Raw genomic sequence first — 57671 nt, forward strand, 5'->3', positions numbered from 1 at the left:
TTCAAGCTACTGGGAACTTGGATGAGGTAAGAGACGTCGTTTTGTAGGTGTTCTATATTTCTAGAGGTTTCCCGAGCCGGTGCCACGTGATAACACCGGTGCTTAGAAACACGCCGGTAATGATTGCGCCACAGCTGAACACTCCAAGCATGGCTCTATCGCCGATACCGCTCACAGCCCAGAAGCTCAGCCCTGTTGCAAGCATCATGATTCCTTCAAAACGCCAATCTTTAGCAAGTGCGTTGTTGTTCTTTAACTTGTTTGAAAAGATGGTTTGCGCCGCACCAGAAATACACCATCCTATTCCGAGGATAACTCCGGCTGAAGTTTCTTCCCTTGCAAAGAATAGATATATCAGCGTAGTTATGCACAACACTACGGACGAGGTGACAAAGAGAAACCGACTCTTGTCTTTTTCTGTTGCAGATAAAGTTTTGTATAGGTAGCTATGCACAACTGCCAACATGACCATAAATGGTGAAATCGTATAGCGAAGTACGTCAAGACTGGGGTTCACCATGAATAACGTGATGAGACCGAATACAACGTATATTGATGCGTGGACGGCAGTCCACTGGCTTAGCAACTGTTTTTTCTGCTTTGATTGGTTGTTTGAAGATTTTGAGTGGGTACGGTTTTGAATCACGGTATAAGGCTATCGGAAAAGAGTATTTTCGTGCGAGTAGAGAACTGATAATTCTCAGAGTCTGTTTTTAGGGATTGCAGATGATGCGGGTTAGCAGTGTCATCGCTTGTTCGAGGTGCCGTTCTGATACTGCACCGAAGCCGATGATCAGCCCGTAGTCTTGACGCGGCATACCATTATGCGACCAGTATTCTCCTAAACTTCTGACGGATACTCCTTGTTCTTTAGCTCGCGCTACAACCTTTTGTTCTTTGAGGTATTGTTCTTCTGCGCTGAGGTGCGCTCTCGACGTGAATTTGAGGATGGCATGTAGCCCGCCGTCCATGGGTAGGAGTGTGCATTGTTGAGAAAGTTTGCTGTGGTCATAATAGTTTTGTACAAGACGACGTCTTGTGGCGTAAATTCTTCGCATCTTTGCGATATGGCGACGTACCGTACCGTTTTGTAGGAGGAGTGTCATCGCTTCTTGAGTAATGGCAGAGACAGGTGAGCCGAGCTGGGTTCTGAGCCTGCTAAGTGGCTCATGTAGGTGTTGCGGAGTGAGAAGGTAGCCTAGCCCAACGGCTGAGGAAAGGGTTTTAGCGAACGATCCGAGAGTAACGACACAATCATAGTGTGATGCTAGATGATGTGAGCGAGTGAGTGAAGCGAGCGCGGGGACGGGGTCTCCTGTGTAACGCAGTTCGGAGTCGTAGTCGTCTTCGACGATGAGGGCTTTGTTTTTGTGTGCCCATTCGAGCAGTTCGAGTCTGCGTGTGATAGGCATGGTGGTGCCTAGTGGGTATTGGTGGCTTGGTGCAAGAAGGATGATATCTGGTGGGGTGTGAGGAGGTAGGTGTTGGGGGTTGAGTCCTTGTGTATCGAGGGGTATCGGCATGATGGTGTGTCCGAAGGTGGCAGGAATTTTTTGTAGTGAGGGGTACCCTGGGTTTTCAACGGCGATACGTAGTGGTCGGTCTTTGATGATGGTTCTTAGTGTTGAGAGGATGAGTCTAAATCCGTCTCGTGCTCCTGATGTGATGAGTAGCTCTTCGGGGTGGGTGATGACGCTTCGGGTGATTCGCAGGTGTTCGGCTAGTTCTTTTTTGAGGGTGGGAGAACCTGTGGCAGGGTATGTTGTTCCGACGTTGGCTGCTGCGGTTCTCCATGCTGCTCTCCATGGTGTGCTGGCGAGTGTGGAGGTGTCTGGGGTGCCTGGGCGTAGGTCGATAATGGTGTTTTGAGGTGTTCTCAGGTGACTAGTGGAAAGGTGTGTTGGTGTGGTGGGCTGTGGTGTGTTGGTGTGGTGTTTGTTGTGGGGGTGAGGTAGGTGGGGGTTGATGGTTGTTCCGGTGTGTGTGGTGTGTAGGTATCCTTCTGCGGTGAGTTGTTCGTAGGCGGAGACGATTGTTCCTCTGGAGACGTTGAGACGTTGAGCGAGTGTTCGTGTTGAGGGTAGCGGGTCTGATGCGATGAGTGTGCCATTGAGGATGAGTTCGCGTATTTTTTCTGCCAGTTGGCTTGGTAGCGAGGTTGTGAGGTTGCGGTTGAGGGTGATGGGTAGTTCTACGGAAGCTGAGGTGTGCATAAGAGTGTAGTAGTTCCACCTAGTGGTCTAAAATTTTTGTTGATTCTTGGCTCTATCTTAGACCAGCGTTTTAGGGCACAGTAGAGACCATGACTGAAAATACTGAACTTCATGGATCTCCCCTCGTCAAACGAGGATTAGCAGATATGCTCAAAGGTGGCGTCATTATGGACGTTGTCAACGCTGAACAAGCAAAAATTGCAGAAGATGCTGGTGCTGTTGCGGTGATGGCACTGGAGCGTGTGCCTGCCGATATTCGTGCTCAAGGTGGCGTTGCTCGTATGAGTGACCCTGACATGATTGAAGATATTATTAACGCGGTGTCTATCCCTGTGATGGCTAAAGCACGCATTGGACATTTTGTTGAGGCGCAGGTTCTTCAATCTCTCAAGGTGGATTACATTGATGAATCTGAGGTTCTTTCTCCTGCTGATTATGTGAATCATATTGATAAACAACAGTTCACTGTTCCCTTTGTGTGTGGTGCAACTAATTTGGGGGAAGCACTTCGCCGTATTGCTGAAGGTGCGGCGATGATTCGTTCTAAGGGCGAAGCTGGCACAGGTGACGTTTCTGAAGCAACAAAACATATTCGGACTATTAAGTCTCAGATTGCTGAGCTACAAGCACTATATGCAACCTCTCCCGATGCCCTGTATGTGAAAGCTAAAGAGCTTGCTGCCCCGTACGACATCGTTGTGGAAGTGGCACGTACAGGAAAGCTGCCGGTGGTTCTTTTTACTGCTGGTGGTGTGGCGACCCCTGCTGACGCTGCAATGATGATGCAGCTTGGTGCAGATGGCGTTTTTGTTGGTTCTGGCATTTTTAAGTCTGGTGACCCTGTTGCTCGTGCACGCGCCATCGTTAAGGCCACTGCGTTCTATAACGACCCTGCTGTTATCACTGAGGCTTCTCGTGGTTTGGGTGAAGCGATGGTTGGTATTAATGTTGCGGACCTTCCAGCACCTCATCGTTTAGCTGAGCGCGGCTGGTAAGAATTGTAATTACACAAAAATTCTTGTGGTAGTTGTGCGTATTCCTCATCGAGGATGTGCACAACTATCACGTTAAAACACCGACTTGATACGTCGAAGGGTTAAAACAGTAAGTAGCAGAGCTAGGCGCTACCGGCTTATCCGTCCGAGTTATCGCATATCAACTAGATATTTCCAAAAGCAGTGTCGCACGATATATTAAAGAATTCGAGAAAGAAAATAATGTAAGCGTATAAAGGATTGATGAACATATGAAGAAATTTTATTTTCTGACTACTTTTACGCTATTTTCTTTAGCTATTACGTCTTGTGGATTTCCCTCATCTTCATCACTGTCCAGCGCTGGAACAAAAGTTCCTGAACTGTTTTCACCAATTGAAAAGGATGGTTCTTATACCAGGACTTTCTACAGCAATTTTCCGCTGGACAATCCGAAGAGTTCTTTAGTCGCTTCTGACGCTTCCGGAAAAGGCCCTTTCACTGCTTATATAGCATGCAGTGAAGGAGAGGAGATGACTGTATCTATCGATTCAGAAATCGAAAAAACTGTACCTTGTGATAAATCAGTTTATGAGATTCATGAAATCCAAAAGATTGCACTCTCAGGGGGTATAAAAGCTACTGTAGAGTCCTCTAAAAAGTCAGGAAGCTGGCAGATTCAGTTCCTAAGTTCTAGAAGCTTTAACTAGACATTATAGTTTTGCAATCAGCACCAGCGCGTAGGCGCCACCAACCCAATACCTCAGACCGAACCCGTACCATCTACTCAACACATCGGTGCTCTGCGCCGAGTATTGTCCGCGCACAAAAAGTTGCGCACGGTTTTATGCTGAGACCAGCGGGACGTATCAAAAGTTAGGGAAAGGGTGCGCACAACTACCACGTTAAATACATAAATTTAGCGTTCTCGGCTCAGATACTCAGTCTTACGCAAAAGCATCACTGCAGTCATAACACCAAGAATGACCCATAACCCCGCACATAAAATACCCAAAGAACTCATCTGTCTCAAAACACCAACTTGATACGTCAAAGGGTTAAAACCAGCAAGAACAGCAAGCCAATTCCCCTGAATGGGGTAAAACAAGGGAGCAGTAAAAACTGCTGGAAGTGACGTCACAGTAACAACAAAATCACGTGTAGCGTACGAGTCCACTTTCCCACCTAAGGCTGCACCAAAGCCACACCATCCAGCAACAAAAAGAACACCCACACCTAATAAGGTTAAAACCCTCCACATATCTGGTGCAGACTCAGGGAAAATAAGCAGAGAACACGCAAACAAGAGCGCAAACTGAACAATAAATACCAATGCTCCAAAGAGCACAATGCTTACTACATACCCGATAACCGAACCGCCTTGAAGGATATATAAGGCCAGCACTCCCCACTTACGGTCATTAGCGACATCACTCATACTTGCTGTGGCAGAACGAAAGGCCAGCAAACATACCAGTCCTGCCAACACAAATTCGCTATACACATCGACCTTATTTTCCAACGAAGGTCGAAGCCCTGTAGACAGGAAAACTAAGTAAGCAACAGGTTCTATAAAACGGCCAAGATAGGACGTACGCCAATTCCATAAGGAGAGGATATGAAATTTTATAAGGGTTAGAGGGCGTAGCATTAGAAAACAGTCTCCCTAATATGTGTGTAGATATCCCATAAATCATCTGTCTCTCTAGGGGAAAGGCTTAGATAGTCTTCAACGGGTAAGTCAGCGATTATTTTTCCGTGGTCGATAGCCACTACTCGGGTGCAGTGTTTCGAGAATCGTGATGTTTCGTGAGTGCTTATTAATGCTGTTGTTCCGTGTTCTTTACGTTCATCAAGATATTTAAAAACTGTTTCTATACCTTCAGGGTCGAGACCGGTAGTTGGTTCATCAAGAATCATTAGTTGGGGGTTTCCGACGATTGCACGTGCAATTTGAGTTCGTCGCAGCTCTCCCCCAGACAGAGTTTCTGCAGTTTTTCCGAGATAATCGCTCAGCCCAAGGGTGTGAGCGACTTCGTCTATGGAAACACGCTGTGATTTCTGTAAGGCACTACGTCGAAGCTCTACACCGAGTGCAATGTTTTGACGCACGGTAAGAGACCAATCGATGATTTCTCGTTGAGGACACCACCCTATCTCTGAACGGTTGATATTCGTTGATAGTGTTCCTGCTGTTGGGTGTGTAAAACCGCTGACGAGGTCAAAAAGGGTTGATTTTCCTGCGCCGTTATGTCCTACTACTGCTATGACTTCTGCTGGGTTGATAGTCAGGTTTACGTTGTCTATTGCCGGTGTTGTTTTCTTGGGAAATTTTTTGACTAAGCCTTCTGCAACAATGATTGGTTTCAAGGTATCAGCTTTCTCGAAGTGCTTAATGAATATTCTCTTCTATATAGGTCTTTCTAAGACGTCATTCTCTCTTATATGAGTTTGATAATACATTTCTTATAAACAGTAGAGACATATTTCCTTATCAGAACGAATCAATAAAACGAGTATGCTTAGTTTAGCCACAGATTTTATCTGTATAAGTTTGCGCGAGAAAAACACGAAGGGTACAAACATTGACCACTATTGTTAACAATTCTGGGAACGGTAAAACTGTTGGTGTTCTTGCCCTTCAAGGTGGCGTCGCAGAACACGCACAGATGCTGGAATCTCTGGGCGCGCAGGTAGTTCTTGTTAAAAAGGCTGAGCACCTTCATGGGTTAGACGCGTTGATTCTTCCCGGTGGAGAGTCTTCTACCATTGACCGTCTTACTCGTATTTTTGGGGTACGGGATGCCTTACGCGAAGCTATTATCTCAGGTGTACCAACGTTAGGTACTTGTGCTGGGCTCATCATGTTAGCGCACACTGTAGACGACCCTGCACCGGGTCAGCAAACACTCGATATTCTTGATATTTCTGTAGATCGTAACGCTTTTGGTTCGCAGGTTGATTCTGCCGAGACAGAGGTTCTTTGGCGTGGGGCAGATGAACAGCTACACCCTGTTCATGCGGCTTTTATTCGGGCTCCTCGAGTGAGTCGAGTGGGTCAAGATGTTCAGGTAACAGCTCATCATGGTGGGCAGGTTGTCGGTGTTCGGCAAGGCAATGTTATGGGTATTTCTTTTCACCCTGAACTTACGGGTGACACAACGATTCACCGTGAACTTCTTGAGATGGTGGACGCTTAAACTCGTTTTTTCTATCTCATAACTCTTGGTGTGCTTCATGTTCATACCAGTATCTTGAAGATGAGTTATGTTTAGTTTTATGCTCCATACTTTTAGGTCCCGCTTATACGGTATTTTGTACGCTGTCGCATTGACGATGGGAGCTTATCTCATCACGTTTATTCCGGGGTTTCAGCTTGTTAGCGTTCTCCTGTTGGCGATTGTTCTCGGCATTTTGATGCGGAATGTGGGTCTTATCCCCGATTCTTGTTCAGCAGGTTTGACGTATTCGAGTAAAACGTTTTTGAGGGTTGGTGTTGTGCTCTTGGGGTTGCGTCTGGCAATTCCTGACATTCTTGAGCTAGGTTGGGGCGTGCTTTTTATCATTGCGGTCACGGTGCTGAGCACGTATCTGGTGACGTTGTGGTGCGGACGTTTGATGGGTGTTGCCCATAATTCTCGTATGCTTATTGCGACGGGTACAGCTATTTGTGGTGCTTCTGCGGTTGCTGGTATGTCTGCGGTGTTAGAGAAAAAAGATGATTCCGAAGAGGATGTGGAGTCTTCTGCGACTACTGCTATTGCTTGTGTAACACTGTTTGGAACATTTTTGATGTTTCTTATTCCGGCGTTAGCTGTTCAGTTTGGTCTTTCGTCGGAGCAGGCTGGGGTTTGGATTGGTACTTCTATCCATGAGGTGGGTCAGGTTGTTGCGGGTGCTGGGTTTATCGGTACGGATGTGGTGGCAACTGCTACGGTGACGAAGTTGGGTCGTGTGGTTCTTCTTGCTCCTTTGGTTGCTTATGTGGGGTATCGGCAGGGGCAAGAGAAAGCTCGTCGTGGGGTGTCGTCTCAGAAGCGGCCACCGTTGTTGCCACTTTTTGTGGTGGGTTTTCTTGTTGCAGTATTTTTGCGTTCGGTGTTGACCTATATGGGGTTTGATGGTGTTCTTAGCAGCGTGTTGAGGGGTGCTGAGGTTCTGTCAACGGTGTTGATTACTGTTGCGATGGGTGCGATGGGCACTAATGTTCATCTTCGGAAGATTATGACGACGGGGTTGAGTGCTGTTGTTTTGGGTGCTGTTGCGAGTGTTGTTGCGGCTGTGGTGAGCCTTGTCTTGGTCTTAGTCGTCATGTAGGTTTTCAAGCATCTTAGGTTCTATGAGCATTCGATGTGGAGCAAGTCCTACCGAACCCATATCTCAGTGCGAGCGCGTCGGCCAAGAGTCACGGCACGAGCACCCATGAAAACCGTAGAATACGCTAACCATAGAGCGATAAAGGCCGTACTCTGCCCCATAAGCGGGGTGAAGACGTCAACGAGTAGAAGTGACGGCACGTAAGCACCTAAAACAATAAGTGAAGCAATACCAAGATAACGCATGTCTTCTGCGCCCATCAGCACCCCGTCTAGAACAAAAACATATGCAGCTAATGGTTGGGTGAGTCCCACAACTAATAAGGACAACGCAAAAAGGTGTTGAACGTGCGGGTCAGAACTAAAAATCCAGCTACCAGTAAAGCCGATGAGTGCACAGAAAATTCCTGTAATTACACCAAAATAAAGACTCCACCGCACTAAAGCATTTTTAAGATCAAGAACAGCGTTCTTTCCTTGTGCCGTGTTGAGGTTCTGCGCCCCCAGTTCTTTACCTAAAAGAGCCTGTGCAGCGATAGCCAAAGAGTCGAGTGCAAAAGCAAGAAAGCTGAAAAAGCTCATGGTGAGCTGATAGGTTGCAAGAGCTGTCTGCCCTTGATGTGTGGCAACAATAACCGTGCCGAGTAACGCCACTCGCATAGAAAGCGAGCGCAACATGAGCCATGAGCCGAGAGCAAATACGTGGCGAAGTCCCGAAAGTTCGGGTGAAAGTTGTACACCGTATCGGGTGATACCCCGCCACAGACTCACACTGAGGACAGCGAACATGCCCCATTGTACGGTGGCGGTAGCAATAGCAGAGCCGGCAAGTCCCCACCCCAGAAGGTAAATCATCACCCAGTCGAGGACGATGTTCACAATCGCGCCGACGGTGGCAACATAGAGCGGGGTTTTTGTGTCTTGTAAACCTCGTAGCACCCCTACGATTGCGAGTACACCGAGCATGGCGGGCAGTCCAAGTAGTGAGGGGTGTAAGTATTCTTGGGCGTTGATGGTGGTGGCGGTGTCTGCTCCTAATGCAGTGAAGAGCTGTTGAGAGAAAACCCACCCTAAGATGCCAAGTAGTGCCCCTAGTCCGAGGGCGACCCAGAGCGCGTTTCGTCCTGCAGCGTAGGCTTGAGCGAGGTTATTTTTTCCGTAGGCTCGGGCAACTGCTGGTGTTGTGGAGTATGAGAGGAACACCATTAGCCCTATGACTGTTTGGATGATGGTCGAGCCGAGAGTGAGTCCTGCTAGTTTGTCGGTGCCGAGGTGTCCGATCATGGCAGAGTCAGCCATGACGAAGAGCGGTTCAGCGACGAGTGCGCCGAAGGCTGGTATTGCTAAGTGAAGGATTTGTCGGTGCAAGGTGTTGGAGGGTGCAGGGCGGGTAGCTGACATAATCTTTACTCTACTTGTGTGGGGCAGGTGTTTAGAGGTTGAGACGGCGTATGACGTCGTCTCCGTAGATGTCTTTGGTGAGGTAGAATTTGCGTTCTCCGACGATACGGAAACCGTATTTTTCGTAGAATTTGTTGGCACGTATGTTGAGTTTTGCGGTGCCGAGCCATAGTGTTGTGAATCCTGCTTGTCGTGCTTGTTCGCAGACGGCATCCATCATTTTTTGGGCTGTTCCGTTGCCGCGTACGGATGGGTCTAGATAGAACTTGCTTAAGCATGCTGCTTCTGCAACGATTTCGGGGTTTTCGGCGGTGTTGGTGCAGAGGACGGTGTACCCGACAGGTTGTTTGTTCTTTTCGAGGATGCCTACTTGGTAGTGTTCTGAGCGGATGTATTCTTCAAAGATTTTTTGTGAGAGTTTTTCGTTGATGAAGGTTTGTACTGCTTCTTGGGGGATGTAGGACGGTGTTGCGTCAGGGAACATCTTTTGTGCGAAGGTGTGCAGTATGGGTGCGTCGTTGAGGTTTGCTAACCGGTAGTTTGGGGTTTCTTCATGTATCACTCGCTCTATCCTAGTGGTAGGGGTGAGTCGACGGAAGAGAGCTTTTCCTCTCTATAGGTTGAGCATCAGATTTTAGGATTTTTCGTATCCTCGAAGTTTGTTGAGTTCACGACGTTGAGCTTTTGTTGGGCGTCCCGCGCCAGGTTCACGGCGGGGAACACCGCCACGCAATAAATATGATGGGTATGGTTCGGATAAGTCCTCGTAACAGGTCACCGCAATAGGTGCGCCTACTCGACGAGAAATGGTACGAATAACTTTCAGGACCTTCTCATATCCGGGGTATCGTACACGTATCACGTCTCCCGGTTTTACTGTTCGCGAGGGTTTAACAGCGCTATCGTCGATACGTACGTGCCCTGCTTTACATTCACTCTGCGCTAAGGATCGTGTTTTAAAGATACGCACAGACCACAACCACACATCAACCCGAACCGGTGGATTATGTTGATGAGATGAGCTGAGGTTGTCCTGACTCATTTTCTGTGCCTTTCCTCAAAACAAATATGACTCTCTTAGCATACCCAGCTAAGCTGAAGATATGACTACCACCCTCGCCCTCCCACCCTGCTCGCATGAGGAGATTCTTTCTACTATCCGTTTCCCTGTTCTTCCACCAGAGTCTTGTTCTCAGAATGTTGAGGGGGAAACTTATGGGACGGCTACACGTACCCGCGGATGGGTTGGTGTTGAGGTGCCAGGGCAGTGGGGGCGAGATATCCTCAAAGGTGGCAGTGTTCATTCTGCACTTGCTCGAAGAATTGCGCGTAAGGTTAAAAAACTTCGCGGATATAAGCTGTTGTTTATTAGGGAGCCGGCTTCACGTGGAAGTCAATCTCAGCAGAAGCGTCAAACACACCGCATTTTTATTGTTAATAGTGCACAGGGGAAGCAGCACACGTACCGTTTTGAGGTTCCTCATCTAGAGAAGATGCTCTCTCTTCCGTTGCACTCACCACAGAAGATTAAGGGTGTTAAGAAGGTTCCTCATAGTCTCATATTTTTGTGTACTCATGGTAAGCGTGATCGGTGTTGTGCGTTAGCAGGACGGCCTATTGCACAGTATCTCAAACAGGTTCGCCCTCCGGAGACGGTTTGGGAGTGTTCGCATATTGGTGGGCATCGTTTAGCTCCCACCGGTGTGGTGTTGCCTGCTGGTTATATGTATGGTCGGCTGACTCCTGCTACTGCTCTTATGGCGGTGGTGTCTTTAGAGGAGTATCAGGTTCCGTCGTTGGCTGGTATTCGTGGTTGTTCTTCTCTTGCGGCGGTTCATCAGGTGGCAGAGGTTGCTGTTCGTGAGTATCTTGCTCAGAGTGGAGAAGAGCCTACTATTTCTCAGCTGTCGTTTTCTTCTGTTAAAAGTGAGAAGTCCTCAAAGAAAAAGAAGAATCTTAAGAAGTCTCGAGAGTATCGGCAGTTGAAGAAGAAGTATGCGCGGTTGCGTAAGAGTCGACTGTGGCGTGAGCAGAAGGCGCGGGCGAAGGTTCTACGCAAAAAGTTGTCTTATGGTCAGGCATGTGTTGAAGAGCTGGTAGAGCTCAATGAGCTTAATCGGCGGTATCGTGAGGTTAAAGAGCAGTACCGTCGTGAGAAGTATGCGTTGCTTCATGGTGGGCAGGATACTGGGTCTTCTCAAGTTTTTTCGTCCGCGCATAAGGGTGTTCAGTGCTCTATTGTTCACCATGAGGATGGTCGTTCGTGGGTTGTTGTCACAGCTAAAACGAAGACTGCTCCGGCACGTGAGTCTTGCGGTAAAGGAGAAAAACCGCTTTCAACGTTTAAGGTTCTCTCGGTGGAGAAGGCGTCTCATCGTCGTTAGTCAGTTGCTGGTAAGTTTTCAGGTGTGGTTCTGAAGATTGTAGTTTTTCTTGTTAAAGTGTTGTCCCCGTAGCATGCATGCTACGGGGACAACACTTTTAGAGTGTAGGAATGTTTTAGATTGAGCGGATACCTTCAACCAGAATATCTAATGCCTGTTCAAGGAGATTTTCTGGGATGGTTAGAGGAGGTAATAAGCGTACAACGTTGCCGTATGTTCCGCAGGTGAGGATAAGCACTCCGCGTTCTAGGCAGTAGCTTGCGATATCTCGTGCTGCTTGCGGGTGTGGTTCTTGTGAGTTGGTGTCGAGAACGAACTCTAGTGCCATCATGGCGCCGCGTCCACGTACTTGACCAAGAATAGGCAGTTCGGGGACGAGTGGTTCAAGTTTTTGGCGGATGAGTTGTTCAATACGTAACGCGCGTTCGTTGAGGTTCCATTCTTGCATGGTTTCAATGGTGGCGAGAGCTGAGGCGCAGGCGACAGGGTTTCCGCCATAGGTGCCGCCGAGTCCGCCTGGTTGCACTTTTTCGAAGAGTTCAGCTCGTCCGGTAACGGCTGATAATGGCATACCACCGGCAATGCCTTTTGCGGTGGTGATGAGGTCTGGCTCGATGCCTTCATATTCGCTGGCGAACCATCGTCCGGTACGGCAGAATCCGGCTTGTACTTCGTCGGCGATGAAGACGATGTCTTTGCTCTTTGCCCATTGTGCGATGTTAGAGAGAAATCCTTCTGCGGGGACGATGAATCCGCCTTCACCTTGAATGGGTTCGATGAGCACGGCGGCGATGTATTCTGCTCCGACTTGTTTTTCGATGATGTCGATAGCTCGTTGTGCCGCTTGTGTGCCGGTGAGTTCTTCACCGTCACGGTAGGGGTAGCTCATGGGAACACGGTAGATTTCTGGTGCGAATGGGCCAAAGCCTTTTTTGTAGGGGGTGGCTTTTGCGGTGAGTGCCATGGTGAGGTTGGTTCGCCCGTGGTATGCGTGGTCGAAAACGATGATGGCGTTACGTCCGGTTGCTGCGCGCGCGATTTTTACGGCGTTTTCTACGGCTTCTGCGCCGGAGTTGAAGAGGACGGATCGTTTAGGGAAGTTACCGGGGGTGAGTTCGTTGAGTTTTTCTGCTACCGCAATATATCCCTCGTAGGGGGTGACCATAAAACAGGTGTGGGTGAAATGTTCGCTGGCTTCTTGGATGGCTTTGACCACTCGTGGGGCGCTTGCGCCTACGGAGGTTACGGCGATGCCTGAGCCGAGGTCTACGAAGGAGTTTCCGTCGACGTCGAGGATTACTCCGCCGTCTGCGTCTTGTGCGTAGATGGGCGCAGTGGAGGCGACTCCGGCGGGTACGGCGTCTGCTCGTCGTTGTGCTAGTTGTTGTGAGTGTTCACCGGGGAAGGTGCCGTTGAGTTTGATTTCTTGTGGCAGGCGGTAGGTTATGTTTGTCATTGATGTACTTTCTCTTAGAGGAAGCAACCGAGAAGAGTTGACGTTTCACGTGAAACGTTCGAGGCTCTTCTCGGTAGCTTTTGTGTTCAGTCACTTCACAAGCAGGAGCTAAAGACTCCCGCCGTAGAGGAATTACACGCTCATATCACTCATCACGTGTTTGACGCGGGTGTACTCTTCTACTGAATACAGGGAGAGATCTTTGCCGTATCCAGAGAGTTTGTATCCTCCATGTGGCATTTCTGCGGTGAGCATGACGTGAGTGTTAATCCATACAGCACCAAAATCAAGGTCGCGAGACATGCGCATAGCAACACCGTGGTTGCTTGTCCACACAGAAGACGCCAAGGCATACGAGACGTCATTAGCTAGTTCTAGAGCTTCTGCCTCATCACTGAAAGGTTGCACAGTCAGAACCGGCGCAAATGTTTCTTCTTGGACGATAGAGTCTTGCTGTTTGACGTTACTAATCACAGTGGGCGCAATGAAGTATCCGCGTTCAGTGCAACGAACACCGCCTGTATCAACAACCGCGTGCTCAGGAAGGTTCTCTAGCTTCTGCATAACCGTCTTGAAATGGTTGACGTTATTGAGCGGGCCATAATAGTTCTTTGAGTCGTCTGCGTCTCCGGTCGTAATCTTTTCGGCTTCTTGCACCAGCAGTGCACGGAATTGTTCGTAGACAGACTCTTCAACAAGAACACGAGTAATAGCAGTGCAGTCTTGACCAGCATTAAAGTACCCGAATTCGGTGAGCATACGAGCCGCGCGAGGTAAATCTGCATCAGCGAAAACGATGGCGGGAGCTTTACCACCAAGTTCAAGGTGTGCACGTTTGAGGTCTTTTGCGGCGCTTGCGGCGACTGCTTGGCCTGCACGCACTGAACCGGTAATAGAGACCATGGACGGGGTGGGGTGTTCTACCATCTGAGCCCCAACACTTGCGTCTCCTAGGAGTACGTTTACCACACCGGCAGGGAAAATATTCTGAATGAGCTGGGCCAGCACCAGAGTGGATTCTGGGGTAGTGTCCGAGGGTTTAAGAACAACGGTATTACCGGCCGCCAAAGCTGGTCCCAGTTTCCACACGGCCATTAGGAGCGGGTAGTTCCATGGGGCGACTTGGGCAACAACACCTACGGGTTCACGGCGAATATAGGAGGTATGGTCGGCCATGTATTCGTAGGCTGCTTTGCCTTCAAGGGTGCGTGCGCAACCAGCAAAGAAGCGCATTTGGTCTGCACCGGCGAGAACTTCTTCGTTGCGGATGATTTCTCGTGGCTGACCGGTATTGCGGTGTTGCGCTTCAACCAGTTTGTCGGCGTTTTCTTCCATGGCTGTTGCCAGCTCAAGGAGGTATTTTTGTCGTTGTGATGGGGTGGTTCGTCGCCAACTAGTGAAGGCTTCACGAGCAGCACTCATGGCGGCTTCGATCTCTTCTGCTGTTGCAATAGGTGATTGTGCAACGGTTTCTTCGGTTGCGGGGTTAACGATATCGAGTGTCTCGACTGAAAGCGAGTCGATAAATTCTCCGTTAATGAAGTGTTGTAGGCGTTTCATGGGGTGAACCCTTCATTGTGTCTTGGGGTGACGTGCATTACTTACAGCATATCTGCTAAAGAGCGTAGGGGTCTTTAACTCCGATATATTGCGTGTAGGTGTATTCATCGATACCTTCTGCGGCTCCTTCACGACCTAAACCAGAATGTTTAACTCCACCAAAGGGTGCAGCCGCGTTAGAGATAACCCCAGCATTCCAACCCACCAAACCGAATTCTAGGTGGTCAGCCGCACGCAGTTGACGCTGATAATCCTTAGTGTAAACGTAGGAGGCAAGCCCGTATTCGGTGTTATTAGCCATGCGGTAAGCTTCATATTCATCGCTAAAGGTCATAATGGGTGCAATAGGCCCAAAGATTTCTTCACGAATCACAGATGCTTCTGCTGGAACGTTAGCTAACACGGTTGGTTCAAAGAAATATCCTGCACCATCTATTGCGTGACCGCCCACAACGATACGAGCACCGTGAGCTACCGCGTCAGCAACTTTTTCGCTCATCTGTTCTTGTGCTTTCTTTTCGATGAGAGGACCGCAAGTAACCCCTTCATCCATGCCGTTGCCGACTTTCATCTGACGGATTTTTTCGGCAAATTTTTCAGTGAATTCTTCAGCAACTGATTCGTGCACAATAAAACGGTTTGCGGCAGTGCAGGCTTGACCCATGTTTCGCATCTTTGCGCCCATTGCGCCGTTGACGGCGTCATCAATATCAGCATCGTCAAAGACGATAAACGGCGCGTTTCCGCCGAGTTCCATGGAGGTGCGCAGAACATTTGCGGAAGCTTGTTCGAGGAGTTTTTTACCGACTTCCGTTGATCCAGTAAAGGACACTTTACGCAGTCGAGAATCAGCAAGGAGGGGTGCACTAATAGCAGATGCTGAGGCTGAGGGTACGACGTTGAGCACTCCGTGAGGAAGTCCAGCATCGAGCATTGTTTGCACAAAGTATTGCGCGGTCAAAGGGGTGAGTCGTGCTGGCTTGAGAATCATGGTGCAGCCAGCGGCGATAGCTGGAGCGACTTTGCGTGTTGCCATAGCAAGAGGAAAATTCCATGGGGTGATGAGCAAGCACGGACCAACAGGTTTGCGGGAGGTGAGGATACGGTTTGTTCCTTCGGGTGTGTTAACGTATCGCCCGTAGTTGCGAACGGTTTCTTCAGAGAACCAGCGAAGAAACTCAGCACCGTATTTTACTTCTCCGTGAGCTTCTGCAAGCGGTTTACCCATCTCAAGTGTCATAAGTTGGGCGAAGTCTTCGGCACGTTCTGTGACCAGTTCGTAGGCGCGACGAAGAATTTCAGCTCGTTCACGTGCAGGAGTTTCAACCCACCCCTTGTTTTTATATGCGGCGTGACATGCGGCGTCTAACGCTTCAGTAGCGTCTTGAGAAGTTGCTGAGGCAATAGTTGCTAGTTTTTCTTCAGTTGCAGGGTTGAACACGTCAAAGGTTTCTCCGGTGGAGCTTTCTTTCCACTGATCGCCAATGAGCAAGCCGGTGGGTACTTTGTTGATGAGTTCGGTGATTGCGGTGTTCACGTTAGTCCTTTTCTCCATGTTCTTCATTGAATGTTGGAATGATAGGGGGAAGATGATGATTCTTCTATCACACCCCAACCTAATGGGTTAAGGCAATTTTGGCGAGGTTTTATTATTTTTGCTACCGTTATCACGATATTAATGGCTTTTGTTGAAGGTATTTTTAATCTTCTTACCGCAAGAGTCTGTACACAATGCGACGGTATGAGAAAATGACCCCATGAGTTTGAACAGCTCCCCCACAAACACTATAGATTTACCGGTTCTGACCTCGCTTCTAGAGAATTACTCACAGCAGGCGCAAGAGCCTATTCACGCGCACCTTCATAGCTCTCACGGTGAAATAGTTGAATTTTCGTTGACCAACGACAGCGGAAACATCGTTATTGATGCAACGCTCACCCAAAATTTTCTTGTGGCTGCTCAGAATTTATTGAATAGTGGCACTATTCCCCCGAACGCCGTTATCAATATTGACACTTCGCTTTCTCATGAAGATATTGGGGATCATGCCGTTGAGGATAACCCCGGTGATTTAGAGGGCGTACCAACCACCCAAAATGATGGTTTAGCGCTTCATCGTACGCTCACTCGTTTAGGGCATACCAAGGGTTATTCTCCTTCAGATATTGATTACATCATTAAAAAACGTGGTGGCATCACATTGCCGGAGTTGCGTTTTTATCGTTCGACGGTACGCGATGGAAAGATTGCAGACGGCCCCTTTGGGGATATTCTTGCATCACATATTGAAGAAGATTTCGGAGCGAGCGACCTTGCAGATGCTCAGCTTCCACGTATTCCAACGCAACCAAGCGATGTTGTACAGCCGTTGCTATCTCATCGACTGTGGGTAGAGATTGCCCATGACACAGATACTCTTTATGCGGTAGATCTTGCCCCTGGAGCTTCTGGCGCAAAGGGTCAGGTTATTAGCCGCGACCCGCGTATTGCAAAGCCGCCTCGTCTTCTTGCTCGTTCCTTCTCAGATTTTGTGACTGGCAACTGGGTCAGCGAAGAGGAGCGCCGTAAGAGTTGGGGCGTTTTGGAGGATTCGTCGGTTGCTCAGTGGATAAGCTCTACCACCATCAAAGATGACAGCGCACACGAGAGTCAGCCACAGCAGGAGCAGGCTGTTTCGGCGGTGACGATGGATTCTCTTACAGAGCCTGCATCTTCTCAGGTTCTTGCAGATGGTTCTTTACCGGTAGAAGAAGAGACTCCTTCTACTGAATCCGACACAATATCTTATCGCTCACAAGTTGATGAGTTTGTACGGCAGACAAGGCAGGCTGAGCAGAAATCTCAGGAAGAGTTTGCTCAAGATTTTGCGACTCATGCTTTTGGTAATTCCGAGGAGTCTTCTGCTGTTGACCCCGAGACATCGTCGCCTTCTTCAGATGAGTCACTTCCTGTTTCTGCTCAGGAGAAGAATCTTGAGGCAGAGCGTGAGGAGCCGAAGAGACGTCATTTTGCAGAGTCTGAGCCTGAGAGTGTTCTTAAAGCTGCGGTTAAAAAGTTTTTCCTTGGCTAGGAGTCGTTTTAGCGTGGCTTAGTGTAGCCGAGGTGCTCTCCGCTGGAGACCTCACGTACGTCATTGTTAGTGATGTTCACGCCGAAGTTCTTCATGTTAGTGACCATGACCATGACTTCTGGCAGTGGCGTGGAGGCGTATTCTTTTTCTCTGCTGATGCGTAGTAGGGGTTCTCCTGCGGTAATGTGAGTTCCTGTTTCGACTAACGCTTTGAGCCCGTAGTGGTTTCGTTGGGCGACGTCTACTCCAATGTGTATGAGCACTTCTGCCCCTTGTGGTGTGCAGATGGCGCATGCTTGGAGGGTGTTTTGAATGAGAACGATACGTCCACTCACGGGCGCGTTGATGGTTTCTTCTGTCGCTTCTACGGCGTAGCCTTCTCCTAGTAGCCCACTGGAGAATACGGGGTCTCCGACAAGGTTTAGTGGCTTATATGTTCCTTGTACTGGCGAGAAGAGTTCTTCTGGCGTATATGGTGTGGTTGAGAGCGTGGCTGTTCTCTTTTTTCGTCTGAATCTAAACATCGTTCTCCTTTGGACGCATGTTGTTTCTCTACACACCATGAGAGTAACCCAGAACACTCTTGAGTGGTATTTAGCCACTCATAGATACAGAAATTTTACGTGTTCTTGGCTTGTCTCGACATTGTTATATACAAAGTATCTTCTGCACGGGTAACGTTGATACGAGTTCTATCATGATGAGGAGAATTGTGGCTGATACTGTACAAAATGCTGAACTTGAGGTGTTTATTCCCGCTCCGGGAGAGAATCCTGACGACCCGCAAGATATAGAGCGTGAGGAGTTTCTTAGGACAGCTCAGCAACTTCTTGATGAAGGTTTAGATATTGTTGTTTATTCAACAGATTCTTATCCGAGCGCTTTTACGCAGTGTGTTCCGGTAGCTGATCAGATTGAGATATCGGGTGCTGATGTGCTCCCTATTTTGTTGGTTGATGGTGAGGTGAAGGTGTCTTATCACTACCCTGATGCTGAACAGTTACAGCGTTTTTCGCGCGCTCGTAGTGTGCAGCAGAAAAAGGTGTCAGCGACTGCCACTGGTTGTGGCCCTGTCGCCACAGAGTCGGCTCCCCCTGCAAAGCCTTCAGCTCCGGCAGGTTTTGCTGCAACGTTAGCGGGTCTTTCTCAGATTCCTTCTGGGACACCGGATATTGGTCAGCGTCAGAACCTGATGGAGTCTGCGGAGAATCAGGATGAGTTTTCAGACGAAGAATTATCTGAGGTAGAGCGTCGACTCTCTGGTGCGCCGGCTTCTGGGGGTTGTGGTTGCGGTGGCTGTGGTTGCGGATAGGGTCTATCCGTTCATATCACCTAAACTAAAGTATTGAGAATTATTAGCGTGTTCTTCAGCAGTGATGTTGAAGTTCTGTATGGTCTTTGAAAGGACGCTCCTATGACAAGCACTCCTCATATCAACCCTCAGGGTGTTCCTATTGCAAAAACTGTTCTTTTGCCGGGGGACCCTCTTCGTGCGCAGTTTATCGCGGAAAATTATCTGAGCGATGTTCAGCAGTTTAATACTGTTCGTAACATGTTTGGGTTTACAGGAATGTTTAATGGTCAGCAGGTTTCTGTGATGGGCTCTGGCATGGGTATTCCTTCTGCGAGTCTTTATACTTATGAGCTGATTCATACGTTCGGTGTTGAGCGCCTGATTCGTATTGGTTCTTGTGGTGGCATGCAAGATCAGCTTGAACTATTCGATATTGTGGTTGCGGCTTCAGCTTCTACAGATTCTCATTTCATGCATCAGTACAAGCTTCCTGGTACTTTTGCCCCGACTGCATCGTGGAGTCTGCTTTCTGCTGTGGCGCAGGAGGCTGAGTCTCAGGGTGTTCAGTTGCATGTGGGTAATGTTTTGTCTTCTGATGTGTTTTATCGTCATGATCCTTCTGATGCTCAGCGTTGGGCTCAGATGGGTGTTCTTGCGGTTGAGATGGAGACTGCTGGTATTTATTCTGTTGCGGCACATGCTGGTGTTGAGGCGTTGGCTTTGTTCACGGTTTCTGATCATTTGTTTAAGGGTGAAGAGACCACCAGTGAGCAGCGTCAGAAGAGCTTTACTCAGATGATGGAGCTTGTTCTTCCGGTTGCTGCACGTTAAGGGATACTGGCGTTTATGATGTCTGATTTTGCGCGAGTGGAGCATCGCCCATCGCTTGTTCTTGCTGGTTTACGTGAGACGATTGATCCTGCTGTTGGCAATGCTGATGTGTGGGAGCGTGTTTTGAATACGGTTAAGCTGGCTGGTTTTAGCACTGAGGGCACTCAGCAGGTTGCCATTATTTTTGGTGCTAATATGCGTCAAGAGTTTGATTATATGGCTGGTTTGGTGGTGAATTCTCGGGATAACGCGCAGGCTTTGGGTTTGAATGCGGCAGAAGTTCCTGCTGGTGATTATGCCATTGTTGATGTTCGTGGCCCTGCCCCGTTAGCGTCTATGACGGGTTTGGATTATCTTTTGGGTACGTTTTTGCCTGAGAGAGCTTTGACGGCGTCTGGTCCTGCACTGGAGGTGTATGGTCCTGGGGATACTAGTTCTGAGGATTATATGATGCAGGTTTGGGTTCCTGTTAAGGCACTTTGAGAGGGTAGTTCTTCTCGTTTTTTGGTGTAGAAGGTCGCTTCACTGTTTGGTGGAGCGACCTTTTTCGTATGGTGTTTGTTTGGTATGAGTGTTTTTTCAGTTCTGGTGTGCACGGTGCAAGTTAGGTATCACGTTCTGGGGCTGAGGTGTATGGGGCAGGTGGAAATATTCTGCTAGCCAGATAGTTTATACGGGGTTTTCTAGGCGTTCTATTGTGACAAGAAGTAGGGGGTTCTTGTTTTTTCGGGTGGGGTATCAGGGTGAAGTTTTTTGCAATTTTTTCCAGTCTTTAACGCAAAATAAAGAAACTTTGTAACTATGTCAGTACAAACATTGACATTTGGGTGTGTGATGGGGCACGCTATAACTAACAGCTTTTCGGCGAGGACGCCAAACCCATACGACCCCACTAAGGAAAGATTTCATGTACGACCTTCTCACCATGGGCCGCATCAGCGTTGACGTATACCCTAACGACATTGGAGTCGGACTAGAAGACGTCACATCATTCGGTAAATACCTCGGTGGCTCCCCTGCAAACGTAGCGGTAGCAGCTGCCCGTTACGGACATAAAACTTCGGTCATTACCCGCGTTGGCAATGACCCTTTCGGCACTTTTCTTCGCCGTGAACTCAAAAAATACGGTGTAGACGAAGCTCATGTTTCAACTGATCCTCAGCTGCAAACATGCGTAACTTTCTGCGCTATCAAGCCGCCAGAAGATTTCCCCCTATACTTCTACGGCCGCTTCCCCACCGCACCAGATTTACAGCTCACCGAAGCAGACATCAACAAAGAAGCTGTCAAAGAGAGCCGTATTTTCTGGAGCACTCTAACAGGAATGTGCCAAGAACCAGCTCGTAGCGCGCAACTTGCAGCACATGAGGCACGCCCACGAGATCTCCTCTCCGACGAACAACACACCATCCTCGATCTAGATTACCGCCCCATGTTCTGGGAAAACATTGAGCAGGCACAACAAGCTGCTCAACAGCTTCTCTCCTATGCAACTATCGCTATCGGAAACCGCGAAGAATGCGCCGTAGCAGTTGGAGACGGCACCCCAGATGAACAAGCAGACCGACTCCTTGAAGCAGGCGTCAAACTTGCTGTCGTGAAGATGGGTGCCAACGGTGTTCTTGCAAAGACCGCAACCAGCCGTGTGGTATGCGCACCAACACCAGTTGAAACAGCTAATGGTCTTGGCGCTGGAGACTCTTTCGGCGGAGCTTTTGTGCACGGCGTGCTCTCTGGCTGGGAACTCGATAAGGTACTCGACTTTGCCAATGGTGCAGGCGCTATCGTCGCATCACAAATTGCATGTTCGGATGCTATGCCTACCGAATCTGAAGTACAAGAGTTCCTCGCTCAATATGGGCGCAACTTCTAAGCACCGCACGAGCCAAATTTTTCAGGAGATTACAATGTCCCATTCTCATGATGAAGAGCGTGACCCTAGACGATATGAGCATCTCACACGTATCCGTCTAGAGGACCCTCAAGCTATCCAACGTGCAGCCGACAACCGTGTTCGCCACGAAGGCCCACGTTATGGAAAACAAAACTTTATCGTCGCTGCAGATCACCCTGCACGCGGAGCAAACCGCGTCAAAGATCGTGCAATGGCGATGGCAGATCGTCGCGATCTTCTTGACCGCCTACAAATTGCACTCAAAAACCCAGCGGTGGACGGTGTTCTCGCGTCTCCCGACATTCTCGACGACTTACTCCTTTTAGGTGCTCTTGACGGAAAGCTCGTCTTCGGGTCGATGAACCGTGGTGGTATTAGTGGGCTTGTCAACGAAATGGACGACCGCTTCACCGGACACACTGCCGAATATCTCAAGCGTATTGGCGCTGACGGCGGCAAAATGCTCACCCGCATTCACTACGGTGATGAGAACACTGTAGCTACCCTAGAGGCTTGCGCTCAGGCAGTTAATGCTTTAGCAGAACAAGAACTCTACGCGATGGTTGAGCCTTTTATCTCAGAAACTCATAACGGCGCTATTCGTAACAATCTCTCTGCTGATGCCGTCATTACCTCTATCGGTATTGCTGAAGCTCTTGGAACTAACACCGCTTATACGTGGATGAAACTTCCTGTTGTTGAGGAGATGGAACGAGTTATGGCAGCTACGACGATGCCGACTGTTCTTCTGGGTGGAGATCCTTCTGGTTCTCCCGAAGAGGTATTCTCTAGCTGGGAAAATGCGTTGAAGCTCCCTGGTGTTCAGGGTCTTACGGTAGGGCGTACCTTGCTATACCCTGCAGATGGCAATGTTGCTGGTGCTGTTGAAACAGCCGCTTCGCTTCTACATCACACCATCACCGATTAATCTTCTTTCATTCACCTTTTGACGTATAAGGACACAAATTATGGGTTTTCAAAAACTCTCTGTAGCTCAGACTGTGGTGAAGTTCTTAGCGAACCAGTACACCGTAGACACCATTGATGGGCAGGAATACTGTGAGCGCACTATTCCTGGTATTTTCGGTATTTTTGGGCACGGCAATGTTGCCGGCATGGGGCAGGCTCTTCGCCAGTATCAGGAATTAGATCCTTCCTTGATGCCGTACTATCAAGGCCGTAATGAGCAAGCTCAGGTAGACCAAGCTGTTGGGTATGCTCGCCATACTCGTCGTCGTGCAACATACGCGGTTACCACGTCAATTGGCCCTGGTGCTTCAAACATGGTTACGGGTGCAGCTCTTGCGACAACGAACCGTCTTCCGGCATTGCTTTTCCCGTCAGACCAGTTCGCTACTCGTGTTCCGGATCCTGTTCTTCAGCAGCTAGAACGTTTTGACGCAGCAGATGTGACGGTTAATGATATTTTCCGTCCTGTAAGCCGCTATTTTGATCGTGTATGGCGTCCGGAGCAGGTTTTCTCTGCACTTTTGAACGGTATGCGTGTTTTGACTGACCCCGTGGATACAGGTGCAGTGACGATTGCTTTGCCTCAGGATGTTCAGGCAGAAGAAATTCTTGTTCCTGATGAGTTCCTTGCTCCTCGCCATTGGCGAATCCGTCGCCCTGAGCCAGAAGACGTTGATATTCAAGCAGCGATGAGTGTTATTCGCGAAGCGAAGAAACCTGTCATTGTTGCTGGTGGTGGCGTACATTATGCGTTTGCTCAAAATGAGCTACGTCAGTTTGCAGAAGCAACAGGCATTCCTGTCACATACACTCAGGCTGCTGTTGGTGTGATGGATTGGGATCATCCTTTGTGCTTGGGTGCTGTTGGTTCCACTGGTTCTACGGCATCTAATGCTCTTGTTCGTGATGCTGATGTGATTATTGGTATTGGTACTCGTTACGAAGATTTCACGACGGCTTCTCGTACGGCATTCCAAAATCCTGATGTTAAGTTTGTCAATATCAACGTTGCAGCATTTGATGCGTATAAGCACAGTGGTGTTGTTGCGATGGTTGCTGATGCAAAGAAGGCTCTTATTAAGCTCAATGACGCATTGAGCGGTTTCAAAGTTTCTTCTGCTGTTACGGAGGAAGTTGCTTCAGAAAAGGCTCGCTGGAATGGCATTGTTGATGATGCTTTTGCTGAGCGTTATCGCCCGTTGATGAGCCAAAACGAAATTATTGGTGCTGTCAATGAGGCAATGGACGACCGCGATGTTGTGGTGTGTGCAGCGGGTTCATTACCTGGTGACCTCCACAAGATGTGGCGAGTTAAGGACGCTTATGGTTACCACGTTGAATACGCGTATTCATGTATGGGCTATGAGATTCCTGGCGGTTTGGGTGTGAAGCGTGCGTCGTTAGATACCCAAGATGGTCGTGATGTTGTGGTGATGGTTGGCGATGGTTCTTATCTGATGATGAACACTGAGTTGGTCACTGCGGTAGCAGAAGGTATCAAACTGATTGTTGTTTTGATTCAAAATCATGGCTATGCGTCTATTGGTGCACTCTCTGAGTCTGTTGGTTCTCAGCGTTTTGGTACGAAGTACCGCACCTTGGATAAAGAGACTCACAGTTTTGATCATGGCGATACTTTGCCTATTGATTTGGCAGCGAATGCTCAGTCTTTGGGTGCGAAGGTTATTCGTGTTGAACCGGGTGAGGATGTTCGTGAGCGTTTGCAAGATGCTGTGGCTCAGGCGAAAGCAGCACCAGAAGGTTCCGGCCCGATTGTTATTCATGTTGAGTCTGATCCGATGATTGATGCGCCGTCTTCTGAATCGTGGTGGGATGTGCCTATTACGGGTGTGAGTGAGCTTTCTTCTACTCAGAATGCTTATGAGACCTATCGTGAGAAGAAGGCCATGCAGCGTCCTCTTCTTGGACCTTAAGTTTTAGTTGTCGTGTGTGCTGTGGCGTATGAGTGTTACAGCACGCATTATCCCAATATTTTTCTATCTCTATACAAGGAGTAAATATGTCATACGAAGTTCTACACTTCATCAACGGCGAAGAAGTACCTAGCTCTGGTTCTGCTCGTCAGGAAATTTTTAACCCTGCTACCGGAGATGTTCTAGGGTCTTTGCACCTTGGTTCTCAGGACGAGCTTGAGAAGGCTGTTGTTGCTGCGAAGACTGCTGCAAAAGGCTGGTCTGAGCTATCTTTGGCAAAGCGCACCGCTGTTCTTTTCCGTTTCCGTGAGCTTCTTGTAAAGCACACTGGAGAGTTAGCAGAACTTGTTGTTTCAGAACACGGTAAGGTTCTTTCTGACGCTCGCGGTGAGATTGCTCGTGGTCAGGAAATCGTTGAGTATGCTTGCGGTATTACCAACCTTGTGAGTGGTCGTTTCACTCCGCAGGCCGCAACTGGTATTGATGCGTATTCTGTTCGTGAGCCTTTGGGCGTTGTTGCTGGTATTACTCCATTCAACTTCCCTGTCATGATTCAGTTGTGGATGGCGCCTTTGGCTATTGCTGCTGGTAACGCTTTCATTTTGAAGCCTTCTGAGCGTGACCCCTCTGCTGCAAACTTCATGGCAAAGTTGTGGAAGGAAGCTGGTCTTCCTGATGGCGTTTTCAACGTTTTGCACGGTGGTAAAGAGACCGTTGACGGTCTTTTGACTCATCCTGATGTTGATGGCATTTCGTTTGTTGGTTCTACTCCTATTGCTCGTTATGTTCATGAGACTGGTACGAAGCACGGCAAGCGTGTTCAGGCTCTTGGCGGAGCGAAGAACCATGCGTTGATTATGCCTGATGCTGATATGGATGTTGTTGCTGAGCACCTTAACGCTGCAGCTTTTGGTGCAGCGGGTCAGCGTTGCATGGCTATTTCTGTTGCTGTTGCTGTGGGAGAAGCCGCTGAGAAGACCATCGAGAAGGTGACCGCTTTAGCTCGTAACATCAAGGTTTCTAACGGTATGGATAAGGACGCTGATATGGGTCCTTTGATTACTCCGCAGTCTTGTGAGCGTGTTCAGCGCATTATTACTGAGGCTGAGAAGGCTGGCGCTACCGTTGTTATTGATGGTCGTAACCTTGTTGTACCTGGCCATGAGAAGGGTAACTTTGTTGGCCCGACCATCTTGGATAATGTTTCACCTGAGATGAGCGCTTATGGTGAAGAGATTTTTGGTCCTGTTTTGGTAGTTATTCGTGTTAATACTTTGCAAGAAGGTATTGATTTGATTAACTCCAATCCCTTCGGAAATGGTACCTGCATCTTCACTTCCTCTGGTGCTGCAGCTCGTACCTTTAGCCGAAAGATTAAGGTCGGCATGGTTGGTGTCAATGTTCCGTTGCCTGTTCCGTTGGCAAATCACTCTTTCGGTGGTTGGAACGATTCGCTCTTTGGTGAGCACCATATTTATGGTGAAGATGGTCTTCGCTTCTACACTCGTGGCAAGGCTATTACTCAGCGTTGGCCTGAGCCGAAGCAAGCTTCTGGAGCGAACTTTAATTTTGAGTCACGTAACTAGTGACTAAAAAGGATCCTTTATTGGATGTGTGATGGTTGTGAGGGGTTAGTAGCTAGTGATTACTGGTTACTAGCCCCTCCTCTTTTGTGGTTGTGGCTAGGGTTGATGTAGGTTCTTTGAGGGTTCATAATTTTTCTCAAACTTTTTCTTCTACTATGTTCACCACCACACATTATTTGATAGTATGTCTTTACATAGTTAAGGGTTTTTGAAACTCTTCATTTTCACCCAGACAACACTTTTCAACGATGAAAGCGTGAGAACATGACCGAGAATAACCTCATCATTGGCACAGCCCCCGACTCTTGGGGCGTATGGTTCGCCGACGACGACGCTCAAACACCGTGGCAGCGTTTCCTAGATGAAGTTGCTGAAGCTGGCTACAAGTGGATTGAACTTGGACCTTACGGCTACCTCCCTGCAGAACCAGAGGTTTTGGCTCGCGAACTTAAAGAGCGCGATTTGCAAATTTCTGCTGGAACTGTTTTCACGGCTTTCCATCGAGGCGGACAGGAGCAGTGGGATATCGCATGGGAGCCCGCTCGCAAGGTTGCTGAACTAACAGCAGCTATGGGCGCAAAGCACATTGTTGTTATTCCGGCTCTTTGGCGCGATGACAAGACCGGCGAAGAACTAGAGCCATCAACCTTGACCGAACAGCAGTGGGATAATCTTGCTCAAGGACATAACAAGCTTGGAGAAACCCTTCAGCGCGACTTCGGCTTGTTCCAGCAGTTCCACTCCCATGCAGATTCTCATGTTGAGACCATGGAAGAGATTGAAAAGTTCCTTGCTGTAACTGACCCGAAGCTTGTTACTCTCTGCTTGGACACCGGACATGCCCAGTATGGTGGAGCTTCTTCTGTTGAACTCATTGAAAAGTATCCTGAACGCATCGGGTACTTGCACTTGAAGCAGGTAGACCCCGAGATTCTTCGCCGAGTACGTGAAGAAAACATGACTTTCAAAGATGCAACCGCAAGTGGAGTGATGTGCGAACCACCTCACGGATTGCCTGACTTGTCGAAAGTTATTGAAGCTGCTGAGGCTCTCAACCGACCACTCTTTGGCATTGTTGAGCAGGATATGTATCCTGTGAAATCTTTTGATATCCCACTACCTATCGCTCAGCGCACCAAAACTTATCTACTTGGTTGCGGTTCTCGCACCGTAATTGGCTAAAGATAACCCAACTTCATCTGTTATTGAAAAGGAAGTAAAGATGTCTCAGGATATTCGTGTTGCCGTTGTTGGCGCTGGACGTATGGGATACGACCATATTCGTCGTATTCACGAACGTATTGATGGCGCACGCGTTAGCGCAGTAGTAGATATTGATGAGTCTAAGGCTATTGAAGCTCTTGAAGGTATTGATGGAGCTCAGGTTTATACTGATTTCCACAAGGCTCTTGAGTCTGACAGTGTTGACGCTGTTTTAATTGCGACTCCTGGTTTCTTACATGCACCTGTTTTACAGCCTGCATTAGAGGCTGGATTGCCTATTCTTTGCGAGAAGCCACTCACCCCAGATTCAGCCTCTGCATATGAAATTGTTAAGGCTGAAGTTGCTACCGGCAAGAAGTTGATTCAGGTTGGCTTCATGCGTCGTTTTGATGGCGGTTACCGCACTATTCGTGCAGCTGTTCAAGCTGGTTCTTATGGTGAACTTTTGCAGCTTGATTGCGAACATATTAATCCGTATGTGTTGGATTCTTATACGGGGCGCAATCTCATTGACGACACTGTTGTTCACGAGTTTGACGGAGTTCGTTATCTGACTGGTGAAGAGATTAAGACAGTCCGTGTAATCTCTGGCAAGAAGACCAAGCATGCTCAAGGTGAGCTTGCTGATCCGGCAAAGGTCATTATGGAGACTGAGTCTGGCGTACTGGTAACGGTTAGCACTCATGTCACTGCTCGTTTTGGATATTCTGTAACTACTCGCGCGGTATTTGAAGAAAACCACATTTCTGTCGGTCAAGATTTGACCTGCCCCAGTTTTGAGCCTCGCTTTGTTGATGCATATGATCAAGAAGTTCAGGCATGGATTAATGCCATCAGCAAGGGTGAGCATACTGGCCCATCTGCTTGGGATGGTTATGCGGCGGCTGCTTGTTGTGAAGCTGGTTTTGCGGCGTTGAATTCCGGAAATGTTGAGCAGGTTGTTCTCGAAGAGAAACCTGATTTATATCGCTAAAGATATTTTCGGGTATCTACGCTAGAGGGGGTACCAACACGTTGGTACCCCCTCTTCGCGTATCTGCTTGTCTTTGCACTCTTTTTCTTAGATTAGGGCTGATTGTCGTTTCAAGAAAAAGGGGATAAAAAATTTTCTTAAAAAGATTGTCATTATGTCATGACAAATATATAGTGTTTAGTAACACATTGGGTTCTCTGTTGAGTAATCGGTTACTAAAACCACACACTCTATAGAGCATGAGGTTAGGTAAGCTCGCCTACAGAGACTATCGTTTAACCTCATATATCTACTATCGACATTTCTTATAGACGAAGGAGTCATAATGTCAGGACACTCTGTTAGTGCGTCGGAGGCGAACTTACCGCCTCTCACCAAGGGGCCTCACAGTAAACGCCTCGGCCAGGTCGCGGTTGTAGCAACTCTCGGCGGTTTGCTCTTTGGCTACGACACCGGTGTCATCAACGGTGCTCTACTTCCCATGTCAGAAGAGCTAGGCCTCAACGAAAAAACAGAAGGTATCGTTACTTCTTCACTCCTTTTCGCTGCAGCATTTGGCGCACTCTTCTCCGGTGGCATTTCCGACAAATTTGGTCGTCGTAAGACCATCATGGGGCTCGCAATTATCTTCTTCCTCGGCGCATTAGCGTGCTCCTTCGCACCAAGCCTAGGCCTACTCGTCCTTGGACGCGTCCTACTCGGTATCGGCGTCGGTGGCGCTTCCACCGTCGTTCCCGTGTTCCTTGCAGAACTTGCACCTTACGAAATTCGCGGTTCTCTCTCTGGACGCAACGAAATGATGATTGTTGTCGGTCAGTTGGCAGCATTCGTCATCAACGCATTTATCGGCAACGTATGGGGCCACCTTGATGGTGTCTGGCGTATCATGCTCGCTATCTGTGCAGTTCCTGCAGTATTCTTGTTCATCGGCATGCTCCGCGTTCCAGAATCTCCTCGCTGGTTAGTCTCTAAGGGTCGTCTTGACGAGGCAACTGAAGTCCTCCGACAGATCCGCACCGAAAAACGTGCAGAAGCTGAGGCTAAGGATATTCAGCGAACCCTCGAAAAAGAATCCACCATGGTTGCTCCTAGCGTGTCCTCCATGCTCAAAGACAAGTGGATTCTTCGCATCGTCCTTGTTGGTGTTGCACTTGCGGTATTCCAGCAATTCACCGGTATCAACTCCATCATGTACTACGGTCAGATTGTTCTTCAAGAATCTGGATTCTCTAAGAACGCAGCTCTTATCGCTAATATCGCCCCCGGTATTATCGCTGTTGTTGGCGCATTCATCGCATTGTGGATGATGGAAAAAATTAACCGTCGTACCACCGTTATCACCGGCTACACTTTGGTTACTATCTTCCACCTCCTCATCGGTACTGCAGCATTGGTACTACCTACCGACTCTGCAGCTCGCCCTTACATTCTCTTGCTTCTCATCGTCGGCTTCGTCGGTTCGATGCAGACCTTCTTGAACGTTGCAACGTGGGTTCTTCTCTCGGAGATTTTCCCTCAGCAGATTCGCGCATTCGGTATGGGCTTCGCAGTTCTCTGTCTCTGGCTTGCAAATGCTGCAATCTCCTTCGCGTTCCCTTCAATCCTTAAAGCAGTTGGACTAAACTCCACCTTCTTCGGATTCGCCGTCATCAACGCAATCGCAGCGTTCGTGATGTTCAAGTTCCTACCCGAAACCCGCGGTAAGAGCCTTGAAGAAGTGGAAGTTGGCGTCACTACCGGTGCTATCTACATTGTCAAGAACAAATAAACTACCACTGAAATAACCTCTCTTGATGTTCCGTAGCCTCTATTGCTCACGATGGGTATAGGGGCTACGGTTCCATTTTCCTCAGTTCTATACATCTACTACTTTTTTGAAAAGGTCACATCATGACAACAACACGTACCATTAACGTTGGTCTTATCAGTGTCGGTTGGATGGGAAAAGTCCACAGCAAAGCCTACGCAGCAGTTCCACAGGTCTACCCTGAGTTAGGCATCAAGACTCGTCTCGTTCAAGCCGCAGATACCTCCGAAGAACGCGTCGATTACGCTGTTAATGTTCTTGGTTTTGAAAGCGGAACAACTAACTATCAAGATGTCCTCGCAAACCCCGATATTGATGTTGTCTCTATCTGCGCACCTAACTTCTTGCACGCACAAATCGGCAAGGAAGCAGCAGCAGCTGGTAAAGCTTTCTGGATTGAAAAACCAGCAGGACGCTCCGCGGACGAAACCCAAGAAATTGTTGATGAAGCTCGCAAAAATGGCGTAGTCACTGCTGTGGGATTCAACTATCGCAACACGCCAGCTATCGAATACGCTCGTCAACTCATCAGCGACGGAAAACTTGGAAGAATCACCAACGTTCGTGGTTCATTCTTTGCAGATTATTCTTCAGACCCCCGCGGAGCGCTCTCTTGGCGTTTTGTACGGGACCTTGCTGGAACCGGCGTATTAGGAGACCTTTTAGGGCATCTAGCAGATCTTATTCACTACACCGTCGGCCCTATCACTGAGGTCTGTGCGCTCACCCATACCGTCCATACCGAGCGCCCCAAACTTCCTATGGGAAGCGGAACCCACTTCGCAGTCATTGAAAATGGTGAAATGGCACCGGTCGAGAATGAAGATTACGCCGCACTCTTAGTACGTCTTGGTGGCGTAGGCGCGGTAGGAACTCTTGAAGCCTCTCGTGTGAGTGTTGGCCCACGCGCCCAGTACGCTATTGAAATTTACGGCACTGAGGGCTCCCTCAAATGGGATTTTGAGCGTATGAACGAACTCGAATTAGCTCTTGGATCAGCTGGCGAGCAGGTTGGATACACTCGTATTTTTGCCGGCCCAGGCTTTGGAGATTTCTCCTTCTTCCAGCCAGGGGCAGGAACTTCCATGGGATATGACGACCTAAAAATTATTGAAGCGAAGAAATTCCTTCAAGCATATCTTGGACAAGAAAAGATTCACGCTGATATTCACGACGCACTCCTCGCTAACCGCGTCATCTCAGCGGCAGTAGACTCTGCGGAAACGCAGACATGGCAGGTAGTGGAACCTGTTACTGGCACTAGTGCCAGCGGAGAAGACCTCTCCAAACGATAAGAAGAAAATAACTCCTAGAGATACTTAAGGCTCTTTGAAACTGGAGGGGAAACCGGTTTCAAAGAGCCTTAAGCATACTCAAAACCTTTTAGAAAACTAGGTAAAGAGCCCCCACCCACGTCACAACAATTACAAGACGCTCAAAAACTTTTTGTGGAATACGTCGAGCATAAAACCAGCCTATAAAACTTCCCAGAAGAAGCAGCGGAAGTAAGACTAAACCTAATGTTAACGTGTGAGGGTTCACCAACCCTAAACTCACAGAAAAAGGAAGTTTCAGCACGTTCATCACCGCAAAAAACCAAGCTGTTGTCCCTAAGAAAAGCTGAACGTTAAAACGGCTCGCCAAGAAATACATGTTCATGACTGGCCCACCAGCATTAGCGACCATCGTGGTAAAACCACCAAGTCCCCCATAAAACCAAGCAAACTTCTGCGAAGTGTTCTGTGCTGAATGACGGCTCTGACGCTGAAGAAGAGTCAGCACCATCAAAGCCAATAAAATCCAACCAATACTACGACGAATCACCTGATCATTAGAAACAAAAAGATACGCAGCACCCACAAATAAGCCACAAAGCACAGCCGGCACCAAGGTCAAGAGTGTTTTCCAATGAGCATGTTTTCTATACGCTACTAACGCTGAAATATCGCCGATGATGAGCAATATTAATAATGCGCCCGTTGATATTTTTGCTGGCATGAGAGAAGCAAAAATAATAACAGAAATAAGATTAACTCCCGGAAGCATCGTCTTAGAGATACCCACTAAAAAGGCTGCACATCCTAGAAGAGCCCAAGAAATTAGAGAGTACTCCCCTATAATATTCAGCATTGTTTTTGCCCCATCATGTTAAAGCCAGAGGTGCTAAAGAATAATTCTTTAGCACCTCTGGACATATTATATTTTTATTGTTCTGCGGTGAAAGGAAGACGAGGATCAATCTCCTGATTGTCCCATGTCGAACGGACCCAGCCATGGTGTGGGTCATCGCTGATCAGCCAATCACGAACAGGTCCAGGACCTGCCATAACATTCAAGTAATACAAATCGTAGCCAGGAGCCGCCATGGCTGGCCCATGCCAACCATAAGGCACCAACACCACGTCACCGGTACGCACTTCAGCGTTGACATCAATGGGACGTTCATCTGAAGCATATACACGCTGGTAACCAATCGCATCCTGCGCTTCTGCCGGTGCACCTACTGCAGGGCGAGTCTCAAAATAATAAATCTCTTCTAACGCAGTTTCCCCTTCTTGCTCCACATCATGCTTATGAGGAGGATATGAAGACCAGTTACCAGCAGGAGTAATCACTTCACAGACAATGAAACGGTCTGCTTCTAACGCTGCTGGAGTACCAAAATTATGAACCTGACGAGAACAATTACCGGCACCACGGAGCTCTACAGGAATCTCACTCTTTTTAACATGACGAACAGGATAGTGTGCACGTGCTGGTGCAGAAGAAATAGAAACTCGCGCACCTTTGACTCCGCTAATCACCACAGGGGTATTAATACCGGTATATAAGATATCTGCAGGGCCGTGGAATACAGATTCGCGACCTTCAAGAAGGTACTGTTCGTCACCTATCGTGACGTGAACATCACCGTTCAAGGGCATGATGATACGCTCTTCATCTGCTGCATCTAAGCTCAGAGGTTCTTCCCCCAAAGTAGCAACACGAATACCAGTATGTTTCCAGCCTTCTACAGTCGTTGTAGAGTCAGAAGCCCCTAAAGAAACCTCCCATTGGTCTTGGGAAGCAGAACCTGCTGGGTAGAACCACTGCTGTGTCACGGTACTCTCCTATCGTAGAGTTCAGAATTTTAGTTTGAAAGCGTCATTTCAAAGGAATATAGGTCTGCTCGGTATACGTGCTTTCCTGTTTCAACACGAACACCGGTGTCATTCATAGTGGTGCGGAACATCGTCACCAACGGTGCACCCTCATGGGTATCAAGCTCTACCGCCTGATACTTATTAGCTATAGTGGCACCAATTTTTTGTTGAGCAAGAGAGAACGTCACCCCACGAGATCCCATGAGTTCATACAAACCGCGTTCATTTAATTCGTCCTCCGTCAAAGAGACCGCACTAACAGGAACCCAGTTCTCCATTAAAGCTAGTGGAGTACCGTTTTCGTAACGAACACGAACCAGATGATAAACCGATAGGTCATCAGTTAAGGCAAGTTTCTCTGCAATTTGCTCATCAGCTTCAACCACTTCATAGGTAATGACACGTGTTGTTGGTTCAATACCGCTTCGTTGCAAATCGTTGTATAGAGAAGACAGGCTCAAGGGGCGACGAATTTCGTTTGAAACAACCTGTGTACCTACCCCACGTTTACGAACAAGTAGCCCACCACGAACAAGCTCATCCATAGCTTTACGCACAGTTGGACGTGATAAATGCAGCTGAGCAGCAAGTTCTAGTTCGTTAGGGAGCATTGAACCAGTAGGAATCTTTCCCTCAGCAATATGGTGGTTAATGCCGTTAACAAGCTGATGGTACAGGGGAATAGGGGAAGAACGATCAATAGTAATTGCAGGAAAATCTATAGTAGCCATCATCAACCTTGCTGGGGATAGTGTCTATATGTCCTTTTGTAAAGACATAACTATTCTAGAGTAGCATTGTGATTCATTCCAAGGGTGCTAGCACATCAACAAATGCAAGGAAGTCATCGCTATTTATCAAAATAATAGCGATGACTTCCACACCTGAACCACGGTGTCTGTTAGCTCAACGCACCACGCAAAGCACGCAACGCAACAGAGAGCACATCAAAACGGGGGCGACCATCAGACCCAGTAGCAGCCTGAACCACCTCAGCTAAAGTGTCATCAACTCGTTCCATACGAACAGGATGTTCTTTGACCCATTGTTGAACGGCAGAATCTCCTTGTTCCACCGAGCGAGCCGAGGCATTTTCACCTTGAGCCTTCAAAATTGCTAGGGCAAGGCCAGCAGCAATCTCATAGAGGTCATCGCGAAGAGCTGAACGAGCAAGAATCTCCCAACGGTCAGTACGAGGCAGACGGCTAATGAGCGTCAACAAAGAATCTACTCCGAAACGGTCATACACCGAGAAGTAAATCAGGGCAACAGCATCAACACTGAGTTGATGAGCCTGAGCAGTCCGCACCACATCCATCAATGCGAAACCTTCAAAACCACGAATCCAGACAACTAACAATTCTTCAGGAAGACCCCATTGCTCACCCTGCTCGCGCAAAGCACGAACGCGAGCGCGAGAATTATCAGAAAGATAATCAGGGAGGTTGCGTCGCAGTCGCAGAACCTCTGAATAGGTGTTAATGATGTCAAGGATTGGTGCTCCTGTAACAACAGAACGCTCAGAGATAAACCAGCGTACGAGACGGTCAAGTACGCGTTGCCAGTCTCGCATTGTTGCCTGCCAACCCTGAATCGGGGTGTGTGCAGGAAGTCCGCGGTGTACGGTAGAAGCCTTGTCAATGTCGAAAAGGTCACGGGCAACGAAGAAGGCTCGTGCGATAGTGTCTACGCTGGCGCCTGTTTCTTCTTGAACCCTAAAGACATGCGTAATACCAGCAGTGTTCACTATCTGGTTTGCAACCCGCGTGCAGATAATTTCTTGACGTAGCGGATGGGTGTTTAGGTCTTCTCCGAATCGCTCTACAAGTGCTGGAGGGAAGTACTCTTGCAAAATACGGTGCAGATAGGGGTCTTCTGCAAAAGATGTTTTGCAAAGCTCCGCAGTGAGGTGCATTTTGACGTATGCGGTAAGCACTGAAAATTCAGGGCTAGTGAGAGTAATTCCGGTCTGTTCATAGCGTTCGCGGATATGTTCATCATCAGGGATGAACTCTACTTCACGCACCAGTCCGGCATGTTTTTCAAGGTCGTGGATGAGTCGGATGTAGGCGCTTACCCCTGGGATAACACCGTGCCGTTCTGCTTGGAGTAGAACATTTTGTTCACGGTTTGTTTCAAGAACTTGTTGGCCCACATCTTCCCGTTGAGCTTCAATAAATGTTGCTCTCTCCTCTGGCGATAGTTTGCCTTGAGCGATGAGTCGGTCAATTAGGATTTTGATGTTGACTTCACGGTCGGAGGTTTCTACGCCGGCAGAGTTGTCAATAGCGTCAGTGTTGAGAAGTACGCCTGCTTCTGCTGCTTCAATTCTGCCGCGTTGGGTCATTCCGAGGTTTCCGCCTTCACCGATAATGGTGGCTCGTACTTGGCAACCATTGATACGAAGTGCGTCATTGGTTTTGTCGCCAACTTCTGCGTGAGTTTCTGCAGACGATTTAATATATGTACCGATACCACCGTTGTAGATGAGTTCGACGGGAGCTTTGAGAATAGCTGAAAGCAGTTGAGGTGGTGACATCTCTGTAATGTCCTCATCAATACCTAGGGCGGAGCGTACTTGGGGTGTCAGCGGAATAGATTTACTATCGCGAGAGTAGACTCCGCCGCCTTCAGATATGAGTGAACGGTCGTAATCCTGCCACGAGGAGCGTGGTAATTCGTAGAGGCGTACGCGTTCTTTGAAAGAGGTTTCGGGGTCGGGGTTGGGGTCTAAGAAAATGTCGCGGTGGTCAAAGGCGGCAAGGAGTTTGACTGTTTGTGTGCGCATCATTCCGTTACCGAAGACGTCACCGCTCATATCTCCAATACCTACTGCGGTGAATTCTTCTTGTTGGCAGTCTTTACCGAGTTCGGCAAAGTGACGTTTAACAGATTCCCATGCGCCTTTTGCGGTAATTCCCATTGCTTTATGGTCGTATCCGATAGAGCCGCCGGACGCGAACGCGTCACCAAGCCAGAATCCATATTCTTCGCTGATGCTATTAGCTGTATCAGAGAACGCTGCAGTCCCTTTATCTGCGGCTACAACAAGGTAGTAGTCGTCTGCGTCGCGAGCGATAATACCTTCGGGGCGGATGATGTGTTCTACGCCGTTCTCATCGATACGCAGGTTGTCGGTTACAGAGAGGAGCGCACGAATAAAGATTTTGTAGGATTCTCGTCCTTCTGCAATCCACGCGTCACGATTTTGTGCTGGGGAAGGAAGCTGTTTCGGGAAGAACCCGCCTTTAGCTCCAGTTGGGATGATAACCGCGTTCTTGACCATCTGGGCTTTGACAAGTCCAAGGACCTCAGTGCGGAAGTCTTCACGGCGGTCAGACCAGCGGAGTCCGCCGCGTGCAACGGAGCCGAAGCGTAAGTGCACGCCTTCTACTCGGGGAGAATACACGTAGATTTCAAATTTAGGTCGAGGCAAAGGCGCAAAATCAATGTATTCGGGAGAGACTTTTAGCGCGAGGAACTCATCTGGTAGGTACGCGTTAGTGCGTAAAGTAGCTGCGATAACGGTAGCCATTGAACGCATAAAACGGTCTGCGTCAAGAGTTGGTATCTTGCCAAGTTCTAAGAGGAGCTCTTCCCATGTTTTTTGACGTGCTTGTTCTCGTTCTTCGTCAGTGTTGTACTGGCGTTTCGGGTCGAAGCTGATAGCGAAGAATTCGTTAAGTAGGCTCGTAACAGCAGGGTACCCTAGCAGCGTGTCGGACATGAATTCTGGGGTGAATCCGCATCCAAGTTGACCAAGGTAGTGTGTGTAAGCGCGCAGAACAGTCACATATTTCCAGCTCATTTTTTCTTTGAGAATGAGACGGTCAAGGGTGTCTGTTTCACGGCGTCCTTGAAGGAATGAGCTTAATGCTTGTTCGTAAACATCTACGACTTCTTGTGCGTCAATCCCTTCAGGGAACACCACACCGAAATCATAGAGGATAAAGTCTCGCCCGTCTGCAGGGGTGATACGGTAGGGTCGCTGGTCGATTACAATCAGCCCCATATTCTGCATAACCGGTAGCAGTTCGGTTAGTGTGTGTTGGCTATTGAGATACGTTTTGAGGCGAGTTTGCCCATCTTTTGTGTAGAGTCTGACTGCTACAGGTTTTTTATGTTGTGTTGAGAGCTCTTCAAAGATGTCAACATCGTTGACGGCTTCTTCAACGGAATAGTCGGCACGATAGGTTGCAGGAACCGCATCAGCCCATAGCTGAGAAATCGTACGGGCTTTATCTTCTGGTTGGGCTTTTTCTAGTGCCGAAGCAGTTGCTTCTGACCATGAGCGCACAGCTCGTTGGACTCTTTGTTGGACGTCCTCAGTGTTAATCTCGAGGATCGTATTGGGTTGATTCAACCGAATACGAAGGAAAAGACGAGCTAAGGAAGAAGTCGACAAACGTACGTCATAGTCGATGTCTGCGACATCAAATTGTTCGCAGAAAACAGATTCGATTCGTTGGCGGACTCCAGTGTTATAACGGTCTCGCGGTAAGAAAATAACGGCACAGATAAACTGCCCTAAGCTATCGGGGCGGATAAAGACCCTCGTAAGGCGTCGTTCTTCAAGCCCCATGATAGCTCGGAAGGTTTCGCTGAGAGTTTCAACGTTGGTGTGGAACAGTTCTGTTCTAGGGTACTGCTCGATCATTCCGGTAAGAGTTTTTTCTGAATGGGATGAGCAGTGGAACCCGAGTCGGTGACGAATAGAATTAATACGTTCTCGTATCAATGGAGTTTGTGTAGCTGGCAGTGTATACGCTTGAGCAGAGAACAACCCTAAGATAACGTGCTCCCCGATGATTGCACCGGAGTCGTCCACAATGCTGACACCAATATAGTCGAGATACTCGTGACGGTGAATGATTGAGCGAGAATACGCTTTCGTGATGTGTAATGGCTGTTGGGAATATACCGTTGTGATGTCGAGGTCAGGTAGTTCGACGTGATGTTCTTGGCTTTGGGTAAAGATTCCTAAACGATTCTGCGGTGAGGTCTCTAGTGTTGCTGTTGCGGGGTTAATGCGCCGCTCTTCCATCCCCCAGAACAAGAAGTTTCCTTCGGTTAACCAGTTAAGAAATTCTTGAGCAGTGCTTATTTTTTGGATGGGGTCATGGGCGCTAAAGGTTTGTTGTGTGGTGTTCGTGCGCTCGCTGAGTTGTTGGGCGATGGTTTGTACGTGTTGTGACATGGCGTCAGCGTCCGTAACGGCGCTACGTACATTTTTGAGAATCTGGTGAATACGTGTTGTGAGTTCTTGTTGTGTTTGTGGGTCAAGAGTTTTGATGAGCTGGATGGATATCCATGATTCTACGGTGAGTGTGTTGCCGTTCGAGGGTATTTTTTGGTCTAGTACGGGTAACACTGCGGTGTCTCCGCTGACGACCGGTTGTTCTACGCCTGTTCCTTCTAGGCTGATGAGTGTTCCGTTATGGTCTCGTTCAGCGATGAAGGTGGGGTGGTTCAATGTTGCAATACCGCCGTAGTTTGCGGCAATTTCGGCGGTGATGGAGCTGACGAGGTAGCTCATATCATCGGTGGTGATGAGTAATGTGGTGGAGGTTTCGTCCTGTAGCGTGTTGACGAGGGATTCGCCGTGTTGACGGGTCTGTGATAGACGTCGGTGTTCTTGGGCGAGACGTTGGCGGTTGTGAACGTTATTTCCTTCTGCCTCTGTAGAGGTGTATTGGTAATACTGATCGATCCATGTTGGGGTGGTCAGTTGTTCTGGTGATGCGTCGTCGCGAGCGTGCAAAATATGCCTCCGGTAGTAGTACAATCACACCTTTGTGATATGGTCAACACGCTGAGTGTGCGTGTTATAGGTAATACCTTATAACGTGACTCCACTAACACAAAACCCCTAGAGTGCTCTCGTGAAGAAAATTAAAAAAACTAACGTATCAGCTAGATAACCCCATATTTTAGAATAACCAAGAAGCATTAAAGTCTGTAACACTTTTATTCGCTACTGACATTCCTCAGAAGACACCCAACCACAAGACCTTGCCACATCACGAGATATGAGAGAGCTCCTCTAAAGTCCAAGCTACACTCTAAAAACACCTATAATCATGGGTACATGTACTTTTGAGATAAGGGGGCACTCATTGACTGTGCGAACTACCATTATTATGCCGGTCTACAACACCGCTCATGCGGTTATCCGTGCCATCGATAGTGTTCTGCATCAGACAGACCCAGATTTTGAACTCATCATCGTTAACGACGCCTCCCCAGACCACGCTGATCACATCATCACAGAGCACCTCAAAAAAGTTAATGATTCACGGGTACGCTACTTCCTCAACGAACAGAACATTGGATTATCCGAAACTCGCAACCGAGGACTTTCTCAAGCTCGCGGACAATGGCTTGCCTTCTTAGACTCAGACGATGCCTTCACACCAACTTTTCTTGAAAGAATGCATCACTGGACGAACGATGAAATAGACGTTGTTGTCTGCGCTCATGATGTCGTCACACGAGACGGAAACCAACGCACCCGACTCCGCGGAAAAACTGGAATATTCACGGGACATGAGGCGATGCTCAAACTTCTACGCGACGAAACAACACCCTATGTGTGGGACAAAATTTTTCGTGCCAGCACCGCAACTGGACACACCTTCCCCACTATTAACCGTATTGAAGATGCCGCCTACATTATTCCGATTTATCAAAAAGCGCGTAAAGTGCGCTTTATTGAAGAATCATTATGCCTCTATAGCGTGAACCCGCATTCTGTCACGTGGGGGTCTGTACCGCCCATACAAGAAATGTACCGGTATATAAGCTATCTCAAAGAAAATACTCAAATACATCAAGGGAGCAAGCAAGAGCAGGACGCTCTTGCCGTTACATGGTGTCTAGCTTTTCTCAATGGAGCACAAAGTGCTCTGCGTTTAGGTGTTTCCAACGCTCCCAATTATTTGAAACAATGCCAACAGGCATTAGCGTGGCATATTGTTGTACGAGCTCTTAGAACACGTCCAGTTTTTGGTGCTGCCGCATTCTTATTTAAGCTTTCGCCGAAGGTCTACCAGACGTTTTATACCCGTTATGTTCAACGAGCGTATGGAATTGACTAAGTCTCTTTGGGCTTACACTGCTCAGATGTAGTACTCCCTGATGTCCGCTATAACTTTTAAGGTTCTGCATGACGCATCCTTTGTTTCAAGCGGTGAAGGATATAATGTGTGCTGTCGATATTTTGTTTCCTACCCGTGAGGAACTTTTGCATGAGCTTTTCTGCTCCTCGCACATCCATCATTATGCCGGTGTATAACACTGCTGAACGTGTTATATCTTCTATTCAATCGGTGCTCGCTCAAAGTGACCCTGATTTTGAGTTGCTGATACTCGTAGATGGAGCAACTGATCATTCGGCGCAGGTTATTGAACAATTTCTTCACCACAATCCTGATCCAAGGCTACGTTTTTTCAATAATGCGCAGAATCAGGGGGTTTCACGAACACGCAACCAGGGGCTGGAGCATATTCGGGGGCAATGGGTTGCTTTTCTTGATTCAGATGATACATATCGCCCGCATTTTTTAGAATCTTTGCATTCTTATACGGAGCGCTATGATGCCGATATTGTGACCAGTGTTTTAGCTATTGCTAAACCAGATGGTTCCGTTACCCCACGCCCAACCCAACCAACAGAGACTTTCCTAGGACAAGAAGCCGCTTATCGTCTTCTTCAAGGTGGAAGAATCACTCCTTATTTGTGCGACAAAATCATTCGTAGTTCTCTTTTTGAAAATGTTCGTTTCTGCCCAGATATTCATCGTGGAGAAGACGCCCTTGTCACCTTGGCATTATGTCTTAACGCTCAGACGGTTGTAGCAACTCCAGAAGTCCAATATGAGTATTTTATGGAGTCGACCGGTCTTTCGTGGGGACGTATTACCCCTGTAGAAGAAAGCTTAGCTCTCATGCAAGCTCAAGCAGAGCTATTAGGGGAACGCCTGAACACCGTTCAAGGGCGTAAGGCTTACGATGTTTCGTGGATTATCACTTTTCTTAATAGCTCACAGCAAGCAATTTTTAATGACACTGCTCAGGGACGTGAAATTCTATCTCGTAATCGTCAACTGATTCGGTGGTCACAGATTTATCAGATTATTTCTATTAATCCTATTTTTTGTGCGGCTGCCACTTTACTAAAATTATGCCCACCGTTGTATCGGGTAGTGTATCGCGCCTATGTCAAGAGAACCTATGGGCTTTAGCGACTCACGCGTGCGTTCAGCCATGCTCCAATGAGGTGAATACTAAATCCGCTGAGGGGGCCGACAAAAAGCGATATCAGCACTCTCACCATAAGCGGCAAAGGTAAGAAAAGTAACCCGAGGGAAATACACGCCGCCCCAACCCACCCGAGAATATAGATTCGGTGCAGGTTTGTTGCCAGTACAAGTGTTCCAGAAAGAACTAAGAGCGCCATAATAGCTGAAGCAAAGGTTAGCAGGGCGAGGATATGTCCTTGGGCGACTTCTTGGTACGCCACAGTTTCTTCTGGTTTGGGATGATAAATCGCCAAGAAGAGGAACGGCCCTATCAGATAAGCTGCGATTGCCCCAATAGCACCCACCCCGAGAAGAGCACCAGCAGGTCGGGCGATGGCTTGAAGAGGACGATGTTGATGCTTGATAAAGAGAGAAATTGCCACTCCTTGAAAAGCTTGGAGCGGAATCATAATAGGTGAACGAGTAATCGAAATAGCCAGAATAAGCGCTCCTAGCACCATATCTGAGTGCGTACCAGAAGATGCTCCTTCAGTGGCTTTCATCATGAGGGGGAAGCCTGTGGTAAGAGCAGCCGATGCGCCGGCTGATCCCATTGCGATAAGGGTGTTTATGGTGAGCGTTTTTGCAGGAACATCACCTCTGGCCCCTAAGGCAGAACGGGCATGAGAAGAACATATAGCAAGGACTATCCAGAGTAATGCTGGCGAAATAACAGCAGCTTCAAGACCCCAAAGGTATCCGGCAAGAAGACCGACAACAAGCATGCTCACGAAACGCCAAGTAGCCTCTCCGCCGTTAATGGTTGCCATAAGATACCATTTTTTCTGGCCTGCAGCATTACCGCTTAGAGCAACCTGAACAGCATATAGAACCGTAGCTAACGCAATGGCGACGAGAGTAAACTGGGGGTCTTGAGAAAGAAAGTAATGAATCCAAATACCTGATGTTGCCGTCACGATGATGGCAACACCAAGACCTATCCCTAAAGCGATAACAGCAGGGCGGGCGCCAGGTGTTGCAGGTGGGTTAAGTTGAGCAGCTCCGACAGCGCGGGTGGCCTCTGAGGCAATACCTCCAATGATTCCGTAAATACCAAAGAGCAACGCCCAAAACACTAAAAATTCTGGTACGTCAGCGCTAGGTAGTGCATGTTTTGCAATGACTGTAGCAAGGAACGCTGAGAGTGCAGAAAGAACAGACGCACCGAGGATAGCGCTAGATTCCTTACGCGTAATAGATGTTTGGGGAGTAGGTTGATCGGTAGATGCTGGGGGTTCTTTTGATTGTTGTTTGACCACCGATAACACTCTACACTTTCATAACTTATCAGGAATATATACTAGTGCCGGCAAGGTTTAAACCTTACCGGCACAATAACATCATCTCTACTTCACCAGATGATTGACAAGATTCTTCACACCATTCCATTTCTTCGCCATCGTAGCCTGAGGCAACAACGTCAAAGCATGCATACGAGATGAGAAATGAACACGAGCAACCATAGCTGCTTTCTTCCAACCTAAAGCAGACATCTCTTGTGCAATGGTCTCAAAATATGTCCTCTCCTCATCAAAACGTGTTCCTTCAAGAGCACGCCAAGAAGAGTCAGATGCCTTATGACGACGGTACATAAAAGCAACAGCCTCGTCGTAGTATAACGACCCACCACTCATCGCAACATCAAGGACTAACGCCATATCTTGAACAACATTGAGCCCTTCTCGGAACCCAAGACCAACAATAGTCTCAGCACGCCATCCAAGAGAGGGGAAGTACAACCAATCGCCACGAAGAATCGATACAGCTAGTTCTTCACCAGAAAGCTCCGTTGAAGTGTTAGGTCGATAATAAGCTTTTGTTTTCTCCACTAAAGTGTTCGACAATGCATTATTTTCATCAATCACAACACAACCAGGCTGAAAAATCTGAGCTTGAGGATGCTCCTGCGCAGCTTCAATAAACCAATCAATATAGTTTGGAAGCATCACGTCGTCAGCTCCCATCACCGTTACCAGTTCATTTTCAACAAAGCTCAGAGCCTTAGTATAGTTACCGTTTGCGCCGAGGTTCTTTTCATTGCGCATATAGGTAATACGTTCATCGTTAAGGGACTCAAACCATCCAGGGATAGAGTCATCGGGGTAACCATCATCAACTACAACAAGACGCCAATGAGGGTTCGTCTGACCCAAAACGGAACGCACCGCTTGTTTCATAAAGTCCACATCACCGTAGTACGGAAAAAGCACATCAACGGTCGTCATTTTTTCTCCTGTGAGTTATTAAGGTTGCACTTCTTAGAAGAAGTGCTCTGAGCTGTTTTCTTTGAAGTGTAGCGTTCTTGCACCTGTTGAGGACTACCCTGATCTACGGTAGCTTTCAGTATCGCTATTTCTTCTGCTAAGGTTCTCGTCTCATCTGATAATTTTGACACTTCAAAACTCAAGTGCAAACACACCGCAATAAGCATCATAATTGCTAATAAAAACAGTAGGTTCACAGGCACAACCACACCTGTAAACTCCGCAAGGCGAAGAAGAACATCGGGGAATAGCGCAAGGACGATAATAACAGCTGAGATAACAAGCCATAACGCCGCATATTTCTCTTTCATCTTCTGATTACGCACCTGAGTAATCACCATCAAGAAGACAACAAGAGAAAGAAATAAAAAGAACACGTTAGATGGCATTAGTTATCCTTTCCCGCTGGCTCTGTTTTTCGTCGTGTCATGGAAATACCGAAAGCAAAGAACGAACGAATCAGATAAATAGCAGATTTGAGAGGCCCTGAAGAGGGTTCTCCCCCCTGCCTCTCACGCATCTGAACCGGAACCTGAACGACTTTACATCCCGAACGAATCGCCATCACCGTAGAATCTATGGTGTCACCAAGATATTCGGCAGGGAAGAAATCACAATATTGAGCGATACCTCTACGATTCACAGCACGGAACCCGCTAGTAACGTCTGTAAATTGTTCTCCAGAAATACGGGAGAACATAAAAGATAGGATTCCCATCGCCCATTTTCTCGGACCAGAAACTTTATACGTACTATTTCCTTGAAAACGCGAACCAATAACAATGTCAGCTTGTTCTAGTCCTTTGATAAGAACATCAATATATTCTGGTGGGTGCTGTCCATCAGAATCCATTTGCAAGGCGATATCGTATCCCATGCGTTGAGCATATTTATAACCAGTTCGCATGGCAGCACCTACACCCATATTGAAGGGAAGATCTATAACGAACGCTCCATGTGATTTTGCAATCGCACTAGTTTTATCAGTAGAACCATCGTTGATCACGACGAGGTCTACCCACGGCGCTGTCTCGCGTAGTTCACGAATACTCTGCCCAATAGTTGTTTCTTCATTCCAAGCGGGCATGATGACGAGGACGCGTTGAGGCGTCACATCAGATGAAGGTGTATTCGTCAAAAATTTGCTCCCAGTGTGTGCAATGGAAATGAGGGGTGTTCTCTGTGAATCGTTACTCAGTGTAACAGTTCATTTCCCTCATATACCGCTAGTTACAGGCAGTGATTCGATAGAGAATAGCATTACCTTGACGGTGAACTTCAGAGAGTATTCCCGAGTTCTTGAGATTCTCAAATCCTTGATAACGATGCGTATGGTCGTCACCGTTAACTTCTTGTTTTCCGAAGTCAAGATAGTAATTCATTCTATCTTTTTTAATAATACGGCACACTTTCGGGTCATCTTTAGCCTGATTGAGGTGTTCTTGTATGTATTTAACCTCAGGCTCTTCAACATAAATGGTGTGATAAGCGGTAACTTTTCGATCTGCTAAAGCATAGGCTAAAGCAGAGCCTGTATAGGGTTGCACAATAATTTCGTTATCTGCTGGAACATAGTCGTCCAAGGTTTTAAGAATTTCTATTTCATCAGTCGTCAGCAGTCGAGAATCGTGAGTAGGCGCGTAGAACCAGAAACTATCTTCAATCTGACGGGTAAGAGCTTGAGCAGTTTGCCCGCCATAAATAACAGCACATAGAACTACTGCTGTCGATACGATACGAGCTTGAGATTCTAGAGTTTCTTTCCGTCGTGACGTGTTCTTTATAGCGTTTTCTAGAACGTGTATCAATTTAGACCATAGAACACTCTGGTAGAAGTTCTGTGTCATGTATTGAATACCCCATACAGCAATGGGGATCACGACAATAGGCAAGAGTGCTGCTAACCGGTAAGAGTCGTGATACCAGATGCCAACAACCCAGTAACGGTCTTGGTCCCAGGGGAGAGATCGTGCAGCACTATAGAAAAATGCGACAAAAGACCACGACAGAAGAAGCCACAGATTCCGGTCTTTGCGGCGCAACAGCGCGTAGATTCCTACGAGAAATATAATCGTGATAAACCATTGAGGGATGTTATTAATCTCGGCGTTCGTTAAGGCTTCTCCATAACCTTGAGCTTGACTAATATGAGGGCCCCAGATTTCTCCAGCTTCTTTAGAGGGACGCACAATCCCCCACAGGATATTAACGACCGCAAGAACAGCGCCTAAAGATGCCATTTGCACGCAGAAAACCCATCTGCTCAGTGCACCCTTCGATAAACAAATTATTTGCAAAACCATCCGCACAAGTACTAATGGCAACGCAATCACAAAGAGTGACATAATCGCGTTTGGGTGTGATAGTGCAATTCCTAACGCACAGAAAATGCCTAATAGCAGGCTCTGAGCGGTGTTCAGCAGACGTATTCCTGTAATACGCAGTATTTGAATAATTAGAGCAAGACCCGAAGGAATAAGAGCTATTCCCAGAAGATTGGGGTAGAGCACACCAAAATTTAGGAGTAATACAGGGTACGCGGTAAAAGCTGCACCAAGAGCACCAACACTCATGACCGCTGCAGCGTTAAAACGATATATGCTCCTCATGAGCATCACGAGGTTCAGTGGCCAGATAATTGCACAAGTCACCAATGCCATCGTATTAGTTGCGATGGGTATGGTTGTTCCAGAAAGCTGGAAAATCAGTGAGACAACATCGTGCCATGCAGCAGGGTAGAAAAATACGTCACCGTCTCCAGAAGTCATCCCCGCAATAGATAGAGACGACCCGTTCTGGGTTTGTTCTATATAGCGAATAGCGTTCAGGTGAAAGTTATTATCAAAAGTTTGCGAAATCCATTCGGGACGCCCAATAGCATTTTTAGTATTCCGCAGAAGTAATAGCGCCCCTATCAGGAAGCTACCCCAATAGAGCGCTTGTTCTTTACTAATCCACCGTTGCAGTGTAAGTGCTGGCGCTGTAATCCCAGCACCTTTGGTTATAGTCAAAGCTCGTTTGCTTCGCACTGTTGCAGGGAAGTCTTCGCATCGAAGATAGCGGATAAGAGCATAGATAACGCCAAGGGTAAAAGCTACCAGCAAGGAAAAGCCTAAGGGAATACCAACGTTCCAAGGCAGTCCTATAAGCGGCGCAATCATTGCGCTAATGGTAATGAGTGCAATCGAGACAGAAGGCGCGATAGCTATCGCATCGATACCACGAAGACGCAGTGCAGAGGTAACAAAAAGACCTGGTAGCAGAATAAGCGCTATTCCTATGAGAAATGGCACTGCAGTAACCAGCCAGACCATAGTTTGCATTCTCCTTGCTGTGCGTTATTAATGAGCTGTTTATACAGCCTACAATATGCATTCTGTTCGTTATTGCGGAAAAGACAAAAGCCTTAGATTCTGAGGCAAAACACACTGTTTTCTCGTGTTATTTGCGAGTTCTTTCTCGAAAAGCAGGTGGTTTATCGGAGGTATGACCGCTATCGTTAGAAGCGATATGCGTTACCACACTTTATTTTAGGTTTAGGAGTTTATTCTGATGTCTTATACCGTAGGTCATTATCTGCTTGATCGACTAGTCGAATTGGGTATCACCGATATCTTTGGTGTTCCAGGAGATTTCAATTTACATTTTCTGGATCATGTCCTTGAACACGAAAAACTTTCGTGGGTTGGTAACGCTAATGAACTTAACGCTGGGTACGCTGCCGACGGGTATGCTCGCGTACGTGGTTTAGGTGTTTTATGCACCACCTACGGTGTTGGGGAGTTATCTGCCATTAATGCGACGGCTGGCTCTTATGCCGAGAATGTTCCCGTTATTCATATTGTTGGAGCGCCGGGCACAACGGCTCAGCAACAGCATGGACGTATGCACCACACCTTGGGCGATGGGGATTTTAACCATTTTGTGCGCATGGCTAGAGAAGTGAATTATTCGGTAGCTGTTCTAGATAGAGCGACTGCAACGAGCGATATTGATCGTGTTTTACGCGAAGCTATCGTTCACCGTAAGCCTGGTTATCTCATGGTTCCTGTGGATGTTGCTCGTGTTCCAGCAAGCGCTCCCAGTACCCCTCTTGATGTGAATTTGCGTCTTTCTGATCCTGAGGTTGAAGATCAGTTCCGTCATGCAGTGAGAGATTTTATACGTGGCAAGAAGACTGCTGTTCTTGCCGATATTATGACAGAGCGTCTTGGTGCAGTCAGTGAGCTTAACGCTCTTGTAACCTCCACAGGATTCCCTTTTGCGTCTATTCTGTGGGGTAAGGCAATGATTGATGAGACGTTGCCGAATTATGCTGGCATTTACATTGGTGCGTTGTCTGACGAGAATACTCGTCGTGTTGTTGAGGAAGCTGAGGTTCTCATCTGTTCGGGTGTGGAATTTACCGATATGACTTCAGCGCATTTTTCTCAGCAAATTGACTCTTCTCGGGTGATTGATTTAGGTGCGCAGGGAGCGACTGTTGCTGGTGCTGTATTTGCCCCGCTAACTATTGCTGATGCTTTGAATATTATTCGTGAAGTTGCTACGGAGGTTGGTGCTTTACCAGCAGATTTTTCGTCGATTCTTGCCTCTGATAGTTCGGTGGAGGTAAATTCTGAGCCTTTGACTCAGCACCAGTTATGGTCTCTTCTTCCTCAGCATTTGGACACAAAGAACACTGTGGTTGTTGATATGGGCACGTCGTTCTTCGGTATGGCTCATCAGAAGTTTCCTGAAGATTCTCGTTTTATTGGCATGCCATTGTGGGGCTCTATTGGCTATTCGATTCCTGCATTATTAGGTGCGGCGATGGCTGACCGTGATTCGCGAGGTGTTCTTCTCGTCGGTGATGGTTCTGCTCAGTTAACGATTCAGGAGTTGGGAACTATTATTCGTGAGAATCTTAATCCTGTTATCTTCGTTGTCAATAATGAGGGTTATACGATTGAGCGTTCTATTCATGGGCCAGAGGCTCAATATAACGATATTACTGCTTATAACTGGCAGAAGATTCCAGAAGGTTTTGGGGCAACGGAAGAGAATTCCATCATTTTGAAGGCGACGACCTCTGAGGAGATTGTTCACGCATGTACGGTGGCACGCGAGGTTCGAGATCGATTAGTTTTTGTTGAGGTTGTGACCGATAAGAATGATATGCCTCAGTTATTGAGAGACTTTGGCGCACTCGTTGAAGAAATGCATAAAAAGGCATAAACACTAATCAAATACATTATTTTTCTTGTATACAGTTCAGGCCCGCTATCTGTGCGCAGATAGCAGGCCTGAACCGTTAAGAGAGTGTTCCTGAGTGAAACCTTGTTTTCTGCCGTTGCAGATATGCGGTTTTAGTATGTAATTACAAAAAAATTTAGGATGGATACTTCTCTAGACAATTCATACGACGCACTAGCAATATGACGTTACACCCTCGTCATATTCGTCATAGAACGCCCTCATTTACACAAAACGACATAACCTCGCGCATTCTGCTTTGTGCCTTTAGGCTTACCCGTATCACCTTGCAGCCGCAAAAGAAAGATTGATAGCCATGAGCACACAGTTAGCACCTACATCGCACGTATTTTCTTCAAAGACTCCAGCAGAACTTTTTTGTGAGTGTTTTGGAGCTCAGGCAGCAGCAGTTGCCATCATTACGGCACAAGATCAGCAGGGGTTTCCAGCTGGGCTGACTATTTCTTCTCTTTCTTCGGTGTCAGCAACACCTCCTGTTGTTGCTTTTTCTTTTCAGAATAGAACCGGTTCTGCAGCTAGAATCGTCGATTCGGAGTCCTTTCTCATTCATTTAGTTAGTGGGGAGAATGTTGAGGTTGCGAAGAAATTTGCAACCAGCAGATACCCCAAGTTTGAGGATAGAACAACGTGGGACACTCTCCCCACGGGTGAACCTCTTTTGCAGGGGTTTAACCGTGTTCTAAGAGTGAAACCTCTTCAGAAAATTGAAGCAGACCCAGCGGTTGTTTTAACTGCAACCGTCACAGATTTTATTCGTCATGACACTACAACAATGACGCCGGTGGTGTATCACGCCCGTAAGTTCCACCGCTTAGGCGACTTTTACGAAATATAGTCCTGCCTCGCACACATATTTTCAGAGAAGTTTAGAAAACTATTTCTGAATTCCTTTTAGACTGGATATACACAGACCACCAATTGATTGAGGACTCATGATGTCAACACTTCCCGATTCGTTGCCTTGGATTCAAAAAGTTATTGCGATTCCTACGATTTCTGAAACTTCTAATGCCGTCCTTTTAGAGCTCATTGCGCAAGAATTTCTCAAATACGGTTATACCCCGTGGTATACCTATAGCGATGATGGCGAGCGCGCCAATATGTATGTCACGATTCCTGCAGCAGATGGAACGTGCCAAGGTGGTGTTGTTCTTAGCGCTCATACCGATGTGGTTCCTGTTCAAGGACAGCGTTGGGATACTGACCCGTTCTGCGCGACGGTAGTAGGCGATCGCCTTTATGGTCGTGGTGTTGCTGATATGAAGTCTTTTATCGGGGTAGCGTTGTGGCTTCTTGAACGGATTGATCAGCAACGTTTAGTGAAGCCTTTACATTTTGCGTTCTCGTATGACGAGGAAATTGGGTGTTTGGGTGCCCCTCGTATGATTGCGGAGCTTGCAGAACGTGGTGTTCGCCCTGAGTATGCGGTAGTTGGTGAGCCGTCTTCAATGCAGGTTATTGTGGCGCATAAGTCGGCTCATCGTGGTCGTGCTACTTTTCATGGCATCGCTAAACATGCATCGTTGGCTCCTCATGGGGTCAATGCTGTTGCTTCGGCCGCCGAGTTCATTGTGTTTATTGAGCAGTTGGCGCAGCAGTGGCTCGAAGATGGGCCTTTTGACGAGGGTTTTGTGACTCCGACTTCTACTGCGGGTGCAAATTTTGTGCAGGGTGGTTTGCAGTACAACATTGTGGGAGAGAACGTTGTGGTGGAATATGATTTCCGCACGATTCCTGCAACGAACCGTGAAGAAGTTATTGCATCGGTTGAGGATAAACTTTTCAATGATATTCTTCCGAGGATGATACAAAAAGCCCAGCGTGCAGAACGTCTATCGGGTGTGCCAGAAGGTTCTTTGTCGTCTCAGGTTTCGGTGAATCATGAGTTGATTGCAGCGGTTCCGGGGCTAGATACCCCAGAGGATCATCCACTGGTTTCTTTAGGGTTTGAGTGGGTTGGTCAAGAGTATGACGATCATACTGATTTAGTTCGTGTTACGTATGGTACGGAAGCTGGTCAGTTTCAGCAGGCTGGTATTAGCGCTGTCATTATTGGTCCGGGTGATATTGCTCAGGCTCATACTCCTAATGAGTGGATTGATCTTTCGCAAATTCGTTTGTGTGAGCAGTTTATGCTTCGTGTTGTGCAGTATTCTTCGCGCCCAGTTGAGTAGGTTGTTTGGTGTAGACCTTGTCCGTTTAGTTTTTGGTTGGTTGTTGGTGTGTGGCACGCCGGAGTAGTTCGATAATGGACCATCCAATCATGGTTCCGATGGTGTTGGTTAGCAGGTCTTCTGCATCGAAGGTGCGGTATGCGCAAGGATAGTATCCCCAGATGCCAGTTAGTTGTGTGAGTTCTATGAGCATTGATAGCCCGAAGCTTGCGAAGAGTGTTGTTTTCCACGTTGTTTTTGCAAGGAGTGCGAGGAAGATACCGGCTGGTAAGAAAAGTGCGACGTTGAGGATAAGTCCTTTGATGTAGCTGCTGGTGAGTATTGCTCCTATTCCCATGGAGGAGAAATCACGAATGGCAAATTGTAGGCTCCATCCGAGGATGAATCGTGGGTAGTAGGGGTTCTCAAAGCAAATGTGGGTATATTCTTCGGGGTTTGGTAGGGGCAGCATTGTGACTGCAATGACGCCACAAAGATAGAGCAGGATGATGGGTGTGTAGAGAAACCATCGTAGGCTAAAGGTTATTTTTTTCATGCTCCATAGTGTTAGAAGGATGATGCTGATGATGGCATAGGAGACACCCCATAGGCAGAAGGCTTGTTCTATGGCAAGGAAGTGTACAGCGAGCATGGTTGAGTTAGCCTCGTGGTGTTAGGTTTGGGGTTTCGTTGTATCTGTGAGGTGTTGTTGTGTGGTGTCGTTAAAAGGTAGCAAGTTTTTTGTGGTGATGTTAGCTGGTGATGGTAAATCCCAGTGCCGCGCAGGTTAGTGCTAGTAAGGGTTGGATGAGGAGAAGGAAGTAGACGGCGTGGTGTTGTTTGATTTGTAGGTGAGTTACGACTTCAACCATTGCGCTGGAGAATGTGGTAAATCCTCCGAGGAATCCCGCACCAATAATGGTGATGATCCATGTGTCGGTGATGGTTTGTGATGCAATGGTTCCGGCTAATAGTCCGAGGAAGAAAGATCCTATGATGTTGATGATGAACGTGCCCAGAGGGATATGTTTTTTCCATAGTTTTTTGACGAATTGGTCGCAGGTGAAACGTGCCCAAGCGCCGGTTCCGCCGGCAATGAAGATGCCGATTATAAGTGCATAGTTCATGAGATTTTTCTTATTGGTTTGAGGTTTTTGTGCGGTATTGAGTTCCGGCGTACGAGCCGAGGTGGGTTCCGAACCAGCAACAGAGGAGTCCGAGGGTGAGTGTTGCCCCTATGCTGAGGGCGAAGCCTCCCCAGAGATTTTGTTGTGCTAGTTTGATGGTTTCTACGGAGAATGAGGAGTATGTGGTGAATCCTCCCATGAGTCCGGTGCCGATGAGTAGGCGTAGGGCTTGACGGTGCTCGTTATCTTCCCCTGAGGCGGAGAGGAAGCTGAGGAAGAAGCCTAGTAGGAATGCTCCGATGAGGTTGATAATCCATACTTGGGTTGCGGTGTCTACGGCTAATATGACGCTCAGTAGCCAACGTAGTGTTGCGCCAGTTCCGCCACCTAAGAAGACGAGTAGGCCTTGTGGAATGTCCGATAGTTTCACGGTATCTAATGTCCTTTATTTTTCTTCAAAGAAAAACTGTATCTGCGCTAAGTCTTTTAGCTCGGTGCATATTGTGCCAGTTCGTGCAAATTCCGCCCAGATGGTGCGGAGCGCTTTTCCTTGTTGAGTTCTTTCGTAGTGGTGCATTCCAGCAAGCATTTTAGAATTTTCCCAGGCGGGGTTGTCAAAGAGGAGTGAAAGTTCTGATCCATGTGATGAGCGTAGACGGTGCAATGGGTGACCAACTTTTAGGGTATACCGCGTTGCTTTTCCGCCTGCTTGTTGGTGTCTTTGAGCAAAGGTTTTTGCTGGTTTTTCGTAAATATCGTAGGTGGTTTTTTTGATGATTTTTTCGAGGAGTTGTAAATTGCTGATAGAGGAGAGGTACTGTGTGGCGGGTGTAAAGTAGGCGGCTTCTCGTTCGTTATTTCCAAGGAGTACTTGTACGTGGGGTGCAGCTTTTTTCCATGCTTGTTCTACGTGTTCTGGGGATGGTAGTGGATAGTACCCATATTGTGTTCCAAATGGCATCATCGAAGGATATAAGCCGAATTTAAGGGGGTTGAGGCTTATCATTTTCCAGGAGAGTTCAGCGTAGGTTTCAGCTGGATCGTCTTCTGGGATGTGTGCAATTTTTTTGAGCATTGCTGCTGGCATTTTTTCTTTATGGTTGACCATGTCTAAAGGTGCACTTTGTGCAATAACACGGTGGAGTAGTCCTTCTTCGATGACGTTTTCGGTAATCATCAGTTGTGTTGCAAGGTCTGCTCCTGCTGATTGCCCGAAGACGGTGATATTGTTGGGGTCTCCTCCGAAGGCGCTAATGTTTTCTTTGACCCATCGAAGTGCTTCTCTGACGTCGAGGAGTCCTAGGTTAGCTGGTCTTTGTGGTGTTCCTCCGAGGAATCCTAGTATTCCTAGCCTGTAGGTTACGGTGACGACGATGAGGTTTTGTTCTGTGACGAGTTTGTGTGCGTTGTATCGTTTTCCGTCTCCTGAGCCGACGACGTATGAGCCTCCGTGGAGGTAAACCATGACGGGTTTTTTGGGGTCTTTTATTGTGGCTGGGGCAAGGACGGACAGGTTTTGGCAGTCTTCACTGATAAGTGTTGATTGTCGGATGTCTGCTTGTGTTCCGCGGAGTTTTTGTGGTGCGGCTGGGGCTGGGCGGTCTGCTGTGTACGGTTGTTCAAAGGCGTCTAAACGTACGGGGTATGGTGCTTTGAATCGTTTGGCTCGAGCGTAGGGGATTCCGCATGCTTTGATGGTGTTCTCATCTTCTATGGCGTGGATGGTTCCGGCTGGAGTGTTGATGAGTTTCATGGGGTGTCTTTCTGAGGTTTTGAAGGAGTTTTACCTGCTCTTTTTAGTGTAGTTTGTTGGAGCGGTGTTCGGTGGTGCACTGTGTTGGTGTTGTATCAGCATGGTTATCTGCTTTATCGTCAGATATTTTTGTTATCTGGTTTATATATAAATGGGACTTATCTTTTTATTGATATGACCTCTAGGTGGTCAATAACTGTTCAGAAAAGTTGAACAACAAGCTATTGACTAGGAAATATAATGCATTAGTAAGCTCTGCTACACTAAAGGTTTATCTGACTATGTTACCCGTGGGTACTGCACTAAAAAATTATCTAATAACACTTGCATCATTGCTCAATAAATAGGTATAGTTATTGTGTTGTCAACTATATTGCACCCGAAAGGGTGCACCCGCGAGACTGATTCGTACTAATGCAAACTCGAGATGCGTACGTTTCATTTAGACTGGCTCGTGTCGGCGGTTGTGGTTCCCCCCGGCACGAGTCTTTCTATATCTTCGACCACCTTTTATCACAAAGAAAAGCTCCCTCGAGCCCAAAACTTCCAGGGATGATAGCGGTCAAACCCCCTCTTCATCGATATATCACCTAAAATAGAGAAGACATGTACGCTTCATAGGTGCTTTAGTTAAGGAGGGCATTGTGCGGATTTCTCGAATCTATAACAACAATGTTGCCCTCGCTATGAATCATTCCGGAGTAGAGACTGTCGTTATTGGCAGAGGTTTAGCTTTTGGTAAACGCAAAGGCGATCTCCTTGACCCCACCAAGGTTGAACAAACTTTTGTTCCTGAGCAGAGTACATCTGACGAGAGGCTTACATGGTCTCTTTCAGAGATTCCTTCAGAGATTCTTGCTCTTGCCACCGAATTAGAGGCTTCTGTTCGCGAGAATAGCGATATATCCCTTTCCCATTCTTTTATTATCCCGTTGGCAGATCACCTTAACTTTGCGATCATCCGAGCAAGGGAAGGCATTGATGCTGATTACCCACTAACTCTTGAAGTGACCCAGTTATATCCTCAAGAAGTGGAATTCGGAAAGAAAGCAATTGCATTAGTAGAAGAACGTTTAGGTGTAACGCTAGCTGATGCAGAAGCCATTCCTTTAGCGTTACATCTGGTCAATTCTCAATTAACGACAGCGGATATGTCTACAACATTCCGCATGACTGAAATTTTTTCCCAAATTTTTGATGTGATTTCCTCCGCATACGGACAAAAAATTGATCAATCTTCTATGAGCGTTGTCCGTTTTATCACTCATTTAAGATATCTTTTTGTTCGTTCTCAACAAGGTAAATATCCCTTACAACAAGATCCAACAACTCCAGCTATTTTTGAAGCAGTCAAGACAAGTTATCCTCAAGCTTTCTCGTGCGCAAAAAAAGTCCGTCTACTACTTGAAATGCAATTAGACCAAGAGTTAACGGATGACGAGTTAACCTACTTGACTATTCATATTGCTCGTTTAGCAAAAGATTTAACCCTTGATAGTTAGTAATTATCTAAACGGCCTTAGTGGAATTTAGAATAAACAACTTTCCTGTTTTATCAATAGAGAAGTTCTTAAGAAGTCAATAGCAACACTATTCTCTTCAGACGAAACCCATAGAACGTAAAGATTCCTATCAGCTTTAACGACTAATATCTTAATATTATTTGTATTTTTACGCTCTTGACTAGGTAAATCTATATAATCGAAGACGTAGATATCAGACTTAACTGGAAATTACCGCTTGGTAATGAGAAAATTTTTCTTTGCATATAATGTAACTGTTAAGAGATTATTTACTATAAACTATATGTAGCTTGTGGACTTGATATTTTGTCATGGATATCCAGTAATGGATTTTCTGAACAACATATCATCGAAACCTACAAAATATATTTCCCCAACCCACTTCCCCAACGAAGGGTACACTCCATACTGCTATGAATACTGCCCATCCACTTACCGAACAGGAAATTACACTTCTCTGGAAGCTATTTTCACAAACACACAGCACCATTACCCAATACCTTGATAAAGGCCTTCGAGCGCACACCAAAATGAAGCTCGACGACTTCCAGGTGCTTGCAGTACTCGCAGAAGGGTACAAGAAAGACAAAGAGCCACCAGTGGTGCGCATGGGCAAGTTGTCCTCAACACTCGTCCTTTCCCCTTCTCGCCTCACCTACCAGGTTGGTCGTCTCATTGACATCGGCTGGGTTGAACGCATCAACGTCGAACAAGACCGCCGAGGAAAAGGTGTCTACCTAACACCCCAAGGATATAAACAATTCCGAGCAGCACGCACCGTGCACACTGACCTTATTCAAAACCTACTACGCAACACCGACTCAAACGAAATCGTTGCGATGTCTACTCTCATGAAGAGAATCCTCAACGACATCATCTAAGTAGTGATAATGCAAAGAAATAAAAAATGCGGTGGCCCTCCCCTTAACACGGAGGGTCACCGCATTTTTTATGACATGTGCTCGTATCTTACGAGCGACCAGAAGCACGTGCAGAACGAGACGCTTCTAACCGCTGAACATGATGCAAATAATCTCGATTAGCTAAAACAACTAAAGCCATCGCGTTAAGAGCAAGTCCAACAGCAAAAACAATCCACCCGATAATCATCATGTCAGTACTAGCTAGCACCGCACCAACAATAAGCGCACCAACCGACATAAGATACGCCGGAGAACGTAAAAACTTTGTATTCATACCGGTTCTTTACCTTCTAGTTTCGTGGTCGAGCAGAACGCGTACGAAAAATCTTCTCTTGTTCTTTTTCAGTATTTTTCTCTACCGTGGGTTGAGCCTCTGTATCAGGTTCAGGCTCAGAATCTTCTGTCTGAGTAATAGCTTTTTTCTCGTCACCACGAGAATCCGAAACAACAGAACTAATCAAGCTAGGAAGATCTTTACCTTTAGCCCCTTGGAGAGAAACCATCACGGAAAATACGTTAAGAACGAGGGCCGCCAGTAACAGTAACCATCCTAGAGCCGTTACTACTACCGAGCTTGAACCAATCATCAACGCTCCCACGAAAATACCTGCTAATGAGGTTAGGAATGCTGGAGAAAAATCTTTTAAATTCATGGTTATTGAATCAATTCCTTGAGTAAGTCTTTGCGTCGCTCATAAAGGAGCTTTATACAGGTTCATAAGCTATCTTATGCAATAAGTCTAGTTCATATTTCTTCTCGTTCTAAGTCCTAAAGACTGATAGCATCATCAAAGTTTTCCCGATGACGGTGTTTATCAAGAAGATAATACTGATAACGCCGTCTGAGCAACTTTACTATTAGCTTCTTGCCCCTGCTGTTGCTCTGCGAAACCGGTTGTCATTACGGATAGAGCATATGTTTTCCCATGATGAAGCACATCGCCCGTAGAATTAATGAACCAAATGCCAGCATCATCAGCAATCCATCCGTTCTTGCAAAGTACGCGTTGAGCACCGGGGTTTTGAGTGAGGGCACCAACACCCCACCCCTGCGATGACGGGTCAGCTCCTTCCATAGCAGTACGAAGGACGCGCATATCAGATGAAGCCACCCAATCAAGTCCCTCATAGACCGCTCGCGCAATTTTGAGGTGGTCTCCAGCTGTTGTGAGGTTATTCCCCCAACCACCACCGTCTCGAGTCTGAGAAACACCCAGCTTTTGATAGGTGAGATTAAGTTGTTCAGAGCGTTCCTGCTCGTTTTCACCTAATCCGGCGTAGAGCAAAACTGTCGAATTATTATCGCTATAACCGATACTTGATTTCACTAAAGATACGGTAT

General features: G+C 47.4%; 51 protein-coding genes (1 of these 51 only partly in view). 24 read left to right on the forward strand and 27 right to left on the reverse strand.

The features are described from left to right. Positions 1 to 52: 52 nt before the first annotated feature. Both ACN083_RS02205 and ACN083_RS02210 read right to left on the reverse strand, forming a co-directional pair. Positions 53 to 646 (reverse strand): hypothetical protein, encoded by a 594-nt coding sequence (locus ACN083_RS02205; RefSeq protein ID WP_419101192.1) that lies wholly within the window; start codon positions 644 to 646, stop codon positions 53 to 55. Between the two features lie 67 nt (positions 647 to 713). Further along, a complete protein-coding gene (locus ACN083_RS02210; RefSeq protein WP_419101193.1) occupies positions 714 to 2213 on the reverse strand; it encodes a PLP-dependent aminotransferase family protein in 1500 nt (499 codons plus the stop codon). 89 nt (positions 2214 to 2302) lie between these two features. On the opposite strand from ACN083_RS02210, the gene pdxS reads away from it, so the two are divergent. Together pdxS and ACN083_RS02220 are read left to right on the forward strand one after the other, a co-directional pair. Further along, positions 2303 to 3208 carry a pyridoxal 5'-phosphate synthase lyase subunit PdxS gene (gene pdxS / locus ACN083_RS02215; protein WP_419101194.1) on the forward strand — a complete coding sequence of 302 codons (906 nt, stop codon included), beginning with the start codon at positions 2303 to 2305 and terminating at the stop codon, positions 3206 to 3208. A 251-nt stretch (positions 3209 to 3459) separates the two neighbouring features. Further along, a complete protein-coding gene (locus ACN083_RS02220) occupies positions 3460 to 3897 on the forward strand; it encodes a hypothetical protein (protein ID WP_419101195.1) in 438 nt (145 codons plus the stop codon). A 209-nt stretch (positions 3898 to 4106) separates the two neighbouring features. Here the strand turns inward: ACN083_RS02220 and ACN083_RS02225 are convergent, their stop codons facing one another. Then, positions 4107 to 4838 carry an ABC transporter permease gene (locus ACN083_RS02225; RefSeq protein ID WP_419101196.1) on the reverse strand — a complete coding sequence of 244 codons (732 nt, stop codon included), beginning with the start codon at positions 4836 to 4838 and terminating at the stop codon, positions 4107 to 4109. Next, positions 4838 to 5557: an ABC transporter ATP-binding protein gene (locus ACN083_RS02230; protein ID WP_419101197.1), complete on the reverse strand. Its 720-nt coding sequence runs from the start codon at positions 5555 to 5557 to the stop codon at positions 4838 to 4840. The genes ACN083_RS02225 and ACN083_RS02230 overlap by 1 nt, the downstream gene beginning before the upstream one ends. Before the next feature lie 215 nt (positions 5558 to 5772). Here ACN083_RS02230 and pdxT point away from each other — a divergent pair, with 215 nt between their 5' ends. Further along, positions 5773 to 6387 carry a pyridoxal 5'-phosphate synthase glutaminase subunit PdxT gene (pdxT, locus tag ACN083_RS02235; protein WP_419101198.1) on the forward strand — a complete coding sequence of 205 codons (615 nt, stop codon included), beginning with the start codon at positions 5773 to 5775 and terminating at the stop codon, positions 6385 to 6387. A 67-nt stretch (positions 6388 to 6454) separates the two neighbouring features. Then, on the forward strand, positions 6455 to 7504 hold the full coding sequence (locus tag ACN083_RS02240) for a YeiH family protein (RefSeq protein WP_419101199.1): 1050 nt from the start codon (positions 6455 to 6457) through the stop codon (positions 7502 to 7504). Between the two features lie 47 nt (positions 7505 to 7551). Here the strand turns inward: ACN083_RS02240 and ACN083_RS02245 are convergent, their stop codons facing one another. The 3 genes from ACN083_RS02245 to ACN083_RS02255 all read right to left on the reverse strand — a co-directional run bounded on the left by ACN083_RS02245 (position 7552) and on the right by ACN083_RS02255 (position 9946). Beyond that, complete coding sequence (locus ACN083_RS02245; protein WP_419101200.1) at positions 7552 to 8904, reverse strand: MATE family efflux transporter; 1353 nt, start codon at positions 8902 to 8904, stop codon at positions 7552 to 7554. Between the two features lie 31 nt (positions 8905 to 8935). Further along, positions 8936 to 9466, reverse strand: a complete 531-nt coding sequence (locus ACN083_RS02250; protein ID WP_419101201.1) for an N-acetyltransferase family protein — start codon at positions 9464 to 9466, stop codon at positions 8936 to 8938. 72 nt (positions 9467 to 9538) lie between these two features. Next, entirely contained in the window at positions 9539 to 9946 is a 408-nt protein-coding gene (locus ACN083_RS02255; protein WP_419101202.1) for an RNA-binding S4 domain-containing protein, read from the reverse strand. Positions 9947 to 10007: 61 nt separating this feature from the next. On the opposite strand from ACN083_RS02255, the gene ACN083_RS02260 reads away from it, so the two are divergent. Next, entirely contained in the window at positions 10008 to 11288 is a 1281-nt protein-coding gene (locus tag ACN083_RS02260; RefSeq protein WP_419101203.1) for a sucrase ferredoxin, read from the forward strand. 115 nt (positions 11289 to 11403) lie between these two features. On the opposite strand, the gene gabT is transcribed toward ACN083_RS02260, so the two are convergent. The 3 genes from gabT to ACN083_RS02275 form a co-directional block, all read right to left on the reverse strand. Then, positions 11404 to 12744 carry a 4-aminobutyrate--2-oxoglutarate transaminase gene (gabT, locus tag ACN083_RS02265; protein ID WP_419101204.1) on the reverse strand — a complete coding sequence of 447 codons (1341 nt, stop codon included), beginning with the start codon at positions 12742 to 12744 and terminating at the stop codon, positions 11404 to 11406. 132 nt (positions 12745 to 12876) lie between these two features. Further along, a complete protein-coding gene (locus tag ACN083_RS02270; protein ID WP_419101205.1) occupies positions 12877 to 14304 on the reverse strand; it encodes a gamma-aminobutyraldehyde dehydrogenase in 1428 nt (475 codons plus the stop codon). Between the two features lie 55 nt (positions 14305 to 14359). Further along, on the reverse strand, positions 14360 to 15868 hold the full coding sequence (locus ACN083_RS02275) for an NAD-dependent succinate-semialdehyde dehydrogenase (RefSeq protein ID WP_419101206.1): 1509 nt from the start codon (positions 15866 to 15868) through the stop codon (positions 14360 to 14362). Between the two features lie 193 nt (positions 15869 to 16061). On the opposite strand from ACN083_RS02275, the gene ACN083_RS02280 reads away from it, so the two are divergent. Beyond that, the gene (locus tag ACN083_RS02280) at positions 16062 to 17375 is read left to right on the forward strand and encodes a hypothetical protein (RefSeq protein ID WP_419101207.1); all 1314 of its coding nucleotides are present in this window, start codon (positions 16062 to 16064) and stop codon (positions 17373 to 17375) included. Between the two features lie 8 nt (positions 17376 to 17383). Here ACN083_RS02280 and ACN083_RS02285 read toward each other — a convergent pair whose 3' ends face one another. Then, a complete protein-coding gene (locus tag ACN083_RS02285) occupies positions 17384 to 17899 on the reverse strand; it encodes a PTS sugar transporter subunit IIA (protein WP_419101208.1) in 516 nt (171 codons plus the stop codon). A 188-nt stretch (positions 17900 to 18087) separates the two neighbouring features. Here ACN083_RS02285 and ACN083_RS02290 point away from each other — a divergent pair, with 188 nt between their 5' ends. The 11 genes from ACN083_RS02290 to ACN083_RS02340 all read left to right on the forward strand — a co-directional run bounded on the left by ACN083_RS02290 (position 18088) and on the right by ACN083_RS02340 (position 31182). Next, on the forward strand, positions 18088 to 18687 hold the full coding sequence (locus tag ACN083_RS02290) for an arsenic metallochaperone ArsD family protein (protein WP_419101209.1): 600 nt from the start codon (positions 18088 to 18090) through the stop codon (positions 18685 to 18687). Positions 18688 to 18789: 102 nt separating this feature from the next. After that, positions 18790 to 19500, forward strand: a complete 711-nt coding sequence (deoD, locus tag ACN083_RS02295) for a purine-nucleoside phosphorylase (protein WP_419101210.1) — start codon at positions 18790 to 18792, stop codon at positions 19498 to 19500. 15 nt (positions 19501 to 19515) lie between these two features. Further along, the gene (locus tag ACN083_RS02300; protein WP_419101211.1) at positions 19516 to 19983 is read left to right on the forward strand and encodes a GyrI-like domain-containing protein; all 468 of its coding nucleotides are present in this window, start codon (positions 19516 to 19518) and stop codon (positions 19981 to 19983) included. 424 nt (positions 19984 to 20407) lie between these two features. Continuing rightward, entirely contained in the window at positions 20408 to 21373 is a 966-nt protein-coding gene (gene iolC, locus ACN083_RS02305; RefSeq protein ID WP_419101212.1) for a 5-dehydro-2-deoxygluconokinase, read from the forward strand. Between the two features lie 34 nt (positions 21374 to 21407). After that, a complete protein-coding gene (locus ACN083_RS02310; RefSeq protein ID WP_419101213.1) occupies positions 21408 to 22322 on the forward strand; it encodes a Cgl0159 family (beta/alpha)8-fold protein in 915 nt (304 codons plus the stop codon). Between the two features lie 40 nt (positions 22323 to 22362). Continuing rightward, positions 22363 to 24297 carry a 3D-(3,5/4)-trihydroxycyclohexane-1,2-dione acylhydrolase (decyclizing) gene (iolD, locus tag ACN083_RS02315; RefSeq protein ID WP_419101214.1) on the forward strand — a complete coding sequence of 645 codons (1935 nt, stop codon included), beginning with the start codon at positions 22363 to 22365 and terminating at the stop codon, positions 24295 to 24297. An 86-nt stretch (positions 24298 to 24383) separates the two neighbouring features. Beyond that, on the forward strand, positions 24384 to 25883 hold the full coding sequence (locus ACN083_RS02320) for a CoA-acylating methylmalonate-semialdehyde dehydrogenase (protein WP_419101215.1): 1500 nt from the start codon (positions 24384 to 24386) through the stop codon (positions 25881 to 25883). 264 nt (positions 25884 to 26147) lie between these two features. Further along, on the forward strand, positions 26148 to 27065 hold the full coding sequence (locus ACN083_RS02325) for a sugar phosphate isomerase/epimerase family protein (protein WP_419101216.1): 918 nt from the start codon (positions 26148 to 26150) through the stop codon (positions 27063 to 27065). 40 nt (positions 27066 to 27105) lie between these two features. Continuing rightward, positions 27106 to 28080 (forward strand): Gfo/Idh/MocA family protein, encoded by a 975-nt coding sequence (locus tag ACN083_RS02330; RefSeq protein ID WP_419101217.1) that lies wholly within the window; start codon positions 27106 to 27108, stop codon positions 28078 to 28080. Positions 28081 to 28405: 325 nt separating this feature from the next. Further along, a complete protein-coding gene (locus ACN083_RS02335) occupies positions 28406 to 29848 on the forward strand; it encodes a sugar porter family MFS transporter (RefSeq protein ID WP_419101218.1) in 1443 nt (480 codons plus the stop codon). Between the two features lie 122 nt (positions 29849 to 29970). After that, a complete protein-coding gene (locus ACN083_RS02340; protein ID WP_419101219.1) occupies positions 29971 to 31182 on the forward strand; it encodes a Gfo/Idh/MocA family protein in 1212 nt (403 codons plus the stop codon). 88 nt (positions 31183 to 31270) lie between these two features. Here the strand turns inward: ACN083_RS02340 and ACN083_RS02345 are convergent, their stop codons facing one another. The 4 genes from ACN083_RS02345 to ACN083_RS02360 form a co-directional block, all read right to left on the reverse strand. Next, positions 31271 to 32017, reverse strand: a complete 747-nt coding sequence (locus ACN083_RS02345; RefSeq protein ID WP_419101220.1) for a sulfite exporter TauE/SafE family protein — start codon at positions 32015 to 32017, stop codon at positions 31271 to 31273. A gap of 74 nt (positions 32018 to 32091) precedes the next feature. After that, positions 32092 to 32988: a 5-deoxy-glucuronate isomerase gene (gene iolB / locus ACN083_RS02350; RefSeq protein ID WP_419101221.1), complete on the reverse strand. Its 897-nt coding sequence runs from the start codon at positions 32986 to 32988 to the stop codon at positions 32092 to 32094. Between the two features lie 29 nt (positions 32989 to 33017). Next, positions 33018 to 33764 (reverse strand): GntR family transcriptional regulator, encoded by a 747-nt coding sequence (locus ACN083_RS02355; protein ID WP_419101222.1) that lies wholly within the window; start codon positions 33762 to 33764, stop codon positions 33018 to 33020. Between the two features lie 167 nt (positions 33765 to 33931). After that, complete coding sequence (locus tag ACN083_RS02360; protein WP_419101223.1) at positions 33932 to 38791, reverse strand: NAD-glutamate dehydrogenase; 4860 nt, start codon at positions 38789 to 38791, stop codon at positions 33932 to 33934. Between the two features lie 361 nt (positions 38792 to 39152). Here ACN083_RS02360 and ACN083_RS02365 point away from each other — a divergent pair, with 361 nt between their 5' ends. Both ACN083_RS02365 and ACN083_RS02370 read left to right on the forward strand, forming a co-directional pair. Next, positions 39153 to 40127 (forward strand): glycosyltransferase family 2 protein, encoded by a 975-nt coding sequence (locus ACN083_RS02365; RefSeq protein ID WP_419101302.1) that lies wholly within the window; start codon positions 39153 to 39155, stop codon positions 40125 to 40127. 150 nt (positions 40128 to 40277) lie between these two features. After that, positions 40278 to 41273, forward strand: coding sequence for a glycosyltransferase family 2 protein (locus tag ACN083_RS02370; protein WP_419101224.1), 996 nt, complete (start codon positions 40278 to 40280; stop codon positions 41271 to 41273). Here the strand turns inward: ACN083_RS02370 and ACN083_RS02375 are convergent. The 5 genes from ACN083_RS02375 to ACN083_RS02395 form a co-directional block, all read right to left on the reverse strand. Continuing rightward, on the reverse strand, positions 41270 to 42589 hold the full coding sequence (locus ACN083_RS02375) for a hypothetical protein (RefSeq protein WP_419101225.1): 1320 nt from the start codon (positions 42587 to 42589) through the stop codon (positions 41270 to 41272). The two genes, ACN083_RS02370 and ACN083_RS02375, sit on opposite strands and share 4 nt — an antisense overlap. 87 nt (positions 42590 to 42676) lie before the next feature. Further along, the gene (locus ACN083_RS02380) at positions 42677 to 43555 is read right to left on the reverse strand and encodes a glycosyltransferase family 2 protein (protein WP_419101226.1); all 879 of its coding nucleotides are present in this window, start codon (positions 43553 to 43555) and stop codon (positions 42677 to 42679) included. Next, on the reverse strand, positions 43552 to 43983 hold the full coding sequence (locus tag ACN083_RS02385; protein ID WP_419101227.1) for a DUF2304 domain-containing protein: 432 nt from the start codon (positions 43981 to 43983) through the stop codon (positions 43552 to 43554). Before ACN083_RS02385 ends, ACN083_RS02380 begins: the two co-directional genes overlap by 4 nt. Then, positions 43983 to 44681, reverse strand: coding sequence for a glycosyltransferase family 2 protein (locus ACN083_RS02390; RefSeq protein WP_419101303.1), 699 nt, complete (start codon positions 44679 to 44681; stop codon positions 43983 to 43985). The genes ACN083_RS02385 and ACN083_RS02390 overlap by 1 nt, the downstream gene beginning before the upstream one ends. A gap of 139 nt (positions 44682 to 44820) precedes the next feature. Further along, positions 44821 to 46908, reverse strand: a complete 2088-nt coding sequence (locus tag ACN083_RS02395) for a DUF6541 family protein (RefSeq protein ID WP_419101228.1) — start codon at positions 46906 to 46908, stop codon at positions 44821 to 44823. A 238-nt stretch (positions 46909 to 47146) separates the two neighbouring features. On the opposite strand from ACN083_RS02395, the gene ACN083_RS02400 reads away from it, so the two are divergent. The 3 genes from ACN083_RS02400 (at position 47147) to ACN083_RS02410 (ending at position 51024) form a co-directional block, all read left to right on the forward strand. Beyond that, positions 47147 to 48811, forward strand: coding sequence for an alpha-keto acid decarboxylase family protein (locus tag ACN083_RS02400; protein WP_419101229.1), 1665 nt, complete (start codon positions 47147 to 47149; stop codon positions 48809 to 48811). A 334-nt stretch (positions 48812 to 49145) separates the two neighbouring features. After that, positions 49146 to 49685, forward strand: coding sequence for a flavin reductase family protein (locus ACN083_RS02405; protein ID WP_419101230.1), 540 nt, complete (start codon positions 49146 to 49148; stop codon positions 49683 to 49685). Positions 49686 to 49782: 97 nt separating this feature from the next. Beyond that, positions 49783 to 51024, forward strand: coding sequence for an acetylornithine deacetylase (locus ACN083_RS02410; protein ID WP_419101231.1), 1242 nt, complete (start codon positions 49783 to 49785; stop codon positions 51022 to 51024). A gap of 25 nt (positions 51025 to 51049) precedes the next feature. On the opposite strand, the gene ACN083_RS02415 is transcribed toward ACN083_RS02410, so the two are convergent. From ACN083_RS02415 to ACN083_RS02430, 4 genes are all read right to left on the reverse strand, one after another. Beyond that, the gene (locus ACN083_RS02415; protein ID WP_419101232.1) at positions 51050 to 51655 is read right to left on the reverse strand and encodes a VanZ family protein; all 606 of its coding nucleotides are present in this window, start codon (positions 51653 to 51655) and stop codon (positions 51050 to 51052) included. 100 nt (positions 51656 to 51755) lie between these two features. After that, on the reverse strand, positions 51756 to 52130 hold the full coding sequence (locus ACN083_RS02420) for a fluoride efflux transporter FluC (protein WP_419101233.1): 375 nt from the start codon (positions 52128 to 52130) through the stop codon (positions 51756 to 51758). 10 nt (positions 52131 to 52140) lie between these two features. Beyond that, a complete protein-coding gene (locus ACN083_RS02425) occupies positions 52141 to 52560 on the reverse strand; it encodes a fluoride efflux transporter FluC (protein WP_419101234.1) in 420 nt (139 codons plus the stop codon). A gap of 15 nt (positions 52561 to 52575) precedes the next feature. Then, on the reverse strand, positions 52576 to 53883 hold the full coding sequence (locus ACN083_RS02430) for a carboxylesterase family protein (protein WP_419101235.1): 1308 nt from the start codon (positions 53881 to 53883) through the stop codon (positions 52576 to 52578). Positions 53884 to 54527: 644 nt separating this feature from the next. Between ACN083_RS02430 and ACN083_RS02435 the strand changes: the two genes are divergently transcribed. Together ACN083_RS02435 and ACN083_RS02440 are read left to right on the forward strand one after the other, a co-directional pair. Then, a complete protein-coding gene (locus ACN083_RS02435) occupies positions 54528 to 55385 on the forward strand; it encodes a PRD domain-containing protein (protein ID WP_419101236.1) in 858 nt (285 codons plus the stop codon). A gap of 434 nt (positions 55386 to 55819) precedes the next feature. Further along, entirely contained in the window at positions 55820 to 56287 is a 468-nt protein-coding gene (locus tag ACN083_RS02440) for a MarR family winged helix-turn-helix transcriptional regulator (RefSeq protein ID WP_419101237.1), read from the forward strand. 88 nt (positions 56288 to 56375) lie between these two features. Here ACN083_RS02440 and ACN083_RS02445 read toward each other — a convergent pair whose 3' ends face one another. The 3 genes from ACN083_RS02445 to ACN083_RS02455 form a co-directional block, all read right to left on the reverse strand. Then, positions 56376 to 56603 (reverse strand): hypothetical protein, encoded by a 228-nt coding sequence (locus ACN083_RS02445; RefSeq protein ID WP_419101238.1) that lies wholly within the window; start codon positions 56601 to 56603, stop codon positions 56376 to 56378. A 16-nt stretch (positions 56604 to 56619) separates the two neighbouring features. Then, a complete protein-coding gene (locus ACN083_RS02450; RefSeq protein WP_419101239.1) occupies positions 56620 to 56982 on the reverse strand; it encodes a hypothetical protein in 363 nt (120 codons plus the stop codon). A 162-nt stretch (positions 56983 to 57144) separates the two neighbouring features. Then, a protein-coding gene (locus ACN083_RS02455) for a serine hydrolase (protein WP_419101240.1) crosses the window boundary here: on the reverse strand, positions 57145 to 57671 show its 3' portion. Its footprint extends 376 nt past the window's final position; the window shows 527 of its 903 coding nt (coding positions 377–903); the start codon falls outside the window, past its right edge — the gene reads right to left on this strand; its stop codon occupies positions 57145 to 57147.

This window comes from Rothia sp. CCM 9418 (genome assembly GCF_048512825.1).
GTDB lineage: Bacteria > Actinomycetota > Actinomycetes > Actinomycetales > Micrococcaceae > Rothia.

What these genes read in the sequence shown, in the direction of transcription:
- ACN083_RS02210 (WP_419101193.1), bottom strand. Translation starts at nt 2,213, where the DNA reads ATGCACACCTCAGCTTCCGTAGAACTACCCATCACCCTCAACCGCAAC.
- pdxS (WP_419101194.1), top strand. Translation starts at nt 2,303, where the DNA reads ATGACTGAAAATACTGAACTTCATGGATCTCCCCTCGTCAAACGAGGA.
- ACN083_RS02220 (WP_419101195.1), top strand. Translation starts at nt 3,460, where the DNA reads ATGAAGAAATTTTATTTTCTGACTACTTTTACGCTATTTTCTTTAGCT.
- ACN083_RS02225 (WP_419101196.1), bottom strand. Translation starts at nt 4,838, where the DNA reads ATGCTACGCCCTCTAACCCTTATAAAATTTCATATCCTCTCCTTATGG.
- ACN083_RS02240 (WP_419101199.1), top strand. Translation starts at nt 6,455, where the DNA reads ATGTTTAGTTTTATGCTCCATACTTTTAGGTCCCGCTTATACGGTATT.
- ACN083_RS02245 (WP_419101200.1), bottom strand. Translation starts at nt 8,904, where the DNA reads ATGTCAGCTACCCGCCCTGCACCCTCCAACACCTTGCACCGACAAATC.
- ACN083_RS02255 (WP_419101202.1), bottom strand. Translation starts at nt 9,946, where the DNA reads ATGAGTCAGGACAACCTCAGCTCATCTCATCAACATAATCCACCGGTT.
- ACN083_RS02260 (WP_419101203.1), top strand. Translation starts at nt 10,008, where the DNA reads ATGACTACCACCCTCGCCCTCCCACCCTGCTCGCATGAGGAGATTCTT.
- gabT (WP_419101204.1), bottom strand. Translation starts at nt 12,744, where the DNA reads ATGACAAACATAACCTACCGCCTGCCACAAGAAATCAAACTCAACGGC.
- ACN083_RS02270 (WP_419101205.1), bottom strand. Translation starts at nt 14,304, where the DNA reads ATGAAACGCCTACAACACTTCATTAACGGAGAATTTATCGACTCGCTT.
- ACN083_RS02275 (WP_419101206.1), bottom strand. Translation starts at nt 15,868, where the DNA reads ATGAAGAACATGGAGAAAAGGACTAACGTGAACACCGCAATCACCGAA.
- ACN083_RS02280 (WP_419101207.1), top strand. Translation starts at nt 16,062, where the DNA reads ATGAGTTTGAACAGCTCCCCCACAAACACTATAGATTTACCGGTTCTG.
- ACN083_RS02285 (WP_419101208.1), bottom strand. Translation starts at nt 17,899, where the DNA reads ATGTTTAGATTCAGACGAAAAAAGAGAACAGCCACGCTCTCAACCACA.
- deoD (WP_419101210.1), top strand. Translation starts at nt 18,790, where the DNA reads ATGACAAGCACTCCTCATATCAACCCTCAGGGTGTTCCTATTGCAAAA.
- ACN083_RS02300 (WP_419101211.1), top strand. Translation starts at nt 19,516, where the DNA reads ATGATGTCTGATTTTGCGCGAGTGGAGCATCGCCCATCGCTTGTTCTT.
- iolC (WP_419101212.1), top strand. Translation starts at nt 20,408, where the DNA reads ATGTACGACCTTCTCACCATGGGCCGCATCAGCGTTGACGTATACCCT.
- ACN083_RS02310 (WP_419101213.1), top strand. Translation starts at nt 21,408, where the DNA reads ATGTCCCATTCTCATGATGAAGAGCGTGACCCTAGACGATATGAGCAT.
- iolD (WP_419101214.1), top strand. Translation starts at nt 22,363, where the DNA reads ATGGGTTTTCAAAAACTCTCTGTAGCTCAGACTGTGGTGAAGTTCTTA.
- ACN083_RS02320 (WP_419101215.1), top strand. Translation starts at nt 24,384, where the DNA reads ATGTCATACGAAGTTCTACACTTCATCAACGGCGAAGAAGTACCTAGC.
- ACN083_RS02325 (WP_419101216.1), top strand. Translation starts at nt 26,148, where the DNA reads ATGACCGAGAATAACCTCATCATTGGCACAGCCCCCGACTCTTGGGGC.
- ACN083_RS02330 (WP_419101217.1), top strand. Translation starts at nt 27,106, where the DNA reads ATGTCTCAGGATATTCGTGTTGCCGTTGTTGGCGCTGGACGTATGGGA.
- ACN083_RS02335 (WP_419101218.1), top strand. Translation starts at nt 28,406, where the DNA reads ATGTCAGGACACTCTGTTAGTGCGTCGGAGGCGAACTTACCGCCTCTC.
- ACN083_RS02340 (WP_419101219.1), top strand. Translation starts at nt 29,971, where the DNA reads ATGACAACAACACGTACCATTAACGTTGGTCTTATCAGTGTCGGTTGG.
- ACN083_RS02345 (WP_419101220.1), bottom strand. Translation starts at nt 32,017, where the DNA reads ATGCTGAATATTATAGGGGAGTACTCTCTAATTTCTTGGGCTCTTCTA.
- ACN083_RS02355 (WP_419101222.1), bottom strand. Translation starts at nt 33,764, where the DNA reads ATGATGGCTACTATAGATTTTCCTGCAATTACTATTGATCGTTCTTCC.
- ACN083_RS02370 (WP_419101224.1), top strand. Translation starts at nt 40,278, where the DNA reads ATGAGCTTTTCTGCTCCTCGCACATCCATCATTATGCCGGTGTATAAC.
- ACN083_RS02380 (WP_419101226.1), bottom strand. Translation starts at nt 43,555, where the DNA reads ATGACGACCGTTGATGTGCTTTTTCCGTACTACGGTGATGTGGACTTT.
- ACN083_RS02385 (WP_419101227.1), bottom strand. Translation starts at nt 43,983, where the DNA reads ATGCCATCTAACGTGTTCTTTTTATTTCTTTCTCTTGTTGTCTTCTTG.
- ACN083_RS02390 (WP_419101303.1), bottom strand. Translation starts at nt 44,681, where the DNA reads ATGCCCGCTTGGAATGAAGAAACAACTATTGGGCAGAGTATTCGTGAA.
- ACN083_RS02395 (WP_419101228.1), bottom strand. Translation starts at nt 46,908, where the DNA reads ATGGTCTGGCTGGTTACTGCAGTGCCATTTCTCATAGGAATAGCGCTT.
- ACN083_RS02400 (WP_419101229.1), top strand. Translation starts at nt 47,147, where the DNA reads ATGTCTTATACCGTAGGTCATTATCTGCTTGATCGACTAGTCGAATTG.
- ACN083_RS02405 (WP_419101230.1), top strand. Translation starts at nt 49,146, where the DNA reads ATGAGCACACAGTTAGCACCTACATCGCACGTATTTTCTTCAAAGACT.
- ACN083_RS02410 (WP_419101231.1), top strand. Translation starts at nt 49,783, where the DNA reads ATGATGTCAACACTTCCCGATTCGTTGCCTTGGATTCAAAAAGTTATT.
- ACN083_RS02415 (WP_419101232.1), bottom strand. Translation starts at nt 51,655, where the DNA reads ATGCTCGCTGTACACTTCCTTGCCATAGAACAAGCCTTCTGCCTATGG.
- ACN083_RS02420 (WP_419101233.1), bottom strand. Translation starts at nt 52,130, where the DNA reads ATGAACTATGCACTTATAATCGGCATCTTCATTGCCGGCGGAACCGGC.
- ACN083_RS02430 (WP_419101235.1), bottom strand. Translation starts at nt 53,883, where the DNA reads ATGAAACTCATCAACACTCCAGCCGGAACCATCCACGCCATAGAAGAT.
- ACN083_RS02440 (WP_419101237.1), top strand. Translation starts at nt 55,820, where the DNA reads ATGAATACTGCCCATCCACTTACCGAACAGGAAATTACACTTCTCTGG.
- ACN083_RS02445 (WP_419101238.1), bottom strand. Translation starts at nt 56,603, where the DNA reads ATGAATACAAAGTTTTTACGTTCTCCGGCGTATCTTATGTCGGTTGGT.
- ACN083_RS02450 (WP_419101239.1), bottom strand. Translation starts at nt 56,982, where the DNA reads ATGAATTTAAAAGATTTTTCTCCAGCATTCCTAACCTCATTAGCAGGT.